Here is a 56,260-nt window from a genome sequence, read left to right on the forward strand (position 1 = left end):
AACCGGGAGTAGACCGGCCCCTGCCGACGACCGGGATCCCCCTGGGGAACCGACCGCCGTCAGGGTGGGGAATTACGCCGACAGCAACCGCCCGAAGTAGGGGAAAAGCGCCGTCGCTGACAGCCCCCAGGCCGCAAGCACCTCTGCGAACCGGCTGAGCAGCTGACCGTCCGTCGTGCGACGCAACTGGTAGCGGACTGCCGGAAGCAGCATCTCGGCATGATCACCGGCCTCCAGCAGCAGCTCGCTGAGGGCCGGCAGTTGTGGGAAGTAGGGCAACCCTCGGCTGACGTGCACCCCGCTGCCTCGGGCAAACCCGCTTGGTGATCCACCGATCCGCTCGAGCAGCCCTGGCACACAGCGAGAGTCGTTCAACCGCACCAAGGCCCACAAGGCCGCGTCAGCGACGGGCACCGTGCCGGAGCGCGTCGCCCTGGAAGCGCTGTCGCCCAGCAGGGCGGACACACCGTCCGCGTAAGCCCTCGAAGCCTGTCCAAGGCAGCCCAGGAGATCGACCGACCGGTAGCGAACCTCGGTATCCGGATCGCGTCCCTTGGTGTGATGTAGGCGATCACTCGGTGGTGGTGTTGGGTAGTGCGGGGGCGCTTTCGGGGAGTTCGATTGGGTAGAGCTCTTCCATGCTGCCTTCAGGCAGGTAGCGGCGGGGGAAGGCGATCCATTCGTCGTGTAGCTCGAACAGCACGGCGGTGACGAGCCTGAGCAGGGCGTCGTCGTTGGGGAAGACCTGGACGGGCGTTACCCCTGTTGTGAGGACACCGTAGACACTGGATCTTGATGGTTCAGGAGAACGGAGTCCCTGTGGGGATGAAGCGCTACCCGCTGGAGTTCAAGGCGGATGCTGTCGCGTTGTACCGCTCGCGTCCGGGCGTGAGGGTCGCTTCGGTCGCCGCTGATCTGGGGGTGAACACCGAGACGCTGCGGAGCTGGATCCGTGCGGCGGCCCCGGGCACCGTGGCGCGTCCGACTCCCTCTCGTCCGGCGCCGGTCGAGAGTACGGTCGAGGCGGAGAACCGGGAGCTTCGTCGGCAGGTCGCCGAGCTGAAGCAGGAGCGCGAGATCCTGCGCCGGGCAGCGAAGTATTTCGCGGGCGAGACCAACTGGTGAGCCGCTTCCAGTTCGTCGCCGACCACCAGCACGCCTTCGGCGTCAAGCGGCTGTGCCAGGTCATGGGCCTGTCCCGATCCGGGTTCTACCGCTGGACGGCCGGTGCCCCGGCCCGTTCCGCCAGAGCGGCCGCCGATGCCGTACTCGCGGAGCGCATACGTGCCGTCCATGCCGACTCCGACGGCATGCGCGCCGACCTGGTCATCGACGCCCTCACGGCTGCCGAGCGCACCCGCGGCAGCCTGCGCGGAGCGCTTTTCCCAGCGATCACGGAGCGCAATACACGTCCAGGGCATTCGCCGACGGCTGCCACCGTGCCGGTGTGACCCGGTCCTGAGCGCCGTCGGCAGCTCCGCCGACAACGCCCTGGCCAAAGCGTTCAACGCCTCCCTCAAACGCGAGACCCTCCGGGGCTCCTCGAACTGGGCCACCGCCGACCAAGCCCGGCTGACCGCCTTCCGCTGGCTCACCCGCTACAACACCCGCCGAAGCCACTCCTACCTCGGCCAGACCAGCCCGATCACCTTCGAGACGACCCTCGAAAACCAAGCAACTACACTCGCCCAAGCTGCATAAGACGTGTCCTCACAACAGGGTCAAGCCCCGTCCAGCTCCGGATGCGCGTACGGATACACCTCCGCCAGCGCCCGGTTGATCTTCCGCGCCTGCCGCACCAGCCCGGTGTGCGTCGTCGGCACCTTCGCCTTGTTGAACCCCGGCCCACCGGTAACCGCAGCACCACCACTCTTCGCCATACCGACCAGCCTACGGGCCACGACCGACAACGGACCGCAGATCCGCGGTGTCCGAGAGCCGGCGCTCGGCCGGCTGCGCTCGGCGTCCGTCGCGGCGGCGGGGTCCGACCTGCCTGCTCGGCCCCGTGTCGAACCGTCAGCAGCACTCACACCTCGCCGAGGAACCCCGGATCCGCCAGGCCCGCCCCATGCCGGCGGGCCCGGTGACGGACCGGCGTCGCCCGGACGGGCTGCCCGCGTTGCCGGGCCCGGCCCGGCAGGGAAGCGTGGGTGGTCCACGGGCAGAGGAGTCGTCAGCATGGTCCGCACTCCGAAGGACGCCACATCCGCGACCGCCGCCGCCAACCGCGAAGCGGTCGCCCGGTACGACATGGCCGACCGGCAGGACTTCGCCGACGCCGACCGCGGCCTGATCGCGCCCTTCCCGGACAAGCTCTACAGCACCGACGGCAAGGTCGTCTTCGACACGGCCAGGTTCGACTACCTCGCCGACGACGCACCCGCCCCGGACACCGTCCACCCGAGCCTGTGGCGGCAGTCCCAGCTGATCCGCAAGGGCGGGCTGTACAAGGTGGTCGACGGCGTCTACCAGGTGCGCAACAACGACATCGCCAACCTGACCGTGATCGAGGGCGAGACCGGCCTGGTGGTCGTCGACTGCACGGCCTCGGTCGAGGCGGCCCGGCAGGGCATGGCCATGGTCCGCGAGCACGTCAGCGACAAGCCGCTGGCCGCAGTGGTCTACACGCACACCCACATCGACCACTACGGCGGCGTCAAGGGCGTGGTGGACCCGGCCGACGTGGCGTCGGGCAAGGTCCCGATCATCGCCCCGGGCACGGTCGCGTCCTTCGACAAGCACGCGCTGGGCGAGAACGTCATCGCCGGCAACGCCATGTCGCGCCGCGCCTCCTACGCCTTCGGCAGCCTGCTCGACCTCAGCCCGACTGGGCACGTCAGCTGCGGCATCGGCATCACCTCGGTCCCGGGCGTGACCATCTCCTACCTCTCGCCGACCGACCCGATCACCGAGACCGGCACCCGGCGCGACCTGGGCGGCCTGGAGTTCGAGTTCCTCTACGCCCCGGACACCGAGGCGCCGGAGGAGATGCACCTCTGAATCCCCCAGCTCGGCGCGCTGACCTGCGGCGAGAACGCCAACCACAGCCTGCACAACATCCAGACCCTGCGCGGCGCCCGCACCCGGGACGCGCGCAACTTCGCCCGCTACCTGGACGAGACGCTGCAGCGCTGGGGCGACCAGGCCCAGGTCCACTACGGGCCGCACACCTGGCCGGTCTGGGGCAACGACGGCGTGGTCACCCTGCTGGAGTCGCAGCGGGACACCTACAAGTACATCCACGACCAGGCGCTGCGGCTGGCCAACAAGGGCCGCACCCCGCTGGAGGCGGCCGAGGAGATCGAACTGCCGGAGGCGCTGGGCCGCAGGTGGTTCAACCGCGGCTACCACGGCACGCTGCACCACGACGTCCGGGCGGTGTTCGCAAAGGAGCTGGGCCTGTGGGACGGCGACCCGGTCTCGCTGCACCCGCACCCGCCGGTCGAGTCGGCCCGCCGGTTCACCGAGCTGATCGGCGCCGAGAAGATCATGGAGGAGGGGCGCCGGGCCTTCGCCGCCGCCGACTACCGCTGGGTGACGCAGCTGCTGCACACCCTGGTCTTCGCCCAGCCGGAGAACCAGGCAGCCCGCGACCTCCAGGCCGACGCCTACGAGCAGATGGGCTACCAGGCCGAGGGCCCGCAGTGGCGCGGCATCCTGCTGACCGCCGCCAAGGAGCTGCGCGAGGGGGTCCAGCCCGCCACCTTCGCCACCGCCAGCCAGGACACCGTCCTGGCGATGCCGATCGACATCCTGTTCGACTTCGTCGCGGTCCACCTCATCGGCGAGAAGGCGGCCGAGGCCGAGCTGCGGATCGACTTCGCCTTCACCGACCTGGACCAGACCTGGACCATGTGGGTCGGCCACGGCGTGCTCAACGCCAGGCTCGGGGCGTCGCCGGACACCCGGCTCACCGTCTCGGGCCCCAAAGCCGCCCTCTCCGGGGTGCTGCTGCGGCCGGACTCGGCCGACCAGCTGGTCCAACGCGGCGCGGTGGCGCTCACCGGCGACGCGAGCGCGCTGACCGACTTCGCCGCCCTGCTCGACAGCTTCGACCCGAACTTCCCCCTGGTCACCCCCTGAAGGAGCGGCCCGCATGGCGACCGAGGACGCGGCGGCCCGGCCCGAGCGGGCGCCCGACGGCCAGGCCTGGTGGCAGCAGGGCGAGGAGCCCGACTACCGGGCCACCCTCGCCAATGAGCGCACCTTCCTGGCCTGGACCAGGACCGCGCTGGGCATGTTCGCGGGCGCCCTCGCCGTACTGCAGCTGCACCAGCTGGCGCCGTTCCCGCTGCGGCTCGCGCTGGCCTGCTACCTGATCGCCCTGGCCGCCGCCACCACCGTGGTCGGCTACCTGCAGTGGCGCACCCGGCAGGGACGGATGCGGCTGCGCCGACCGCTGGGCCAGTCGCCGACGCAGGTCCTGCTGACGGTCGCGTTACTGGCGCTGGGCTGCCTGGTCGCGGCCGTGGTGGGCTGCGCCTCGCGCTGACCGCTGACCGCTGACCGCTGACCGCTGACCGCACCGAGGGTTCATCTCCCCGTCAGACAAGCTCGGCTTCAGATTATATCTGCCACCGAGATAAGCTGGCGGCATGGCGATACCCGAGCAGAGCGTCCGCCGACCCCGCGGGCTGGCCCTGCTGACCTGGGAACGGCCCCGGCCCGAGCGCATCCGCAACCAGCCGTGGGCCTGGCGGCTCGCGGTGGCCGCGGTCTGCTTCGGCGCCTTCATGGGCCAGCTCGACGCCAGCATCGTCACCCTCACCTACGGCGCGCTGCGCACCGGCTTCCACAGCAGCTACGCGGCCGTCGAGTGGGTCTCGCTGGCCTACATGCTGGCACTGGTCGCCCTGCTCATCCCGGTCGGACGGCTGTCCGACCGGCACGGGCGCAAGCTGATGTACCTCTACGGCTTCGCCGTCTTCACCGCCGCCTCCGCCGCCTGCGGACTGGCCCCCTCGCTCGGCGCGCTGATCGCCTTCCGGGTGGTCCAGGCCGCGGGCGCGGCCATGCTCCAGGCCAACAGCGTCGCGCTGGTCACCACCACCGCCCCGGCCGGGAAGATGCGGGCCGCGCTCGGCATGCAGGCGGCCGGACAGGCCATCGGCCTGGCGCTGGGCCCGACCGTCGGCGGCGCCCTGGTGGACACCATCGGCTGGCGCTGGGTCTTCGGCATCAACGTCCCGATCGGCGTGGTCGCCCTGGTCGCCGGGCACTACCTGCTCCCCCGCACCCACCGGCGCAGCGCCGCGAGCCGGGCCGACCTGGCCGGGGTGCTGCTGCTGGCGCTGACCACCACCAGCGCGCTGCTGGCCCTGTCCGTGTGCTCCGGCCTCGGCCCGCCGTACTGGGTCGGCGGGGTGCTGCTGCTGGTCGCGGTCGGCGGCGGCCTGGCCTTCGTCCGCCGCCAGGCCCGCTGTCCGCATCCGCTGGTGGACCTGCGGCTGCTGCGGTCCGGCGGGATCGCCCCCGGGCTGTTCGGCGGGATGTGCGGCTACCTGGTGCTGTTCGGCCCGCTGGTGCTGGTCCCGCTGGCGCTGGCCCGGCAGGGCGTCGGCGCCCTGGCCTCCGGCCTGGTGCTGACCGCACTGCCGCTGGGGTTCGCACTGGCCGCGGCGCTGGCCGAACGGCTCCTCCCGCCCGGCTGGGACGACCGGGCCCGGGGCAGGGCCGGGGCGGCCGGCTGCGTGGCCGCGCTGGCCCTGCTGCTCCTGCTGCCGTTCCGGAGCGAGTTGCTGCCGGTGCCGCTGGCGCTGCTCGGGCTGGCCCTCGGGGTGTTCCTGCCGGCCAACAACACCCAGGTGATGCGGGTGATCCCGGCCTCGGCCGCGGGCACCGGCGGCGGCATGGTGAACATGACCCGGGGCCTGGGCACCGCGCTGGGGGTGGCCGCGGTGACGCTGACCCTGCACCTGGTCCCGCCGTCGGCGGGCCCGGTGTGCGCGACGGCGGTGCTGACCGGCTTCGCCGTCGCGGCCCTGGCCGCGGCCTTCCGCGGCGGCGGCGACCCGGAATCGCCCTAGCCAGGGACGCGTCCGCTCAGGCCGCCGTCCGCTCCGGCATCGGCAGCTCGCGTCCGGCGAGCACCAGCACGCAGGCCGCGTGCCGGGCCCCGCGCCGGGCGTGCTCCACCCGGACCGTGAACGGCTGCGGTGGATCGTCGGGCAGTTCGCCGGTCAGCAGCAGCGACTCCGTGCCGCGCTCGTGCCGGACGGCGAGCTCCTTGCCGTCGACCAGCAGCTCCGCCTCCACGGTGTGCCCGCCGAGGAGGTCGACGGTGACCGAGTGCCCGGCGTGGTCGAGGTGGAACGAACGACGGATCATGGCAGCCTCCCGAAAGGCGTCCGGCCTCCAGTCTAGGACCCGTGCCGACACCTGTGATCGGCCCGGAACCGTGATCAGTACGGCGTTCCCGGGGTGCTGAGCGATTGATAAGGTCGTCGGACGGTGTGCCGGGAAGTCTGGTCGGCCCGGGGATGGATCTGCCGCGGCCCGCGGCGGGGACCCCGGTGGCGATCAGGAGATCCTCCGATGCGCGCTGTGGGCACGGTGCTGGTTCTGGTGGTGCTGGCGACCGTCGTGGCGACGGGTGCGCGCCGGTGGCGGATTCCCGCGCCCTCGCTGCTGGTGCTGGCCGGGCTGGCGGTCGCGCTGATACCCGGCGCCCCCGCGCTGCACGTCGCCCCGGAGACCATCGGCCTGGTGGTGCTGCCGCCGCTGCTCTACGCCTCGGCGGAGGAGCTGTCCCTGCGCGATCTGCGCACCGTCTGGCGGCCGGTGACGGTCCTGGCGCTGGGACTGGTGCTGGCCTCGGCCGCGGCGGTCGGGGTGCTGGCGGTCGCGCTGACCCCGCTGACCGCGCCGATGGCGCTGGTGCTGGGAGCGGTGCTGGCCAGCACCGACCCGGTGGCGGTGACCGCGCTGGGCCGCAGGCTGTCGCTGCCGGGCCGGGTCCAGGTGATGGTGCAGGCGGAGAGCCTGTTCAACGACGCCACCTCGCTGGTGCTGTTCAAGGTCGCGGTCGGTCTCGCGGTCGCCTCCGGCGCGGTCGGCTGGGGCGCCGCCGGGGGCCAGTTCGTGCTGCTGGCGGGCGGCGGCAGCGTGATCGGCGCGGCCGTGGCCGGGGCGGTGGCGCTGATCCGGCGGCGCACCGCCGACCCGGTGCTGGAGACCGTGATCGCGCTGGTCACCCCGTACGGGGCGTACGTCCTGGCCGAGCTCGCGCACACCTCGGGGGTGACCGCGGTGGTGGTGGCCGGAGTGGTGCTCGGCCGCTCCGGGCACCGGCTGAGCGACGCCCGGATCCGGCTGCAACTGCATGCCGTCTACTCGGTGGTGGTCTTCCTGCTGGAGAGCGTGGTCTTCGCGGTCATCGGGCTGGAACTGCCGACCATGGTCCGCGAGCTGCCGCCGGGCAGCGGCGCCTGGCCGTTGCAGGCGCTGGGGCTGGCCGCGCTGCTGATCGGACTGCGGGTGCTGTGGGTGTGGCCGATGTCGGCGGTGGTGGAGCCGGTCCGCGGGGTGGCCTCCTGGCGGGTGGCCGCGGTGGTGACCTGGGCCGGCACCCGCGGGGTGATGCCGCTGGCGGCGGCGCTGTCGATCCCGCTGGTCGCGGACGACGGCAGCCCGCTGCCGGGACGGCCGCTGGTGCTGGTGCTGACCACCGCGATCGTGGTGTTCACCCTGGTAGCGCAGGGGCTGAGCCTGGCGCCGCTGGTCAACCGCTCCGGGATCGCCCTGGAGCCCGAGGACACCACCCGCGAGCAGGAGCAGACCCGCGAACTGCTGGCGCGGGCCGGTCTTGAGCACCTCGACCAGCTCGCCGACCTCGCCGCCGCGCCCGAGGCCGCACTGGCGCGGGCCCGGCTCCCGCTGGAGGCGCTGCTGCGGCAGAGCCGGGGCTACGACCAGGACGGCGACGGGGAGGGCCGGTCCCCTGAGGACGCCTCGGTGCTCCAGGTGCACCGGCAGCTGCGGCGCGACGTCATCGCGCTGCAGTCGGCGGAGCTGCGGCGGCTGTACGACACCCACCGGATCAGCGACACCACCCGGCGGCTGCTGCAGTACGACCTCGACCTGGAGGAGGCCGGCCTCGGCGGGCGGTGAGCGGGCGGTGAGCGGGCGGGGTCGGGCTCGCCGGTCCCACAATGGAACCGGGGCCGAGGAGCGAAGCGGAGGTCTGCGATGACGTCGTCGGAAACCGGGTTCCAGGTGCGCCGGGTCTACGACCCGGCGGGACCGGACGACGGCAGCCGGGTGCTGGTGGACCGGCTGTGGCCGCGCGGCCTGTCGAAGCAGCGGGCGGCGGTGGACCTGTGGCTGAAGGAGATCGCCCCGTCCACCGAGGTCCGCACCCGCTACCACGGCGGCCTGGACGACTTCACCGGCTTCGCCGAGCACTACCGGGCCGAGCTGGACGACCGGACCCCGGCTCGGGAGGCGGCCGTGCAGCAGCTGCTGGCACTGGCCGGGACCGGGACGGTCACCCTGGTCACCTCGGTGAAGGAAGTGACGCACAGTCATGTCCCGGTGCTGATCGCCTACCTGGACGAGCGCCTGGGCTCCGCGCCCGCCGCCGACGAGTAGCACCGGCCGCGCCGCGATCCGGCCCGGCTCAGCGCGGGCGGCTGCCGGTGAGGTCCTGCCAGCTCTCCCGCGCCTGCTCCAACCTGCGCCTGGCCGCGTCCAGTTCGGGGTTCGCCCGGTGCCGTTCGACCACCTCGGCCAGCCGCCGGTCGGCCTCCTCGTGCGCCGCGGTGTCGGTGCGGGCCCGCTCCAACGCGGCCTCCGCCTTGGCGATCCGGGCCTGCCGCTGCCGCTGCGCCTTGTTCTCGGCGGCAACGGCGTTCTTGACCGCGACCACGAAGGTCCGCACCGTCTCCTCGTCGTACTGGTCGCCGGGCAGGACCTCCTGCCGCACCCGCCCGTCCGGACGGGTCAGGTAGAGGTGGCTGCGCCGCCGGGAGTGGTCCGCCCGGATCCGTAACCGGGCCAGTGGGAACTCCTCCGCCCCGGCCCTGAGCACGTGCTGGTGCAGGATGAGCACGCCCATGCCGTCCAGGACTTCGCCGGGACCGGGGTTGCGCACCGCCTCCAGCTCCAGCTCGGCCGCGCGGACCCGCCGTCCGTACCGGGCCCTGGCTCCGCTCGCGCCGCCCTTGGCCGCAGTCAGCTCCCGCCGGGCCCGCAGCTTGAGCCCCCAGACGGTCCGGCGCGCTGAGCCCAGGACGCGCCGATCCTGTGCGTAGGCTGAGCCGAAGGCATAGGCCCATCCGCCCGGGTACGCGATGTACCGCCACCCCGCGAAGACGGCGCACGGCACCAGGACCACCAGCAGCCAGCCGACAATCCCCATCCCCACCCTCCCCGGACCGGATCGCACATCGTACTGCTCGACAAGTCGGCCCCGGGAGAGGTAGATGTATATAGCAACTTATATGAAGAATGCTTGCGGCTTCGGGGCCCGTGACGAAGGTGAGGCTCGCTTCCATGGTTCAGGCAGCTGGACGACTGGACACCCTGCTCAAGGAAACACTCGGCGGCCCGCTGCCGCTGCGGCTCCGCGCCTGGGACGGCAGCGAGGTGGGGCCCGCGGACGCGCCCACCCTGGTCGTCCGCAGCCGCAGGGCACTGCACCGGCTGCTCTGGCGGCCCGGTGAACTCGGCCTGGCCCGCGCCTGGGTGGCCGGGGAGATCACCGTCGAGGGCGACCTGTACGAGGCGCTGCGGCGACTGGCCCCGCTGCTGTGGCAGCGCACCGAGCAGCCCGAGCCGCGGCGCGCCCGCGGCCTGCGCCCGGACACCCGGCTGCTGCGGACGGCGGGACAGGTGCTGGCGCTGGCCGGACCCTCGCTGCCCCCGCCGCCGCCGCGCGAGGAGGTGCCGCCGCGGCATGGCCTGAAGCACACCCTGCGCCGCGACCGCGCGGCGATCAGCCACCACTACGACGTCGGCAACGACTTCTACACCATGGTGCTCGGTCCCTCCATGGTCTACTCCTGCGGCTACTGGCCGGACCGCGACAGCACCTTGGAGCAGGCTCAGGCCGCGAAGCTGGACCTGGTCTGCCGCAAGCTCGCGCTCAAGCCCGGCATGCGGCTGCTGGACGTGGGCTGCGGCTGGGGCTCGATGGTGCTGCACGCGGCCGAGCACTACGGGGTGCACGCGGTCGGCATCACCATCTCGGTCGAGCAGGCGGAGTTCGCCCGCAAGCGGGTGGTGGACGCCGGGCTGACCGACCGGGTGGAGATCCGGGTGCAGGACTACCGGCAGATCGACGACGGCCCGTTCGACGCGATCTCCTCGATCGGCATGGCCGAGCACGTCGGCTCCGCCGCCTACCTCACCTACGCGCGCCAACTGCACGGGCTGCTCAGGCCCGGCGGCCGACTGCTCAACCACCAGATCGCCAGGCCCCCGCGCGAGGACGAGTCGACTTACGCCGTCGACGAGTTCATCGACCGCTACGTCTTCCCTGACGGGGAGCTGTCGCCGGTCGGCAGCACGGTGTCGCTGCTGGAACGGGCCGGTCTCGAAGTACGGGACCTGGAGTCCATCCGCGAGCACTACGCGCTCACCCTGCGCGCCTGGGTGGCCAACCTGGAACGCGAGTGGGCCGACGCGGTACGCCTGGTCACCCCCGGCCGGGCCCGGATCTGGCGGCTCTACATGGCGGCGTCGGCGCTGGCCTTCGAGCAGAACGGGATCGGCGTCAACCAGGTCCTCGCGGTCCGCCCCCGCTCCGGCGGCAGCTCGGAGATGCCGCTGGTCCGGGGCCCCTGGTCGCCCCCGGAGGCAGCAGCGGACTAGACACCTCGCGGCAGCCGGTACGGACCCGTCGCTGACCGGGTGTCAGCGGCGGGCGATCCGGGGGAAGACGGCGTCGTCCAGGATCAGGCCGATGGCCACCGCGATCGGGATGGCCAGCAGGGCGCCGATGATGCCGAGCAGGCTGCCGCCGACCAGGACCGCCAGGATGGTCACCAGCGGGTGCACCTCGACCGCGAACTTCATCGCCCTGGGCATGATCAGGTAGTCCTCGGCGACCCGGAAGACGATGTAGAAGGCCGCGGTCGCGATCGCCACCGGCCAGGAGACCACCAGCGCCACCAGCGAGACCACGATGCCGCCGATGGTCGAGCCGACCAGCGGGATCAGGTCCATCGCCGCGACGAACACCCCCAGCGCCGCCGGGTAGGGGACGCCCCAGGCCTCCAGCCAGATGAAGGTGGCCAGCCCGGCGATGACCGAGGTGGCGACGTTGGCCAGCATGTAGCGGCCGGTGCGCAGCAGGATCTCGTCGGCGAGCTTCTCGGCCCGTTCGCGCTTGCTGCCGGCCACGAAGCGCAGCCCGAAGTTCTTCAGCGTGGGCAGCCCGGCCAGGAAGTACATGGTCAGCGTGATCACCATGAACAGCCCGGTCAGCGTGGTGGCCAGGACCTGCCCCGCGCCCATGATCCCGCCGACCAGGCTGCCGCTGCTGCTGCCCAGCTGCGCCTTGGCCTTGTCGGTGATGTGGTAGCGGTCCTCCAGCCGGCCGAGGAAGGAGTGGTGGTCGTGCAGCTCCTGCAGCCAGCTCGGCACCTTGTGGACGAGGGCGGTGATCTCGTTGGTGATCGGCGCGATGAACAGCGTGGACAAACCGCCCAGGACCAGGAAAAGACCGATGATGACCACGGTCACCGCCACCGGCCGCCGCATCCCGCGCCGGGTCAGCCCGCGCACGATCGGGTCCGCGCTGACCGCGATCACCAGCGACAGCAGGGTCAGCATCACGATGCTCTGGATGTGCTCGACCGCCTGGACCAGCCAGTACGCCAGCAGCGCGCCCAGACTGACCCGGAAGCCGATCGAGAACCAGGACCGCGACACGTCCAGTCGGCGCTTCGGGTCGGCGGCGGCAGCACCGGGCTCGGCGGCGACGGCGGCGTCCGCCGCGGATCGGGGCTGGGGCACCGGGACGGCGGTGCCCTGGCTGCTCTCGTGCACGGTCACCGGAGGTCTCCTGTGGGTTTTCGGTGACCCGAGCATAGTTGCTGCGCGCCGCGCGGAACCGGGCAATTCCGGGGCCGCGGCCCGCCACCGCTGCCGATGTCAGTGGGCTTCGCTAGCGTCGGTGGTGACGGAGCACCCGTGCGGAAACCCGTGTGACGGAGAGGTCGGCCATGACGGACGTCGAGCAGTCGGAGTCGCTCGAACTGCGGTTGGAGCAGTATCGCGGCGAGCTGACCGGCTACTGCTACCGCATGCTCGGCTCCGCGGCGGAGGCCGAAGACGCGGTGCAGGACGCGATGATCCGGGCCTGGCGCGGTCACGACGGCTTCGAGGGCCGGTCCTCGCTGCGCTCCTGGCTCTACCGGATCGCGACCAACGTCTGCCTGGACGCGCTGCGCAGCCGCAAGGCCAGGGCCAGGCCGATGGACCTGGCCGGGCCCTCGACGGTGGCGACCGCCGCGCTCACCGTGCTGCCGGAGGTGACCTGGATCGGCCCGCTCCCCGACGCCCGGATCGCGGCGGCGGACGGCGACCCGGCCGAGGTCGCCGCGCAGCGGGACTCGGTGCGGCTGGCGCTGATCGCCGCCCTGCAACGGCTCCCCGCACGGCAGCGCGCGGTGCTGATCCTGCGCGAGGTGCTGGACTGGCGGGCCGGCGAGGTGGCGGAGCTGCTGGACACCACGGTCGCCTCGGTCAACAGCGCGTTGCAGCGGGCCCGTGCCACCCTGTCCGCCCAGGAGGTCGCGGACACCGACCCGGTCCGGCCGCTGGACCCGGAGCAGGCCGCCCTGCTGACCCGCTACGTCCAGGCGTTCGAGCGCTACGACATGGACGCCCTGGCCGAGCTGCTGCACCAGGACGCGGTGATGTCGATGCCGCCGTACGCACTGTGGCTGCGCGGGCGTCCTGAGATCCGGGCCTGGATGACCGGCCCCGGCGCCGAGTGCCAGGGCTCGCGGCTGCTGCCGACGGTGGCCAACGGCGCGCCGGCCTTCGGCCAGTACCGGCCCGATCCGGACGGCGGGCACAGGCCGTGGGCGCTGCAGGTGCTCGACCTGTCCGGCGGCCGGGTCACCGGGTTCACCTTCTTCCTCGACACCGACACGCTCTTCCCGATGTTCGGCCTGCCCGCGCGGCTTGACTGAACGTCAAGGCCGCTCCCGCCCCGGCGCGGCGCGGATACTGACAAATCGTCACAATATAGGCTTCCGGCATGCCCCAGCGCCGACTTGCTCCCCTTGTCTGCCTCGGGATCGCGGTGCTGGTGCTGCTCACCTCGGTGATCGGCTGGACCGGGCACGGGCCCGGCTGGCCCGGCTCCGCGGCCCGTAGGCCGCACAGCGACGCCGTGCCGCCCGGCCCGGCGCCGACCGACACGCCCACCGGACCGGCGCCGAGCGCGACGGACTCTGCGTCGGCCTCGGCGTCCACGCCCGTCCTGCTGCCGCCGCACGCGGTGCCGTTCGGCGCGTTCGTGGGCTCGGACCAGTCGAACGCCCGGCTCGACCAGTTCTCGGCCTGGCTGCACGGCGCCACGCTCCAGGTCGGCCACACCTACCTGCCCGGCTACAACTGGGACGACATCGAGGGCAGCGTCTCGCTGCTCGCGCCCTGGGCGGCCTGGCGACTGGCCGCGCCGGACCGGATGCTGGTGCTCGCCGTCCCGATGCAGCAGGCCAACGAGGGCAACCTGAGCGACTACGAGGTCCGCTCGCTGGTACGGCGCGGCGCGTCCGGGGAGTTCGACAGCCACTTCCTGGAGCTGGCCCGGCGGCTGGTCGCGCTGGGCGCGACCGACACCGTGATCACCCTCGGCTGGGAGATGAACGGCACCACCTACAGCAGCCGCTGCGCCCCCGACCCGGCCGCCTGGAAGACGTACTGGCGCCGGATCGTCACCGCCATGCGCAGCGTCCCCGGCCAGGCCTTCCGCTTCGACTTCGACCCGACCCGCGGCACCGACGACATCCCGTGGACCCAGTGCTACCCCGGTGACGACGTCGTCGACGTGATCGGCATGGACAGCTACGACCTCAGCCCCGGGCGCAGCTTCGACGACTACGTGAACCAGCCGTACGGCCTCCAGGCGCAGGTCGACTTCGCCGCGGCGCACCACAAGCCGGTTTCCTACCCGGAGTGGGGCCTGTTCCAGTACGGGGACGACCCGGACTACGTCCGGCAGATGCTGAACTGGATCCAGACCCACGACACGCTCTACCAGACCATCACCGACTACTGCCCGCACGGCGTGCTGAACTGCCAGGACAACCCGCAGTCCAGCGCGGTCTACCAGCAGCTGATGTCGGCGACCCCGACGCCTTCGCCGACGCCGACGCCCACACCGACCGCGACGCCGAGCCCGAGCCCGACCCAGACGGTCGAGCCCACGGCGACGCCGACTGCGACGGAGAGCCCGGCACCGGTGCCGACGGTCGAGCCGATCCCGATTCCGATTCCGGTGCCCGTGCCCGTGCCCGTGCCGCCCGTGCCCGTGCCGGTTCCGGCGCCGCCGAGCGGCGTGCCCAGTCCCGGCAGCAGCCCCTGCCGGCACCCGCGCCGGGCGCTGGACGCCTGCCCGGGGCAGCCGCCGACCGGCGTACGCCCGGCCCCGGCGCCCGCCCCGCCGGGCCCGGTCCGCAGCAAGCTCCCGGGGAAGTCCTGAGAACGACTTCCGCACCCGGGTACAAGCCGCGACTCTCCATGAGCGACACTGGTTGTGATTGATCGCACTGTTTCCCGGTCGGGCATGATGGGGATCGCACCTCAAGCCTGCACGGCCGACAAGGAGGACCGAGTGGACGACGTTCTGCGGCGCGCCCCGCTCTTCACTGCTCTGGACGACGAGCAGTCGGCCGAACTGCGCGCCTCCATGGCGGAGACCACGCTCGCGCGCGGCGAGTCCCTGTTCCACGAGGGCGACCCGGGCGACCGGCTGTACGTCATCGTCGAGGGCAAGGTGAAGCTGCACCGCACCTCTGCAGACGGCCGGGAGAACATGCTGGCGGTGGTCGGCCCCAGCGAGATGATCGGCGAGCTGTCGCTGTTCGACCCCGGACCCCGCACCGCCACGGCCTCCGCGCTGACCGAGGTCAAGCTGCTGGGCCTGGGCCACGGCGACCTGCAGCCCTGGCTGCAGACCCGGCCCGAGGTGGCCATCTCGCTGCTCCGGGCCATCGCCCGGCGGCTGCGCCGGACCAACGACGTGATGTCCGACCTGGTCTTCTCCGACGTCCCCGGGCGGGTCGCCAAGGCCCTGCTGGACCTGTCCCGCCGCTTCGGCGTGCAGTCGGACGAGGGCATCCACGTGGTCCACGACCTCACCCAGGAGGAGCTGGCGCAGCTCGTCGGCGCCTCCCGGGAGACGGTCAACAAGGCGCTCGCGGACTTCGCCGGACGCGGCTGGCTCCGGCTGGAGGCCCGCGCGGTGATCCTGCTGGACGTCGAACGGCTGGCGCGGCGCTCGCGCTGACGCGGTCCTGCTGTCCCGCGGTCCTGCTGCGTCGCAGTGAAACGGGTGAGGGGTACGGCCAGGCGGCCGTACCCCTCACCCGTGCGGGTTGAATCCTCATACCGTCAGATCAGGCCGTGCTCGCCCAGGTACTCCAGCTGCGCCCGCACCGACCACTCCGCCGCGGGCCACAGCGCCGGATCGACGTCCGCGTAGACCCGGGCGACCACCTCGGACGGGGTCCGCAGCCCGCTCTCCACCGCCGTCTCCACCTGCGCCAGCCTGGATGCCCGGTGGGCCAGGTAGAACTCCACCGTGGCCAGCGCGTCCGGCAGCACCGGGCCGTGCCCCGGCAGCACGGTGCGGACGCCGAGCTCGTCGTGCCGGGCCGCGAGCGTCCGCAGTCGGCGCAGGGTGTCCAGGTAGTCGCCGAGCCTGCCGTCCGGGTGGGCGACCACGGTGCTGCCGCGTCCCAGCACGGTGTCGCCGGTCAGCAGCGCGGCGTCCGCGGTGAGCTGGAAGCAGAGCGAGTCGGAGGTGTGGCCGGGGGTGGCCATCACCCGCAGTTCCAGACCGCCGACCTCCAGCACCTCCCCGTCCAGCAGGCCCTCGTCGCCGAGCCGGTGCGCCGGGTCCAGGGCGCGTACGCCGGTGCCGGCCAGCTCGGCGAACCGGGCCGCGCCCTCGGCGTGGTCCGGGTGACCGTGCGTCAGCAGGGTGGCGGCGACCCGGCGTCCGGTGCCCTCGACGTGGTCGAGCACCGCGCGCAGATGGCCCTCGTGCAGCGGTCCCGGGTCGATGACGACCGCGAGGTCGGAGCCCGGCTCGGCCAGCACCCAGGTGTTCGTCCCGTCCAGGGTCATCGGTGAGGGGTTGGGGGCGAGCACGCAGAACGCCCGCTCGGTGGCCCGGCCCGCGATGCCGCCGCTCATACCGCCGTCCCTCCCGGCTGGCCGCCGAGGTCGCCGCCCAGGTGGCTGCCGAGGTCGCCGTCCATGGTCAGCTCCGGGTAGTTGTCCCAGCTCACCGAGACCCGTCCGGACGGGGCGACCTCGGCCCTGGCCATGATCGGGGCGAGTGAACGCTCACTCGCCGCCGACAGCGCCGCCGCGCTGTCCCGCCCGGCCAGCTCGCGCAGGGTGGTCACGGTCGGCGGCAGCATCAGGTACTCGCCCGCCTCGGCCCGGGCCACCGCGTCGGCCGGGGCCAGCCACTCCACCCGGTCCGCCTCGCCCGGGACCTCCGCGGTCCGCTGCCCGTCCGGGACGGCCGCGACGAAGAACCAGGTGTCGTAGCGGCGCTCCTCGAACTCCGGGGTGATCCAGCGGGCCCAGCCCCCCAGCAGGTCGCTGCGCAGCAGCAGGCCGCGGCGGGTGAGGAAGTCGGCGAAGGACAGCTCGTGCGCCTCCAGCGCCGCCCGGTCCGCGCGCCACTGCTCGCCGCTGACGTCCGCGACCACTGACGCCGGGTCAGGGCCCGCCAGCAGCACCCCGGACTCCTCGAAGGTCTCCCGGACCGCGGCGCAGACCACGGCCCGCGCGGTCTGCGCCGGGCAGCCGAGCCGGAGCGCCCAGGCGTCCGCGTCGGGCCCGGCCCAGCCGATGTCGGCGGCGGCGTCGCGCGGGTCCACCCCGCCGCCGGGGAAGGCGTACATCCCGCCCGCGAAGGCCATCGAGGCCCGGCGCCGCAGCAGGTACGCCTCGGTCGCCCCGGCCGCGCCCGCGCGGAGCAGGACGACGGTGGCCGCCAGCCGGGGCACCGGCGGGGTCAGGTCGCCGCGGCGCAGCGCGGCGATGGCGGCGGCCCAGGAGGGCGGAAGCGCCCGCTGATCACTCATGAGCGGATCGTACGGGTCCGCGCACGCGAACGGGGCGGGTGCCACCGGTGAACCCGGCCGCGACCCGCCCCGTCCGACAGGCGTCGGAGAGCGTCCTCGACGAGCGTCAGACCCCGCTGACCCGGACCTGGATCTCCACCTCGACCGGGGCGTCCAGCGGCAGCACCGCGACGCCGACCGCGCTGCGGGCGTGCACCCCGGCCGCGCCGAGCGCCTCGCCGAACAGCTCGCTGGCGCCGTTGACCACGCCGGGCTGGCCGGTGAAGTCGGGGGCGGAGGCGACGAAGCCGACCACCTTGACCACCTGCTCGATCCGGTCCAGGTCGCCGATCACGGACTTCACCGCGGCCAGGGCGTTCAACGCACAGATCCGCGCCTGCTCCTTGGCCTCCTCGGCGGTGACCTCGGCGCCGACCTTGCCGGTCAGCGCGAGCTTCCCGCCGACCATCGGCAGCTGGCCCGAGGTGAAGACGAACTCACCCGTGCGCACCGCGGGGACGTAGCTGGCCAGCGGCGGAACCACCTCGGGCAGGGTGAGCCCGAGTTCGGCGAGCTTGGCCTCCGCCCTGCCGAGGCCCTCGGCACCGCCCATCAGGACTTCGCCCGCTTCAGGTAGGCGACGAGCTGCTCCGGGTTGTTCGGTCCGGGCACCACCTGGACGAGCTCCCAGCCGTCCTCGCCCCAGGTGTCCAGGATCTGCTTCGTCGCATGCACCAGCAGCGGCACGGTCACGTATTCCCACTTGGTCATGGGGGGACTCTAACGGTTCGCGGGGACGCCCACCGACCTGTGATCTGCGACACAAAGAGGTGCAAACCGCTCGTCCCGGCAGAGCGACTCCCGGCGCTCGGCGCGGACCCTCGTTACGCTCGCCGGAAGGGCAGAGTCGGTTGGCAGGCGAAAGCCATGGGACGGAGACGACGCGATGCCGGACTGGGAAGGCGTGCGACTGCATGTCGTCAGCGGCAAGGGCGGTACCGGGAAGACCACCGTCGCCGCCGCGCTGGCGATGGCCCTGGCGGCGGAGGGGAAGCGGACCCTGCTGATCGAGGTCGAGGGGCGGCAGGGCATCGCCGAACTCTTCGGCATCTCCGCGCTGCCCTACGAGGAGCGCAAGGTCGCCGCGGTGGGCCCGGGAGCGCTGGGCCGCGGCGGGGGCGGGGGCGGTCGCAGCGGCGCGGGCGGTCGCGGGGGCGCGGGCGGTCGCGGGGGCGCGGGCGCCCGGGGCTCGGCCGAGGGGGAGGTCTTCGCGCTGGCCATCGACATCGAACAGGCCCTGCTGGAGTACCTGGAGATGTTCTACAAGCTCGGGCGCGCCGGAAAGGCCCTGCGCAAGGTCGGCTTCATCGACTTCGCCACCACCATCGCGCCGGGTCTGCGCGACGTCCTGCTCACCGGCAAGGCCTGCGAGGCTGTCCGCCGCAAGGGCCCGAACGGACGCCGGGTCTATGACGCGGTGGTGATGGACGCGCCGCCGACCGGCCGGATCAGCCGCTTCCTCAACATCAACACCGAGGTCGCCGGGCTGGCCAGGTTCGGTCCGGTGTTCACCCAGTCGCAGGCGGTCATGCGGGTGATCCGGTCGCCGGAGACCGCGGTGCACCTGGTCACGCTGCTGGAGGAGATGCCGGTCCAGGAGACCGTGGACGGCGTCGCCGAACTGCGCGCGGCCGGGCTGCCGGTCGGCGGGGTGTTCGTCAACATGGTCCGACCCCCGCTGCTGGACGAGGCCGCGGTGCTGGCGGCCGACGGCGACCACAGCGACGAACTGGCATCGGCGCTGGCCGACGCCGGGCTGGGCGCGCGGGCACGGGGCGGCGCCGCCCGGAGGACCGTCCCCGCGGCCACCCGGAAACTGGTGGAACCGCTGCTGGAACAGGGCCGGGAGCATGCAGCACGGGTGCTGCTGGAACGCGAGCAGCGCGCGGACGTCCAGGCGCTGAAACTTCCGACCTACGAACTGCCGCTGCTCAGCGGCGGGGTCGACCTGGGCGGCCTCTACCGCTTGGCCGCGGCGCTGAAGGAAGAGGGGGCAGCATGACCACCAACAACCCGGCCAAGTCCCACCCGGCGACCAAGTCCGCCCCCGCGAAGCCCGCGGCAGCGAAACCCGCGAATTCCGCAAAGCCCGCGGCAGCGAAAGACCCGCTGGCGGGCCTGCGGCTGGACGTGGACGCGCTGATCGACGACCCGGCCACCGCCATCGTCGTCTGCTGCGGCTCCGGCGGCGTCGGCAAGACCACCACCGCCGCCGCCCTCGGCCTCCGCGCAGCGGAACGCGGGCGCAAGGTCGTCGTGCTGACGATCGATCCGGCCCGGCGGCTGGCCCAGTCCATGGGCCTGACCCAGCTCGACAACACCCCGCGCGTGGTCAAGGACGTCAGCGGACCCGGCGAGCTGCAGGCGATGATGCTGGACATGAAGCGGACCTTCGACGAGGTCGTGCTCGCCCACGCGGACCCCGAGCGGGCCCGGCAGATCATGGAGAACCCCTTCTACCAGTCGCTCTCCTCCGGCTTCGCCGGCACCCAGGAGTACATGGCGATGGAGAAGCTGGGCCAGCTCCGGGCCGCCGGCACCTGGGACCTGATCGTCGTGGACACCCCGCCGAGCCGCTCCGCGCTGGACTTCCTGGACGCCCCCAACCGCCTCGGCTCCTTCCTCGACGGCAGGCTGATCCGGATACTGACGGCCCCGGCCAAGGTCGGCGGACGCAGCGCGATGAAGTTCCTCAACGTCGGGATGACCATGTTCACCGGCGTCCTCGGCAAGGTGCTGGGCGCCAACGTGCTGCAGGACCTGTCGACCTTCGTCGCCGCGATGGACTCGATGTTCGGCGGCTTCCGCGAGCGCGCGGACCGTACGTACCAGCTGCTCCAGGCCGAGGGGACGGCGTTCCTGGTGGTGGCCGCGCCGGAGCGGGACGCGCTGCGCGAGGCGGCGTACTTCGTCGACCGGTTGGAGACGGACCGGATGCCGCTGGCCGGGCTGGTGCTGAACCGGGTGCACCGCTCCGGCGCGCCGCAGCTCACCGCGGAGCGGGCGCTGGCGGCGGCGGAGACCCTGGAGGGCCCGGAGCATTCGGACAACTCGGATGCTTCGGACGGGGACGCGGCGGAAAGCGCCGAGGTGGCGCTGCCGCCGGAGACCGAGATCCTGGCCGCGGGCCTGCTGCGGCTGCACGCGGACCGGGTGCGGACGATCACGCACGAGCGCCGGATGCGGGACCGCTTCGTCTCGGTCTATCCGGACGTGCCGGTGGTCGAGGTCCCGGCCCTGGCCGGGGACGTGCACGACCTGGAGGGCCTGCGCGAGATCGGCGAACGGCTCGCCTCGGGCTGACGGGCCGACGGTAGCTGGCGGAAGGGGCATCGGCGGGGGAACCGACTGCGGGCAGCGAGAAGGCGCGACCCGCGGGTCCGGCCGTGCGGGGGTGTTACCGGCGGCCGGATCCTCGCGGGACGTCGCGCGACAGCTCTGGGGCGTACCGTCCGGACCGTCAGCCGGCCTCGGCGAAGTCCGCTTCCCCGATGTCGCCGATCGAGAACGTCTGCTCGTACTCGGTACGGGCGGTCTCCAGCAGCTTCCGCCAGGAGATCACCGTCGGCCTCCGACGCAGCAGCGCTCTGCGCTCGCGCTCGGTCATTCCCCCCCACACGCCGAACTCGACGCGATTGTCGAGGGCGTCCGCCAGGCACTCCGTCCGCACCGGGCAACCGGTGCACACTGCCTTCGCGCGGTTCTGCGCCGCCCCCTGAACGAACAGTTCGTCCGGATCACTGGTGCGGCAGGCTGCCTGCGCACTCCAGTCGTCAACCCAGCCCATGCTGGTGCCGTCCTCTCCCGAATCGAGGCTCCCCCACGGCGGCAACGGCATATTCGCTGTTGCCAGTTGAGGACGTTACGGAAGAACAGCAGGTTGCAACAGCCCCCGGGGGCCCAATCCTGTATGGCCCGTTCGGACTATGCGTACGGGTGAGATCACCCACTGGAGTGATTGCAGGTGAGAAAGGGCTGACAGGCTTCGGGACCTGTGCAATCCTTCCCACCGGCTTTAGTTCCTGGCATATGCGCTCGATCCGGACAGATCTCATCACCCACAAGAGTGACAGCAGAGCGCGCACAGGAACTTGTCGCAAGCTTGTGACAAGAGTAGGCGAACAGATGCCCGCGTGTCCGGGTAACGGCCACGTAAGGTTCTGCCATGGCAGCAACACGCTCTGGATCCCCCCTCCACAAGGTCGGCCTCGGCGCCCGGCTCCTCGGTGCGAGTGTGCTGGCCGGCACCCTCGTCGCCGGGCTGGCGCTCCCGGCCGTCGGCGCGCTGGGATTCGGCGCGAAGTCGGCGACCGACTCCTTCAACAGCGTCGCCGACGACTTCACCGCTCCCGTGCCGGCCCAGGCGTCGACCATCTACGACGCCAAAGGCGGGGTGATCGCCAAGGTCTACTGGCGCGACCGCACCGTGGTCCCGCTGAGCAAGATCGCCCCGGTGATGCAGAACGCCCTCATCGACATCGAGGACAACCGCTTCTACCAGCACGGCGCGATCGACCTCAAGGGCACCCTGCGCGCCCTGACCAGCAACGCCAGCGACGGCAGCTCGCAGGGCGGCTCGACGCTGACCCAGCAGTACGTGAAGAACGTGAACGTCGAGAAGGCCGGCGACAACATCAGCGCGGTGCGGGCGGCCCAGCAGCAGACGATCGGGCGCAAGATCCAGGAGCTGAAGGTCGCCATCAAGCTGGAGGAGACGCTCTCCAAGCAGCAGATACTGGCCGACTACCTCAACATCACCTTCTTCGGCCAGCAGGCGTACGGCATCGAGGCCGCCGCGGAGCGCTACTTCAGCGTCCACGCGAGCCAGTTGTCGATCAACCAGGCGGCGCTGCTGGCCGGGCTGGTCCAGTCGCCGACCCGGTACGACCCCACCGAGCACCCGGTCGCGGCCAAGACCCGCCGCGACGAGGTGCTCACCGCGATGGCCACCTACGGCACGATCACCGCGGCCCAGGCCACCACCGCCAAGGCGGCCCCGCTGGGGCTGAAGGTGAGCACCCCCCGGCAGGGCTGCATCACCGCGGGCACCGGCGAGCAGTTCTTCTGCGACTACGTCGAGCACGTCTTCCTGCAGGACCCGGCCTTCGGCTCCACCGCCCAGGCCCGGCAGGACCTGTGGAACAAGGGCGGGCTGAAGATCCACACCACCATCGACCCCAAGGTCCAGAAGGCGCTGCAGAAGTCGGTCACCAAGCACGTCTTCGCCGGTGACAAGGCCGCGACGGCGATGACCATCATCCAGCCCGGCACCGGCAAGATCCTCGGCATGGGCCAGAGCCGCCCCTACGGCCTGGGCGCCGCGGCCAACGTCACCACGCTGAACTACAACGTGGACTCGACCATGGGCGGCGCCGGCGGCTTCCAGACCGGCTCGACCTTCAAGCCGATCACCGCCGCCGCCGCGCTGGAGCAGGGCATCGGGATGGACACCGTCTTCGCGGCGCCGCCCCAGGCCGACTACCCGGAGATGACCGACTGCGCCGGCAACCGGCTGAGCCCGAAGCCCGGCGACAAGAACGACAGCGCCAGCCTGCACGGCCCGATGAACATGCCGTACGCGATGCAGATGTCCGTCAACACCTACTTCGTCCCGCTGGAACAGAAGGCGGGGCTGTGCAGTGTGGTGAAGATGATGAACAAGCTCGGCATCACCACCCAGGCCCTGCAGCAGTACAGCAAGAAGACCAAGAGCTACCACCTGGCCCCGATCGACCAGGTCCAGTCGCTCACCCTCGGCACCAACAACCTGACGCCGATGCAGATGGCCAACGTGTACGCGACCTTCGCGGCGCACGGCACCTACTGCTCCCCCACCGCGATCAGCTCGGTGACCACGCTGGAGGGCAAGCAGCTGAAGGTCCCGAGCGCGGACTGCCACTCGGTGATGTCCCAGAACACCGCCGACTCGATCACCACGATGCTGGCCAAGACGGTCGACGACGGCACCGGCGCCCCGGCCGGCTTCACCGACGGCCGTCCGTCCGCCGGTAAGACCGGTACCACCAACAACAGCGCCCAGGTCTGGTTCGTCGGCTACACCCCGGAGCTGGCCGGCGCGACCGTCCTCACCGACACCGCGATCACCTCGGGCTCGAAGGCGGACCTGGACGGCCAGAGCATCGGCGGCCATGTCTCCTACTCGGTCTTCGGCGGCACCAACGCCGGACCGATCTGGCGCGACGCGATGGGCGGGGCGCTGGCGGGCGTGCCCTTCGGCTCCTTCACCAAGGTGCCGATGCCGGCCCCGGTCGCCGGCAAGGGCAAGGACACCGGCAAGACCGGCGGCACCACGGCGGGGGCCACCGGCGGCAACAACGGCGGCGGCAACAACGGCGGAGCGACCGGCGGCGGGAACGGCGGCGGCGGCAACGGTGGCAATGGCGGCAACGGAGGGAACGGCGGCGGAACGGGCGGCTTCACCGGCGGCCTGATCGGCGGCGCGGCGGGTGGAACCGGCGGCGTGACGCCGGGAGGCTGAGGCGCGCACCGCGGCGGCGGTCGCGTGCGGCCAGCTGGCGGCTGGCGGCTGGCGGCTGGCGGCTGCAAAGCGATAGCGCGCACAACGCCCGAGGGGCGCCCGGAGTGATCCGGGCGCCCCTCGGGCGTTCATGGATTCCGCGGCCCGCAAGGGCCGGCTTCAGCCCGCCAGGGCCTGCTTCACCGCGGCGGCGACGCGTCCGCCCTCGGCCAGCCCGGCCACCTTCGGGTTCACCAGCTTCATCACCGCGCCCATCGCCCGCGGCCCCTCCGCCCCGCCCGCCTTCGCCTCGGCGACCGCGTCGGCGACGATCGCGGTCAGCTCATCGTCCGTCAGCTGCTTCGGCAGGTACGCCGCCAGCAGCTCGCCCTCGGCCCGCTCACGGGCCGCCGACTCCGGACGGCCGCCGGTCTCGAACGCCTCGGCGGCCTCCCGCCGCTTCTTCGCCTCGCGGGCGATCACCTTCAGCACCTCGTCGTCGGAGAGCTGGCGGGCGACCTTGCCGGACACCTCCTCGTTGGTGATGGCGGAGAGGGTGAGCCGGATCGTGCCGGACCGCAGCTCGTCCCGGGCCCGGATCGAGGCCGTCAGGTCCTCCTGCAGCTGCTGCTTGAGCGTCGTGGTCATGAGCACAAGTCTCCCACCCCGACCACACCGTCGCCGCCCATTAACCACCGCGCCCACGGTCCCCGTCCGCCGCACGGCACGAGGAGGGGTCTCCCGGCTCCCGTACCGGACACCCGTTCTGCGACCATGGGGGGATGCGACCGCTCTACGCCGTGCCCATGGGAATCGCCGCCACCGGAGCGGCCTGCCTGGCCTACTCCGCCGCCTACGAGGTGCGCTCGTTCCGACTGCGACGGGTGACCGTCCCGGTGCTGCCGGCCGGGGCGCGCCCGCTGCGGGTGCTGCAGCTGTCGGACATCCACATGGTCAACGGCCAGGGCAAGAAGCAGCGTTGGCTGCACGACCTGGCCGGGCTGCGGCCCGACTTCGTCGTCAACACCGGCGACAACCTGTCCGACCCGACGGCCGTCCCCGCGGTCCTGGACGCGCTCGGGCCGCTGATGGAGTTCCCCGGGGTGTACGTCTTCGGCTCCAACGACTACTACGGCCCGAAGCCCAAGAGCCCGACCCGCTACCTGACCGCGATGTTCTCCGGCGACCACGGGATGAACCGGGCCGACGGCTCGGCCAGGCGCGGCGTGAAGGGGGCCGTGCACAACCCGTGGGAGGACCTCAGGGACGGCTTCGACCGAGCCGGCTGGCTGAACCTGACCAACACCAGGGGCCGACTCAAGATCGAGGACCTCGACCTGGAGTTCACCGGGCTGGACGACCCGCACATCCGGCGCGACCGGTACGGCATGGTCGCCGGAGGCCCGTCCGCGGAGGCGGACCTGTCGATCGGCATCGTGCACGCCCCGTACCTGCGGGCCCTGGACGCCTTCACCGCCGACGGCTATCCGCTGACCCTCGCCGGACACACCCACGGCGGTCAGCTGTGCGTCCCCTTCTACGGCGCGCTGGTCACCAACTGCGACCTGGACCGCGACCGGGTGAAGGGCCTGTCCCGCCACTCCGCCGCCGGGCAGGACTCCTACCTGCACGTCTCGGCCGGCTGCGGCACCAACCGCTACACCCCGGTCCGCTTCGCCTGCCCCCCGGAAGCCACGCTGCTGACCCTCACCCCGGCCGCCGAGTAGCCGCGCGACGCACCGTCCCGCTGAACCCCTCAGTCCGGCGGCTGCAGCCACCCCTGCCTGCCCGCGGTCCCCGCCGCGACCTTCAGCAGCCGCTCGATCACCGGCGACCGGTTCCCCCCACGCGTGACCAGCTGAATCTCCACCGCCGAGGCCGGCTCCAGCGGCAGCCAGACCAGTCCGGCCGGCAGCCCGACCCGACCCGACTCACCGACCACGGTCACCGCCGAACCGGACGCGACCGGCGTGTACGAGGCGTCGAAGTCCAGCCCGCGCACCAGCACCTCGGGCTTGGCCCCGGCCCGCGCGCAGATCTCCATGACCTGGTCGTAGTGCCCCGGGTTGTGCGTACGGGCGTGCAGCAGCAGCTTCACGCCGTCCAGGTCGGCCGGATCGACGCCGGTCGCGCCGTCGGCGGCCAGCGGGTGGTCCCGGCCGACGATGACGCCCTGCCGCTCCAGCCGCAGCAGCGTCAGCACCAGGTCCTGCTGCGGCGGCGCACAGCGCACCAGGCCGACGTCCAGGGTGCCCGCGGCGACGCCGTCCACGATGTCGGCGAAGACCATCACCCGGGCGGACACCTCGATGCCCGGGGCCTCCTCGCTCATCGCCAGCAGCAGCTGCGGCGCGGTGTCGTACCCCGCGCTCATGCCGTAGCCCAGGCTGACGCTGCCCAGCCGCCCGTCGGCGAACGCGCGGACCCCGCGCCACAGGCTGTCGGCCGCGTCCAGCAGTGCGGGACCGCGTTCGAGCAGCATCCGCCCGGCCTCGGTCGGCTCCACCTTGTGTGTGGTGCGGCTGAGCAGCTCCACCCCCAACTCCCGCTCCAGCTCCCGGACTTGACGGCTGAGCGCGGGCTGCGCGATATGCAGCCGCTCGGCGGCGCGGGTGAAGTTCCGCTCCTCGGCCACGGCGAGGAAGTAACGCAGGCGACGCAGATCCGACATGGTCCCATTCTAGGCGCGCGGTCATGCCATGTCGGCATGGACCGATGGAAAACAGGTCTTTCCCTCGGCCCGATCCCTCTCGATATGTTTTTCCCGAGCGAATCGGAGCACGGCTACGGAGGCCCGACATGAATTCCACGGAAACCAGCAAGGACGTCATCCGTAACTACGTGGACGCCCTCCGCACCCAGGACGGCGGACCACTCGAACGGTTCTTCGCCGCCGACGCGACCTGGACCCTGATCGGCGACCTCCCCATCTCGGGGACCTGGCGCGGACACCAGGGGATCCTCGGGGACTTCCTCGGCACGGCCTTCGTCCGCCTCGCCCCGGAGACCCTGGACCTGGCCGTACTGGACCTGATCGGCGAGGGCGAGAAGGTCGTCCTGGAGTGGACTTCCAAGGCCCGCCTCCGCGACGGCGACGGCTGGTACGACCAGCACTGCCTCGCGGTCTTCACCGTCCGCGACGCCCTGATCACCTCGGTCCGCGAGTACTTCGACACCGAGCACGCCCGCCAGACCCTTTTCAACGACCGGACGCCGGCGGCGGCAAGGAATTGACCCCCGCCGCAGACAAACAAGGGGAATCCCCCGCCTGGGCCGAACTCCCCCTCCCGGCGATATTCCCCCCAGCCCCCGAATTCGCCACCCACCAAAGACGCCACTGCAACGCCCAGCCCCCAGCAGCCGACCAGCCGACGGCCGGCGAACCCGACCACCCCTCCCGCACCACCACCGCGGCCGATGCCGCGCCCCCACCACCCTCGTCACCCCTGACCTGCACCGCCGCCACCCCCGCCAGGAAACCGGATTTCGTCCCACGGCTCGGGTCCGCTAGAGTAATCCTCGTTGCACCGGGGTGTGGCGCAGCTTGGTAGCGCGCTTCGTTCGGGACGAAGAGGCCGTGGGTTCAAATCCCGCCACCCCGACTGGTGAAACCGCAGGTCAGGACCGTTCATCCGCACAGGATGAACGGCCCTGACTGCTTTGCGGGGAGGCCGTGGGAGAAAACTGGGAGAAGATCTTGGAATCTCTCTCCCAGGGTCCTCCTGCTGACGGGGATTCAGGAGAGCATCCAGCGTTGCGACGGGCGAGTGGGACGACATCTTCCGCCGCCGCTCCAGCGCCTCCTCCCACACCTCGGTGAGCCCCTGCAGCAGCCGGGCGCGCATCTTCGGCGTCACGTGCGAGTACCGCGCCTGCACCGAGCCGTCCTCGTGGCCGAGCCGCTCGTCCATGAGCTTCGGCGGCGTGCCGAGCTCCTCCATGATCGCCTTGTGGGAGTGGCGCAGGCCGTGAGGAGTCAGCCCCGGAGCGATCGGCGTCCAGCAGGCGGTCGCCCGCGCCGAGGCACCTCGTCCCCGCGCCGGAACGCCGGGCCAGGGCTCCGCCATGACCGGTACCGGATGCGGCGGCTGGGGCGCCTTCGGCGGGTAGCAGCCGGTGGCAGCGGGCTGGAACAGCCAGCCGCCGAAGCTGCTGCGCCGCCAGTGGGCGGTCTGCCGGCCGCTGGTGCCGCTGTTGCGGTCGTACCCCAGCTCGGCCATGGCCTTCTCGACGCGCAGCCGCGTCTCCTCCTTCACCGCCTCCGGCCGGTTGAGGACGTTGGAGACGGTGCCGGTGGACACGCCCGCGCTCCGCGCCACGTCGACCAGCTTCGCGCCGGTACGACGCGGCTCGCCCTTCGCGACGCCGTGGCCGCTGAACACGTAGGCCAGGCCGTGGCAGTCGCAGCGGTCCTTCGCGCGGCGGGCGACCTGTCCTGCCAGCAGCTGTGACAGGAAGTCAGGCGTGTCGATGTCCCGGTACGAGTCGTCCTTGGGCGGGCAGCGGAGCAGCTCGGCGGTGTCGAGCTCGTACAGCTGGTGCTCCACGCGTATCGAGGCGGGGCGGACGAACTGGGTCTCCAGGCCGACCAGTTCTCCCCAGCGGATGCCGGTGTAGCCCTTGGTGACGGTGCCGACGAACTCGTCGTCCCGCCCGGCGAGCAGGGCCGTGCGCTCAGCGATGAGCAGGATGCCCAGCGCGTCGGTGATCACCTTCTCGGGCGCGCGGTTGCGCGACCGGCCGGCGCGCTTGCCCCGGCCGCGTCGGCGCGAGGCCGGGTTCACCTCGATCAGCCCCTCGTCCACGGCGTCGGCCAGGATGGTGTGCAGGGTGCTGCGCCACGTCTTGATGCTGGCTGCGGCGTACTCCTGGCTCCGCTCCTTCTTCTCCCAGGCGAGGATCGCCGCCTTGGTGATGGCGGCGAGCGGGAGGTCGTTGAAGGCGGGGAGCAGGTGCTCCTCGATGTGGCGGCGGTAGTTCTGCATCGTAGAGGCGGCGAGGTCCTGTGCCTCGTACCAGCGGCTGGCGTACTCGCCGAAGGTGGTCTGGCCGGCGGCGGGATCGTGCCACTTGCCGCCACGGACCTTGGCTTCCTCCTCGTCGGCCGCCTGCTCGGCGGCGCGCTTCGTACGGAAGCGCACTACTGCTCCGGTCGCGTCCTTGAGCGTGCCGTAGTTGCCCGGCGCGATCTTGTAGCGGGCGCGGTAGTAGTCACCGCGCTTCTCGGCGTATCCCAATTCTGGTTCCCTCCTGGTCGGTGTCGGGTCGTCGGGTCGAGGTGTTGCGTGCCCGCCGCGGCGGGCGGGCGGTGAGGCGCACGCCTTGGGCGGCGGTGCGGCGGTAGGGCGAGCGGCTGGCAGGCAGCACGCTTGAGGTGGGATCAGCTCCCGGGTCCGGCCGCTCCTCGAAGATGGCGATGATCTCTTGGAGGTGCTCGGCGGTGAAGCGGTAGCTTCCGCCGAGCCGGCTGAAGGGGATGCGCCGACGGCGAGCCTGCTCCTTCACCCACCACTCGGAGCAGCCGAGGGCTTCGGCGATCTGGGCCGGGCGATAGAGGACGGGCAGGGCAGTGGGGTCCGCGGCGGTCGGCTTCCACTGTGCGGGCAGGGGGTGCAGGGTGGGTTCCTCGGGCTGGGGCAGCGGCGCGGCGGGGTGCGGCCGGCAGCGCCGTGACGGCTGGGCAGGTGTCGACGAGCACGGTGCGGGTCGTGCTCGCTCCGTCGGCCAGGGCCGCAGCGCGTCAGATCGCGCGACGGGGCTGGCGCTCAGCCGTTCTCCGAGGTGAGCCGTGGTGGTCCGGCACCCGGTATGAGGCGTTCCTCAGTCCGGGCGCGGGGGGTGGGGTGCGGTGGTGGGTCACTTGCCTCCTGGTTGTGGGGCGCCTGGGCGTAGGAGCCGAGGCTTCGTCAGTAGAAGCCTCCGTCGGTGATCAGCTCCCACATCGCACGCGCGTAGCGGTCGTCGCCGATGAGGCGGATGCACTGCTGGAAGACGGCGTTGTCGGGGTCGGGGTGGCTCTTGCGGTACTCGTCCAGAGCGACGAGTGCGAGATGGAGCCGGTCCTCGACGGCGCGCTTCTCGAAGAAGGCGTCGACGCAGTCCTGGAGGAGTCTTCGGGCTTCGAGGTCGAGACCCTCCTGCGGCGGGGCCATGAGGTCTTCGAGCGGCAGCTCGAAGACCTTGGAGAACCCCAGCGCTTCGTCCAGGGAGATCTTCCGGCGCGGCGTGCCGCTCTCGATGCGCCAGACCGCCGACTGGTTCAGCGGGACGCCCGCCGCTGTCATGCGCTGCGCGAGCTCGGTCGTGCTCCAACCGCGCGCCTGCCGCTCCAGCAGCACGCGCGCGGCCACGTTGGCCTCGCTGAACAGCAGCTCCGACCCGTACGGCCAGTTCTCCATGGACACCTCCTCAGCAACAGTTATACCACAACCCATCCCTGGGGGATTGCCTGCAATGCACATTTGACTTACGGCCGACCGGGGGGTACAACTGTTAGTCGCCAGGGATTGCAACCGATTCACTAGGGATAGGAGCGACAGTGCCCCCTCTGCCACACGCAGTAGCCGAGCCACACAGTCAGCAAGGTGGTACCGCCTGACGGGCTGCATCCAGCGCCACGGCGGGATACAGCCCAGCGGAGGCCCCCTCGCTGCGGCAGTGCTGCTGACCCGACCGAAAACAAAGCGACCCCGGTGGTGCGTCAACACCCCGGGGTCCGGCACCAAGGAGAGTCCACTCCCGATGCGCGTTCATCGTAGTCGCCACACGGGCGGCTTCACCGTTCTCCCCAACTTCTTCCTCCAGGACCGGCGGCTCTCCTACACCGCCCGGGGCCTGCTCGCCGACCTGCTGTCGCGCCACGACGGCTGGAGCGAGAACCGCCGGCACATGGCCGACTCCAGCCCTCAGGGGCGCACGGCAGTGGACAAGGCGGTGACGGAGCTGATCGAAGCCGGCTACTACCGGCTCGTCGTCGCCCGCCGGGCCAACGGCACTGTCTTCACCGAGATCCACATCTTCGACACCCCGCAGATCGGCAACCGAGCCGAGCAGCCGACGCCTCCGGCTGCCGGTGATCCGGGCTCCGGTGCAGCGGCCTCCGATCTTCCTGGCGCCAACCCCGTAAAGGACCTGGTGAAAGAACCCTCCCTCCCCGAGGTGCGCCAGGACGGCGGGCAGTCGCCCGTCGGCCGCCCCGAAACCGCCGGCAGGGAGGGCGGGCGGGATGCCAGCACTCTCTCCCCCGCTGCCCGAGACCGGCACGCCGGTGAAGAGGCCGAAGGCGACCGGTCCGCGCACCAGGCGGCGCAGACGCTGCTGCGCGTCGTGGCGGCCGAGCCCCGCCTGCGGCTCGGCACGTTCGAGGCGCTGGCGCTCGCGCCCGATGTGCTGCCCTGGCTGGAGCGCGGGTGCAGCGAGGAGCAGTTGCGCACAGCGCTGCTGCCCGGGCTGCCGGACCGGGTCCACAGCGCGAGCTCCCTGCTGCGCGACCGCCTGCAGCGCAAGCTGCCGCCCATGACGGCACAGGTGCGCGCGTCCGGGCCTGTGAAGCCACCGCTGACGGAGTGCCAGACCTGCGGGGATCCGGTGCGGCAGGCGGGCATCTGCCGCGCCTGCGCCGGGCTCGGTGTCCGGAAGGTAGCCGTCGGCACGGGCGAGGCCGTCGCCCGGCGCGGCGCGGCCCTGGTGCGCGCCGCCCTGCGGCCCGCCGACCGCCAGGGCATCGCCAGCAGAGCCTGACCGGCCCTCCCCCGCCGGAACACCGGTCTGCTCTCGCCCGTCGGCGGCCCGCTGCAGCGTCAGCCGCCGACCTGGGCACCGGCATCCCCTGCGCCCGCACCGTGGCGAGGTTGCTCCGCCGACCTCACCTGCCCAATCCTCTGGAGCTCTCCGCATGACCAGCACATCCCCCGCCTCCGCACCCACGTCCCGCCAGCGCGCCCAGCAAAGGATCAGCTTCTGGGACCGCGCGGCCGTGAGCCTGCTCGGCATCCTCGGCTTCGCCCTGTCCTACGCCGCGCTGCAGCAGGTGGCCCTGGCTGTCCACATACCGCGCCTGCTGACCTACGCCTACCCGCCGCTCGTGGACGGCTTCATCGCCTACGGCGTGCGCGCGATCCTGGTGCTGCGCGCGGCACCGCTCCACGCCCGCCTGTACGCCTGGATGCTGTTCGGCACCGCCACTGCGGCCAGCATCTGGGCCAACGCCCTGCACGCCCTGGACCTGAACAAGCCCGGCACCACCGAGCTGCACCTCGGCGACTTCGCCGTCGTGGTCCTCGCCGCCATCCCCCCGCTGTCCCTGGCCGGCGCGACCCACCTTCACGTCCTGATCTCCCGCTACAGCACCACCAGCGATCTGGTTCCGGTCACCGCCGGAAGCGATCCGGACCCGATGCCGCCGACCGCCCCGCACCTCGGCGATGTTCCGGCCAGTGCCGCTCTCCCTCCGCAGGGACGCGCCCTTGAGGGCGTCTCCGCCATCGCGGAACCGACTACGGCCGAAACCCCCGCCACCGTGCCGGTTCCCGCCGCACCGGGCAGCGCCCCGGAGGTGGAACCGGCCGAGCACGAGAACGCTGGTGGGAACGCCCCCGACGATTCCGGACCACGCCGCGGAGGCCGTCCTCCGCTCGCCACCGATCAGCAGCTCGTCGAGGTGCTCCTCGCCGCTCCCACCGGTCCCGACCTGATGACCCGTGAGGACGCCCGCGCGGCCCTGGCCGCCGCCGGGCTGGGAGCCGGAAACGACCGACTGCGGGACGCGCTCGCACTGGCCCGCGCCCAGTCCGAAGCCCGCCAGCACCCCGACGGAGCCTGACGGCCATCCCCGTCTGAGGGGGTTCCGGTCACCGACCGGAACCCCCTCCCCTCCTCGCCACTTCACCAGGCCACCGGCCGTCACACCCCGTGGACCGCACCAGTGCGCGCCGAGCCGACGGCAGCCACCGCCCCCCTGCCGCCCACCCAGTCCCACCCAGTCCCACCCGGAGAACCCGTGGATCACCCGCACATCCCCCCGCAAGCCCCGGAGAGCAGCCTGAGCCGAACCGCTTCCCCATCAACCGCCCACGTCAGCAGTACTGCTGACCACCCGTACACGACCGGCGGAGCCAGCAAGGGCCTGCGACCCTCCTACGGAGGGGCGCAGGCACCGGCCCCCGCCCAGGGGGGCGGGGGTGCTCCGGCGAGGGCGCCGGAGCTGGGGGAGGTCGCGGCCGAGGGCTGCCGCGACCAGGAGGAGCAGCCGTCTGCCGCCGACCAGTTCGACGATGCCGTCGCGCAGCCTGTCGTGCGTGCTTCCGCTGCCGCTGCCGCGCGTCGCAAGCCGAAGCGCCGCAGGCGCGACGCCGTGCAGACGAAGAAGCCGATCAGCGTGCGCTTCAGCGCAGCCGAGCGGCAACTCCTGCAGGAACGCGCTGACGCCTCGGGCCTGACCCTGGCCCACTGCATCGCCCGGTGGGCCTTGGCCGACCAGCAGTCGGTCCCGGTCGACAGCAAGGCCGAGCAACTGGACTCGGCGATCGACGAACTGGCCGCCATCCGCACCCAGATCGCCGCCTGGGGCAACAACCTCAACCAGGTCGCCCACCGCCTCAACACCGACGGCACCTTCCTGGAAACCCAGGCGCAGGAGTTCCTCGCCGCCGCGCCCGTACTCCTCGCACAGGCACGGGCCGCCACCGAGCAGGTGGACGAGACCGTGTTCCGGGCCGCCCGACACCGGGGCCGCACATGATCGCCTCCGTCAGCCGCGGCGACCGCACCCGCGGCATCCTCGCCTACGTCTACGGCCCCGGCGACCAGGACGAGCACACCAACCAGCGCACCGTCGCCGGGTTCGAGGACCTCCTGCCCGATCCCGGCCTGGCCGAGGACCAGCGGCGCGCCCTGAACCAGCTCGCAAAGATCCTCGACCTGCGCGTCGTCCAGGCCGGCCAGAACGCACCGAAGGACCACGTCTGGCACTGCTCGCTGCGCGCCGCTCCCGAGGACCGCCGGCTGGAGGACGCCGACTGGGAGCAAATCGCCCGCCGGGTGATGCACGCCGCCGGGATCGCCCCAGCCGGAGATCCGGACGCGTGCCGCTGGGTGGTGGTGCGCCACGCCGAGGACCACGTCCACATCGTCGCCACCACCGTACGCGCCGACCTGACCCAAGCCCGCATCCACGGCGACTGGCGCCGCATCATGGACGAGCTGACCCTCATCGAGGAGGACTACGGCCTGCGGAAGGTCGAACGCGCTCCCGCTGGAAAGCGCACCGCCCACACCACCGCCAAGCGCCCCACCCGCGCCGAAGTCCACAAGGCACGCCGCGAAGGCCGCCCGGAGCCCGCCCGCGCGGTCCTGCGCACCGCCGTCCGCGAAGCCCTGGCCGGAGCAGCGAACGAAGAGGAGTTCCAGCAGCGCATCGCCGAGCACGGCGTCATCGTCAAGGTGCACCGGCTGCCCTCGGGCGACGCCAGGGGCTACTCCTTCCGCCTGCCCGGTGACGACGACGCCGCTGGCCAGCCCGTCTGGTACTCCGGCAGCAGCCTGGGCCCGGACCTGACGCTGCCCCGCATCCGCGCCCGCCTGGCCGTTGCCGTCTTCGAGCCCAACGCCACCGTCACCGGAGCGAACAGCGCCCGCCCCGCCCTCCAGCAGGCCGGGCTCCTCGCCGACCAACTGCTCACGGTCTTCGTCGCCCCCGGGGCAGTACCGGCGCCTGACCCCCAGACCTGGCAGGCGCGGGCGGCCGGCGTCGGTGAGGTCCTCGACGCTCTCGCCCAGAGCCACTTCGGCAGTCAGCGAGCACAGATCGCCGCTGCCGCGAAGGCGTACGGGCACGCCGCCCACCTCTACACGCGGGCTGCGAACGCGGAGGACCACGCCCTGCGCACCGCCGCCCGCATCCTCCTGGCCGGCGGCCCCACCAACGGCCGCGGCAAGGACGGCGACGCCTTCGCCGCGCTGCTGGACATCCTGGTGCTCATAGCCGTCACCCTCGCCCGCGAACACAGGGCCGCCGGCAACCGCCAGCACGCCCGCGCCGCGCAGTCCACCGCCGACCAGCTGCGCTCCGCGTACCACCAGGCCGCCGCCAAGCCCCTCACCGCCATGACTGCCCGCGGACAGCGCCTGCCCAAACCCGTCCAGGACCAGAACACCGCCGCAGTACGCGCTGCCCTGCCCGCGGACCTGGCCGGACGCGTCCTCGGCGACAGGGACTGGCCAGCGCTGGCAGCCACCCTCGCCGACGCCCGCACCTGCGGCCACGACCCCGCCACGCTCCTGCAAGGCGCCCTCGCTACAAGGGAGATGGAGAGCGCCGACAATCCCGCCGCCGTCCTGCTCTGGCGAATCCGCCGCACCACCGACCTGCCCGCCCCCACCACACCCCCGCCCACCCGACGCAAGCCCGCCCGCGAACCGATGACGACACCGGTGGCCCACCCCTCCGCCCCGGCTCCGGCACCCCGCAGGCGCTGACCCGCCAAGAATTCGCGCCGCGCAGCTGGCGGCAGTGACGCCAGGAATCACCTTGGCGTCACTGCCGCCGTGTCCGTCCGGGCTCGACGCGGGCTCGGTTCGATGTCGTCTCGCCGTTTCGGGAACAAGCCCGAGGCCGCGTGCGTCGTGTCGTCCTTGCAACGCCACCCGAGCGAAGGGACCTGCATGACCGACCCCGCCGACTGCCACCCCGCCGTCATCCGCGTCGTCCCCCACCCCGACGAACTCCGCGCCGGCGGCGCCACCGTCCGCTGTCCCCACTGCAACGCCCGCCGTGACTGGCTCCTCCTCAACGTCAACGAGCTGGTCTTCATCCGCTGCCGCTGCGCCCACGAATGGCCCGAACCCTGCCTCGCCCGAACCGACTTCGACCAGCACTTCGCCTACCCCGAGCAGTACTGGGACGACGCCACGACCGCCATGACCGCCCTCGGCTTCGACGGCTTCCTCGCCGGCACCACCTGGGGTTAGGCCCCCGTTCCGCGCATACCTCGCCGTCACCGTGACCGTGACGGATACGCTGCCGAGGTGATCCGTGCGGTGGTGTTCGACGTCGGCGAGACCCTGGTGGACGAGACGCGCGAGTACGGCACCTGGGCCGACTGGCTGGGCGTTCCACGGCACACCTTCGTGGCGGTGTTCGGCGCGGTCATCGCCCAGGGCCGCGACTACCGCGAGACCTTCCAGGAGTTCGCACCGGGCTTCGACCTGTACGCCGAACGCGAGCAGCGCGCTGCCGTCGGCCAGCCCGAGACCTTCGGCGAGGAGGACCTCTACCCGGATGTCCGACCCGCGCTCGCCGCGCTTCGCGAGCGCGGTCTCTGGCTGGGCATCGCCGGCAACCAGACCACCAGGGCCGGTGTCATCCTGCGCCGTCTCTTCGCCGACGACGTGGACCTGATCGGCACGTCAGACGACTGGGGTGCCCACAAGCCCGACACGGTGTTCTTCGAGCGCGTGGCCGCCGCCGTGCCGCACCGGCCCTCGGAGATCCTCTACGTCGGGGACCGCGTCGACGTCGACGTGCTGCCGGCCAAGGCCGTCGGGATGAGCACCGCACTGATCAGGCGCGGCCCCTGGGGATGGGTCGAGTGGACATACCCCCGCTCCCTCTCGGAGCCCACGGTCCGCATCACGTCGCTCGCGGAGCTGCCGAGCGCTATCGACGCGCTGGGCTCGGCGTCCGCGCTCGACGAGAGCTGACGACAACGCCGCGGCTCGGCCCAACGGATGGGGGCAGTCACTTCCCCCGTGCGTAGCCCGCCCAGAGCGGACCTCCCGCCATGTCCAGGACCTCCTCCACCACCTGGATGAAGCGGCCTTTCTCCGCTTCACCTCCCATGGCCGCCGCCGCTGCTTCCGTGAGTCGGCGGTGCAGGCCGGGGTCGGCGTCCGAGAGCCGACGCGACAGCCACTTGCCGCCTCCCAGCCAGCACCCGCTGGCCAACAGGGCCAGCTCGGTAGAGCGCGCCAGCAGGCTGGCGACGAGGTACACCCCTTCCAGCGGATCGGTACAGCCACGGAGGTCGTCCAGTTCGTCGGTCACCGGGTAGCGGCGGTCCTCCAGCACGTCGGTGGTGGCCGGAGGCGGACCAGCCGCCCACCGCCGACGTGCCTCTGCCTGGAGCTCAGCGCCGAGCCCGTCTTCGTCCAGCAGCAGCGTTCCGTGCGCGCACATGGACAGGAGCGGCGACCGGCGCCGCGCCGTCTCACGGTCAACGAAGCCGTGCCAGTCCGCCTCGGTCTGCACGAACAACTCCACAGGCCAGTCGCGGAAGACCAGGCTCTCGCGGAACGGTGCCGGCGGACCGGCAAGCAGCACCACGACGTCCAGGTCGGACATGGGCGTACGCCGCCGCGTCAGCACGCTCCCGGCGAGGAACGCAGCCCTCGCGTCCGGGAAGCGCCCCTGCACCAGCTCCATCGCAACATCCGTGGGTTCCATGGTTCAGTGTGGAACCTGCGGCCTACGACGCACACCCGTTTTCCCCTGGCCGCCGACATTGCCGATCAACGAAGTGGCGACCGATCCCCCGAAGCCGTTCCGCATCCGCTCCTTGCCGGCTCAGGTCCCTCGCACGGCGGCGAAGAGGATGTGAGTACCGCCGTCGCGGGCGCCCTCGGCAGCGCATGCAGTGGCTTCGCGGTCGAGGAACTGCTGCCAGCGAGAGGGTTCAGTCTCCAGGCCCGCAAGGAAGTCGAGGTCGTGAAGGCTGGCCCAGTTGCTGGCCGAGCCATCGATGAGCTGCGCGCCTGACCCGGCCACGAGAGCGACCGTCTCGGCCCAGGTGAACATGCGGCAGACGTGTTCCATCCCAGGAACGTGCCGCAAGTCACCGGTGCTCAGAACCCGATCGCCGACTGCGGTGCCGTGGTGGAGTTCCAGCGCGGTGGCACCGGGCAGACGTGCTCGCCAGGTTCCCCAGAGAGACATGACGGAGGCCAGGACGACCCCTCCTAGCCGCACCACACGAACGAGTTCGGCCATCGCTCGCTGTTCCTGCTCGAAGGCGTAGGAGAGCGGGCCGCCATAAGCCACGACGGCGTCGAAGTCGCCGCCGCGATACGCCGAGAGGTCACGGATATCGGCAACCTCGCGTCGTTCAACAGCGTGCTCGGCACCCGCAGCGGCGACGAACTGGGCGTTCAACGCGAGCTGAACCGGCGAGAGGTCCGCGACCACGACCTGTGCGCCAAGATCCGCCAAGGCCACAGTGAACGTGCCCGGTCCCGCGCCGATCTCAAGGACTCGCCAACCCGGCTTGATGTGCCGCGCAAGAAAGCGCCGGTGGATGTCGAACGACACGCGGCCGGGGATGTCCTTGGTCAGCCTGTGCTCTTCCTGCTCGGCGAACCGGTCGTAGTACTGCCGGACAGCCTCGGCCGAACCATCGCCGGGCAGGTCCTTCGGTTGAGTGGATCGCATCCCGCCTGCCTCTCTGCGTGCTGGCCCTGTAGCCAACAGCGTCGCAGGTCAGCGGGGACAAGGCGGCTGTACGGACCGGCGTGGCGCTTCGCGGTCTGACAAAGGGGGCGGATACGGCATCACCTACGACGCTAGAATGCGACCTTCGCCGTGCAGCGCTCAGCTGACGCCACGACAGCCCGCGCTGCCCATTCGAGACGAAGGTCCCCGTCCCCATGCGCTGGTCTCAGCTGTACGTGCCCACCCTCCGCCAGGACCCCGCCGACGCGGACGCGGTCAGCCACCGGCTGCTGCTGCGCGCCGGCTACGTCCGCCAGCTGATGGCCGGTCACTACTCGCTGCTGCCAATGGCGGTGAAAGTCCGCGCGAAGATCGTTGAGGTCATCCGCGAGGAGATGAACCGGATCGGCGCGCAGGAGTTCCTCCTGCCCGCGATGCATCCGGCCGAGATCTGGCACAAGTCCGGCCGCTGGGACGTAATGGGCGACGAGATGTTCCGCCTGAAGGACCGCAAGGGCGCGGACCTCGCACTCGGCATGACCCATGAGGAGATCTTCACGACGCTGGCGTCGGAGCTGCGCTCCTACCGTCAGCTGCCGCAGACCTGGTACCAGTTCCAGACCAAGTTCCGCGACGAGCCCCGCCCCAAGAGCGGGCTGATCAGGGTGCGCGAGTTCACGATGAAGGACTCCTACAGCTTCACCCTCGACCAGGCTGGACTGGACACCGCGTTCGACCTCCACCACCAGGCATACGTTCGGATCTTCGCCCGGCTGGGCATCCCGGCGATCCCGGTGCAGGCGTCCAGCGGCAGCATGGGCGGCAGCGCCTCGGTCGAGTTCATGTGCCCCTCCGACGCGGGCGAGGACCTCATCGTCACCTGTCCCGGTTGTGCCTACGCCGCGAACGTCGAGAAGGCCACTTCTGCCCTGGCTGCCGTCGAGGACGCGCCTGGTCCCGACTCACCGGAGCGCTTCGACACCCCTGGCGTCCGTACCATCGAGGACCTCGACCGCGAGTACGGCTTCGCCGCCGAGCAGCAGGTGAAGACGCTCGTCTACGTGGTGGACGAGCAACTGACGCTGGTGTTGCTGCGCGGTGACCACGCCCTCGTGGAGCAGAAGCTGATCGACACCCTCGGCGCCAAGCAGGTCCGCCCCGCGCAGCCCGAGGAGATCGTGGCAGCGCTCGGAGCCAAGCCCGGCAGCCTGGGCGCGGTCGGCGTGACCGGCCTGCCAGTGCTCGCGGACGAGGCGCTCCGCGGGCGGCGCTCCATGGCCACCGGCGCGAACACCGACGGCGTGCACCTGCGGGGCGTCGACGTCGAACGTGACATCGCCCCGGCCCGGTGGGCAGACCTGCGCGAGGTCACCGCCGGGGAACCGTGCCCGAACTGCGGTACAGCCCTCGGCGTGGTCCGCACCGTCGAGATCGGCCACATCTTCAAGCTCGGCACCAAGTACACGGAGACCCTCGGCGTCAGCGTCCTGGACCCCGAGGGCGAGCGTGTCACCCCGATCATGGGCAGCTACGGCATCGGTGTCGAACGAGCCCTGGCCTGCAGCGTCGAGTCCCACCACGACGCCAAGGGCATGCTGTGGCCGGTGGCGGTGGCCCCCTTCGAGGTCGCCGTCGTCACCCTGGGCCAGGACGAGGCCGTCACCAGCGCCGGCCAGGACCTGTACGAGAACCTGCGCCGTGAGCGCGTGGACGCGATCTGGGACGACCGTGAAGAACGGCCCGGCGTGAAGTTCAGCGACGTCGAACTCGTCGGCATCCCGTACCGGATCACCGTCGGCGCGCGGGGCCTGGCCGCCGGCACGGTGGAGGTGACCGAGCGCGCCAGCGGTGAGAGCACCGTGGTCCCGTTCGGTGAGGTCGTGGCGCACGTCCGTCAGCTGGTGGTAGCCGCCTCGGCCTCGTAGCGGCGGAAGGGTCAGCCGAGGCGTTGGAACGCCTCGGTGATGACCTTGCCGGGGTAGCGGCGCAGGAGCTTGGTGATGCTGCGGCTCTGGGTCTCGTAACAGCCCAGTGCCCGCAGCTTCGCCTCCAGAGCCGTACCGACAGGCACAAGGTCGGTGGGGCGTAGGCGCGCGCGTTCCACCTCCTCGGGCAGCAGGTACCCCGAGCGGGGCGGCTCGCCGTACGGAACCGCGTCAGTGATCTTCCACACCGCCGGCGCGGCCCCGGGCCCGGTACGTCGGTGGCTTTCGAGGGCGGCGACAGCGACGCGGTGCGCCGCGCAGTGATCGGGATGGCCGTTGAACCCGTTCGGGGGGAAGCAGACGACGTTTCTGGGACACCACTTCTCCAGTGCCGCGGTCACGAGCGCCTCAGCAGCGGCCTCGTTCTGGTCGACCTCGCCGTCGCTCAGGTCGTGGAGTTCGACGTGGCTGACGCCCAGCGCGCGGGCGGCGGCCCGCAGCTCGGCCTCACGCACCCCGGGCAGTTCGTCAGGGTTGCAGACGCCCAGGGTCCGGCCTGCCCCACCACGGGTGAGGGTGAGAGTGACGACGCGCTCCCCTCGGGTGGCCGCGTGGGCGATCAGTCCCCCGCAGTGCAGGGTCTCGTCATCCGGGTGAGCCAGGACTACCAGCCAGTCCGCTCTCACTGTGCCGCTCCTGCAGGCTCGTTGACATAATCTGCGATGCGTTGCAGCGTCTTGGGGTCCTGGACGGGGCCCAGGGTCACCCTCTCCCCGCTGCTGTCCGTGGGTGACCAAGCCGTAGCCGTGCTCTGGCTCGGTATCCAGACCTGACCGCCGGCGTCGATGAGCAAGTAGCGGTGCTTCCTGGCCTGAGCTGACTTGGCAATGACATTCACAGTGGAAGGGCTGGCGGCTCGGGCCGCGTCGGCTGCTTCGACGAAGGCGCTGTCGTCGATGAGGAAGCGCTCGCGGTTGCGGTGTCCCAGTGGCCCGATGGGCATGAACTGGAACAGCTGCCACTCGACAACGCAGGCGTGTTCGGCCAGCAGGCCGGCCAGGGCTCCGATCGCACCGGCGTTCCCAGCGTGGACCACGGTGTTCACGCAGACGCGGGCACCTGCGCTGTGAAGCGTCCGAAGCACGGCCCGCTGCTCCTCGACCCTCGCATGGCGGCGGAACAGCTGTTGCACCGCGTCGGTGGTCCCGTCCAGGGGGATCCCGATCATGTGCGTCAAGGCAGCGACCTGATCCGCTGGAACGTGCGCGGCGATGCCCTCGCCCATGAAGCGGATGCGGGCGTCGCCGAGGAAGGCTGTTCCCACGGTGTCCAGACTGATCGACAGGCCTCTGTCCTTCAGCCCCGTCAACAGGGTGAGCAGATCTGGTCGAGTGAGCGGGTCGCCTCCCCCCACAGTGATCCGGGAGAGGCCGAAGCGCTCCTGGTACGCGCGCACGAAGCCGAGCAGGTCGTCCGTGCTGGCGAGGGTACGTGCGAAGTGGTTGTAGCAGCCGGGGCAGGCGACGAAGCAGCTCTTGCCCGCGCTGAGGATCATGCTGCGCATGAAGATTCGCTCTCGTGTGTGCTCGTTCACTGCGGCCACGACGGTTGCCGGGACCGTGGAGCATGGAGCGGGTGCCGCGGGGACTCAGCGGGCGGACGTGCCGGCTGCCTGGGCGTACACGTGCAGGTACTGCTCGGTCATGCGCGCCGTGGAGAATCTGTCGGCGACTGCTGCCCGGCAGGCGGCGGGGTCGAGTGCAGCGGCCTGGACCGCCCCGAGCGCCAGCTCGGGCGTGGTGGGGCGGAGAAAGCCGGTGACGCCGTCCTGGACCAGTTCGGGAGTTGCCCCGGTGGGCAGGGCGACGACGGGAGTGCCACAGGCCAGGGATTCGAGGGTGACCAGCCCGAACGGCTCCGGGATCTGGGAGGTGACGAGGGTGGCTTGAGCCTGTGCCAGTAGCCGGGTCTTGTCGCCGAAGCCGAGCTCGCCGAGGTACTCGACGTGGTCGCCGTCCAGGTGCGGTTCGACAGCCTGCGCGAAGTAGGCGGCGTCCCGCGCCTTAACGCGCCCGGCGATCTTCAGAGGAAGCCCGGACCGGTAGGCGATCTCGATGGCCTTGTGAACGCCCTTCTCCGGGCGGATCCGGCCGAGGAAGACGAGGAACGGACGACCATCGCTGTCGGCATCCGCCCGGTGGGGGAACCGCTGCAGTTCCAGGCCGTGGTGAACGACGCCCTGGTAGTTGAGCTCTGGCAGGGTGCTGCGCTGGTGGTGGCTGACGGCGACGAACCGTTCCTCGCGATAGCGCTGGAACAGGGCGGTGTTGTCGCGGTTGAAGAAGCAGTGGACGGTGTGGAGGACAGGGGTGGGAAGACCGGCCAGGCCAGGCAATCCTGAGCAGCCGCTGTTGGAATGGATGTGGTTGTGGATGACGTCGAACTCGTCGGCCCGGTCGCGGACCTCTGCCAGCTGCAGCATCCGGGCTACCTCCGGTTCCGCCAGCTCCGGGTCGGCGTTCAGGCTGACGGGATGGCAGGAGTGCAGCTCGCCGACGACCTTGGAGTCGCCCGAGGCGAAGACGGTGACGTGATGGCCGCGTGAGACGAGCGTGTCGGTGAGGTCAGCCACCAACGACTCGACGGCGCCGTAGGCACGGGGCGGGACGCTCTCCCATAACGGAGCGATCTGAGCGATGTGCACTGGGCGTCTCCCTCCCTCAGGTGCCGATGGAGCGGAGCTCTTCGGACCTGTCCAGGTGCTCGGCGATGAGCTGCGCGCACGCCCGCACCCTGGCCTCGTACTCCCGCAGCTGGAACAGCCCGAGGTACCGCGCGACGTTCGACTCGTAGATCCGCGGGTTGATGCCGTGCCGGGCCATCTCACCGGGCCAGAGCGGCAGCATCCAGCTGTGGTAGTGCGGGCGGTCTACCTTGTCCTCCTGGTACGTCTGCACCGCCGACAGCTCCAGCTCCTGCCGCATCGCCCGCCTGACGCACCGCGTCACCGTGGCGAGGCGGTGCACCAGGCCCAGGTCCATCTGGTCCAGTCCTCCCAGGTGCGGCCGGACTGCGACCACCATGAAGCCCGGCACCGGCCACTCCGCGTCCTGGCGCACAGTGATCGTTCCGTCGTCGTACACCGGGGCGAGGAGATCGGACAGGATCGGCTCGACCTCGTTCATCACGCAGCCTCGACAGGCGTCTGCAGCGACGGACAACGGGTTCGAGCCGAGGAACACCAGCGATCGTCGGCCAGCGGCCTCCGCCGATGGGTCGGTCTGCTGATTCGGGGCGTGCATGAGCAACTCCTCGTAGTAGAGGGGAATGCGCGGCAGATGCGCCTGACCGGACCTCAGGCGAGCAGGGACCTATACCCCTGAGCTGCTGCGATCGTCTTCGGAGCCTGCGGCTCCCGGGGCTAGCGCCCAGACCGTCTTGCCGGATGCCTGTGGATACCAGCCCCAGCTCAGGCACAGCTCATCGACCAGGTGAAGCCCGCGCCCCGCCTCGTCCCAGGCCGAGGCTTCCCGACGCACGGGCGGACTCTCACTGGCGTCTGCAACCTCGATCAACAAGCCGCAGACCAGCTGACGGACAGTCACAGCTACCTCGGCCGCGTCTCCGCTGGCGGCCACCGCGTTCGCTACCAGTTCGGTAAGGACGAGCTCGGCGTCGCACAGCGAGCTCTCGACAACGGCGCCCAGGAAGGCTCTGCGGAGCGCATGCCGAGCGTCAGTCGCCGACGTGTCCCCCGCCAGGAAGGTGCGTTCGAGTGACACCACAGGCGGCGCTGGGACGGCAGTCGGCACGAAACCTGCAGCATGGCTTGCGGCTTCCACCTGGCCCTCCACATCCGCCAGCACGAGACTCACCTCCAGGCGCAGCCAGTGATCATTCCGGGTTCGCCGACTCCGGCCGGAGCCGCGACGTTGAAGATGTTCCGCCTGTGCTCGGGACGCGGATACCGCGCCGTGGGACGCCTTGCGGACGTCCTTGGGACGTCCCTCGGCAGACCAGAAGCCGCAGGCGTGGAGACCCAACCCGTCGGGTAATCCACGATGGTGACGGAGCCGAACGAACGCCTCAGGGCCGCGCTACAGGAGCGCGGACTCACGCCACAGGAACTCGCGCAGACACTCCACGTCGACGCCAAGACCATCGAGCGGTGGGTCAGTGCCGGCCGCACGCCGTACCCCCGCCACCGGTACGCGGTAGCCGAGCAACTCGGCGTCGCGGCGGAGCACCTGTGGCCGGACGCACACCAGCCAGCGGGCCTTCCCAGCGCGGGCACCAGCGCCCAGGCGGGCAGCGGCGAGGTCGTCGGAATCTACCCCCACCGATCGGCCGTTCCCAGCGACCTCTGGCGCACCCTGTTCAGCACGGCGAGCAGGGAGATCGGGGTCCTGGTCTACAGCGGCCTCTTTCTCTCGGAGGACAGTGGCATCCACCGCATCCTGCGCACCCAGGCCGCGAACGGGCTGCGCATCCGCATCCTGCTCGGCAACCCGGCCAGCGAGCACGTTGCCCGGCGAGGCGCCGACGAGGGTGTCGGCACCGCTATGGCCGCGAAGATCGAGAACGCCCTGGTGATGTACGCATCACTGCGAGACGTCGAAGCAATCCAGTTCCGCCTCCATGACACGATCCTCTACAACTCGATCTATCGCGCAGACGACGAACTGCTGGTCAATACGCACCTCTACGGATCGGCCGCCGCCCAAGCCCCGGTCCTGCACCTGCGGGCGCATGCTGATGGCAGCATGGTCCCGTCCTCGCCGAACCGGTCACTGATCGACTCGGCCTTACGCCCCACGCCACTGCTGTGCGCCCATCGACGTGGAAGCGGCCCAGCGAGGAGTTGTTCCGCCAGTTCAGCAGCCCACCCGTTCCGGTTCATGGCCGGGACCCTACCCACTGCTGTCGGACAGCACTTCTCACTGCGGCAGACGTCCTGGACGTCCCAACTGCGTCCCAGCGTGGGAGAGGTTCAGGTCCCGCAGGACGGAGACCACCTTGGTGGTGTCGCGAAGATCAGCCAGTACGATCCGGGCGCCGGCAGCTCGAAGGGCAACCTGGCTGTAGCTCCCGGACGCGACTGCGAGTACCTCCGCGTTGTTGGCCAGCGCGGCTTGCACGTCCCTGGGGGTGTCTCCCACCAAGACCACCGCAGTCGAAGCCGGCAATCCGTACGCCGCACCGACACGTCGCCGCGCCACCGGAACCAGCCCGGCCCGGTCCTCGCAGTCGGAGCCGTACGCCCCGACCGCCAGATCGACGAGGCCGTGCAAGTCGAACGCCCTCAGCTTCACCAACGCGTTGGCGGCGATATTGCCGGTGAGTACGGACATCACCAGCCCCGCCTCGCAGCGCAATGCCTCCAACGCCTCACGCGCGCCAGGAAGCACGTGCCCACGCTCCCGCAAGGCCGGCTCACTCGCCGCTCCTGCCTCCGCCAGCGCCTGTTCGGTCTCCTCCCAGCGCGGGCTCGCGAGCTGGTGGCGATGGAACAGATCCGCCATGATCAGCCGGTCCGTACGCCCCTCGGTCACCACCGGCGCCGACGGAGGGAAGCCGGTCAGCGCGGCGAACGCCGCGGCGTAGATCTCCTTGCTGACACCGGAGTTCTCGATCAGCGTGTGGTCGATGTCCCAGAGCACGATCAGAGGCACCCCTCTACCCTACGGTCCATCTGACACGGCGCTATGACGATCAAAAGGACGCTTCCGGGCATCCTTGCGGCACGTCGCGATCACCGATTTGATGAGCATCGTGAACGAGCAGCTACGTTTAGCAATGGCCCAGCGAGGCGTCGGCCCGGACGCCCTGGCTGCTGCGTGTGCGGTCGATCCCAAGACGGTATCCCGCTGGCTCAGCGGCCGTATCCCGCACGCCCGTCACCGCTGGACCACCGCCGAGCTGCTGGCTACTTCGGAATCCGACATATGGCCGAGTTCCCAGCGTCGTACTGCTCCAGCACCCCATCCTGATCCAGCCGCCTGCTTCCCCAATCGCGCGAGCGTTCCGCGCGACCTGTGGCTGTCCCTGCTGAAGAGCGCCGAGCAGCAGATCGACGTGCTCGTCTACTCCGGCACCTTCTTCGCCCAGACCAACCCCCACATCGCCCCAATGCTCGCAGCCAGCGCCCGCAACGGCGTCGCCGTGCGGCTCTGTTTTGCTGACCCCGGGGACTCTGCCGTCGCCCAACGCGACCGTGAGGAGCACCTGGACGGAACCTTGGCCGCCAAGATCCGCGCCTCGCTCACCTACTACCGCCCGTTGCTCGGCGAACCCGGCTGCGAGATCCGACTGCACAACGCCACGGTGTACGCGTCGCTGTTTCGCTACGACGACGACCTCTTGGCCAACCCCCATGTCTGGGGCCAACCGGCCAGTGCCAACCCCCTGCTCCATCTGCGCCGACAGCCGGGCACCGAGCACAGCTGGTTCGACCAGTACACCGCCAGCTTCGAAGCCCTCTGGGCCACTGGCCGCCCCTGGGACGGCACCACCACCGACAAGCGCCCCAAGGAGTAGCCCTCATGGGCAGGACCGAGTACCTGAACGACCCCGCCGCCCCCAAGGCGAACACCCTCATCCCCGCCAGCAACCTCCTGGTCGTCAACTACGCGGGTGAGATCCTGCTCCAGCGCCGCCGCGACACCGGCCAGTGGGCACTCCCCGGCGGAGCCCAGGACATCGGCGAGACCGCCGGCCAGTGCGCAGTCCGCGAGTGCCAGGAGGAGACCGGCATCCTCGCCGAACTCACCGGCTTCCTCGGCATCTACACCAACCCGAAGCACATCGTCGCCTACACCGACGGCGAGATCCGCCAGCAGTACGAGAACACCTACATCGGCCGCCCGCTCTCCGGAACCCCCACCGTCAACGACGAGGCCGACGGGGTCCGCTGGGTACACCCCGCCGACCTCAACGACCTCGACATCCACCCCAGCATGCGCCAGCAGATCGGTGACTACCTGGCTGGGACATACCCCTACCTGGGATAGCCCCGTCCGGGGCTATCCCATACTCGGACTCTGCCTATCCGCGGCATGCACGACTCTGACGCCTCATCAGATTATTCAGAACCGGTTACTCCACTACCGAACGTCCTCTCAGGCCCAGTGAAGTGAGTCTCGATGCCGCCCGCCTGCTTGAGGCTACGAACTGCTCTGGGTCGTCAAAGGCGCCTGCGGCGTCGCTGACGCGGTGGGTTGCGTTCCAACCCCTGGACTTCACCCGTCCCGGCCCTTACTAGGCTGAGTCGGGCGGCCGGCGGCTGCGGCCGATCCGGTGAGGCCGACGGGGCAGAGGTGAGCCAGAGCTGGAAGGAAGCGTCGCTCATAGACGGACCTCCGTGCCAGCGAACAGCTCAGCCTGCTCAAGCACTAGCTCGACCGCCCTCGCTTCAAAGTCAGGCGGGTAGTCGTACCTCGCGAGGAGACGCCGGACCTTGGTACGCATGGCGGCCCTAACTGACTCCTTAAGGTTCCAGTCGATCGTGGCGCTACGACGTACGGACTCGACGAGCTCGGCTGCCATCTTCTTCAGAACGTCATCGCCGATCTGGAGCACAGCCTCGTCGTTTTGGACTATGGCGTCATAGAACGCTGCCTCGGCTTCAGAGAGCCCAAGCTGCGCGTGACGGCTCGCCTGGTCGCGCATCTCCTTAGTTAGCTGGACCAGCTCGGCGATGATCTCCGCTGCCGTCAGCGAGCGGTTCGTGTACTTGAAGATCGCCTCCGCAAGCTGTTCAGAGAACTTGCGACTCTGTACGAGATTGGTGCGCGACGCCGTCCTGATCTGGTCATTGAGAAGACGGCGGAGCAGACCCATTTGGAGGTTGGGCTTGTCCTTGTCGACGAGCGAGTCGAGGAACTCATCGCTCAAAATCGACAGCTCAGGGGTCTCTACACCGGCAAGCTTGTAAATGTCGACAACCTCATCGGAGGTAACAGCCTCGTTGACGAGTTGCCCGATGGCAGTGTCGAGCTCGACCGCGCCAACGCCACCCCGGCCCGAGCCGGGGTTCTGGATCTTCAGGATGGCGGCGCGTACGTCGGTGAACAGCCGGGCGTCGTTGCGGATCTCTGCTGCCTCGTCCCGGGACGCACAGAGCGCGTAGGACTTGGCGAGCGCGAGGACTTGGTCGAGGAACCGGTCAGTTAGGTCAGGATCTGCCATGATGAAGTCGAGTACATTGGCGTGTTCGGCAAGTCGCTGCCCTGCCGACAGGTCGGGCCTCGAGTTGTAGTCGCAGCCGTGCAGCAGGCCGCGGATGATGTCGTGCTTCTCCAGCATGGCGTCGACCATTTGCTCGATTGGGACGCCTGCCTGGGCACGGTCGCTTGGCGAGTACTCGACGAGGGCCCTCTGGAGGTTCGCGAAGAGGCCAATGTAATCGACAATCAGCCCTCCTGGCTTGTCACGGAAGGTACGGTTGACCCGAGCGATGGCCTGCATGAGCCCCGCACCCTGCATGCTCTTGTCGACGTACATCGTGTGCATAGACGGAGCGTCAAAGCCGGTTAGCCACATGTCGCGGACGATGACAAGCTCCAGCTCGTCGTCCGGGTTCTTGGCCCGAGCCTTGAGGTCCTTGCGTACCTCTTTGGAGTAGATGTGCGACTGAAACTCGGCTGGGTCAGCGGCCGAACCGGTCATCACGACTTTGATCTTTCCCTTGGTCGGGTCGTCGTCATGCCAGTCGGGTCGTAGGGCAACAATCTTCTCGTAGAGCCCGACTGCGATGCGACGACTCATGGTGACGATCATGGCCTTACCGATGATTGCTTCTCGGCGCTTGCCCCAATGCTCGACGATGTCGCGAGCAATCAGATCAACGCGCTCGTCGGCGCCGACGATGGCCTCCAGCCGGGCCCACTTGGACTTGGCCTTGACCGCCAGGTCCTCCTCAACCTGTTCGGTGATCTCGTCGGCCAGGTCGTCGAGCGCCTCATAGTCCTCGACCGACAACTCGACCTTGGCGAGGCGCGACTCGTAGAAGATCTTCACGGTTGCGCCGTCATCGACGGCCCGCGTCAGGTCGTAGACGTCGATGTAGTCGCCGAACACCGCTCGGGTCGACTTGTCGGTCGACTCGATGGGCGTTCCGGTGAAGCCGAGGAACGTCGCTCCCGGGAGCGCGTCACGCATGTGCTTGGCAAGGCCCGCCTTGAGCCGACCCTCGCGGTCCAACGATTCATTGAAGCCGTACTGCGATCGGTGAGCCTCGTCTGCCACCACAACCACGTTCCGGCGATCGGTGAGGACTGGGTTGCCGTCGTCGCCCTGCTCGGGTGCGAACTTCTGCAACGTGGTGAAGATGATGCCACCAGAGACCCTGCGCAGAAGTGTCCGCAAGTCCGAACGTGACTCAGCCTGGGCCGGCCTCTCCGGGAGGATCTCGGCGGGCGCGAACACGTCGCCGAACAGTTGGTCATCAAGGTCGTTGCGGTCGGTCAGGAAGACCATAGTCGGGTTGATCATGCGCGGGTCGCGCATGATCTTGGCGGCGTAGAGCAGCATCTCGATCGACTTGCCGCTCCCCTGCGTATGCCAGACGACGCCACCGCGGCGATCGCCGTCAGGGCCAGCAGCCTCGACCGTGGACTCGACTGCAGTGTTCACAGCCCAGAACTGGTGGTACTTAGCAACGCGCTTGACGAGGCCCTTGGACTCGTCGGAGAACACGATGAAGTTCTTGATGATATCGAGGAAGCGCCTCGGCTCGAAGACGCCCTTGATGAGCACCTCAAGCGCGGGCGCACCCGAGACGGGGTCACGGCCGTCGATGGTCTTCCATGGTGCGAAGTGCTCGAAACCGCCAGTAAAAGAACTCATGGCGGCACTAATTCCGTCGCTGATGACGGTCACCGCGTTCGGCACGAATACGGCCGGGATATCCGTACGATACGTCTGGACTTGGTTCCACGCGTTTTTGAGCGTGGCATGCTCATGGGCAGGGTTCTTCAACTCAAGGAGCCCGACGGGGATTCCGTTGACAAAGACCAAGACATCGGGCCGGCGATTCTTGCTGCCGATGATCGTGAACTGGCTGACTGCCAGCCAGTCATTATTGACCGGATTCTCAAAGTCAATCAGTTGAATACTTTTCGTTCGCACACAGCCGGAGGCGTCGCGGTACTCGACCGGCACCCCGTGAATAAGGAGCATGTGGACGCGCGCGTTCTCGGCGAGCTCGCTCTGACTCTCGGCTCGTTCTAGGCGTTTGATGGCTTCCTCGATGAGATCCGAATGGTTCGGATTCAAACGAAGTGCAGCCTCCTCGAGCCTCTCGTAGAGGTAGACCTGTTCAAAGCTCCCACGCTCAGGTGCAGCACCGCCTGGGGCCAGGTTCGGACCGTAGGCGGTCGCGTAACCCAGTTCGCGCATGTAGCCGAGAGCCGCTTCCTCAATGGTGGCTTCATTGAAGATAGTCATATAGGGAGCTCCATGTCTGGGTCATCGTCGCCGCCTTCGGCTGGCGATACCACTTGGCGGTCTTCACTCGCATCGAACGAGGCCTCGCGCTCTTCCACGGGCATGTCAGAACTGAGCTGCACCCACACAGCACCATAGGGCGAGCGGATCATCTTGTAGTCCTCAGATATCCAGCCGATGGTTACGATGTCGTCATCGACGATGACTCCCAGTTTCCGGCCGGCCTCCTGCAACTCGGCGAGCGAGTAGCAGTGCCGCTGACCCAAAAGGGTGTTGCAGCTGGCATGGCCCCAAGCCACTGAAGTCGGCCGGTGGTTGAGGTTGTCATAAACCAGCGGCTCCATATGGAACAGGTTCGCCTGGGTCGAGCGGGTCGCGCCGTCCACGGTAAGCGCAGCATTTAGCAGCCCATCAACCTGCTGGAACTCGACGGGGTCATGGAGTTCCGCATAGTCGATGACACGCAAGCAGAGCGGACAGATCGACAGACCATTGCGGGTGATGCCCGCACGCTCCAGCCTGTCACCAAGCAAGCCGCTTTCCTCCAGGATGGCCTTGAGGTGCAACGCCTGGGTCGTCGTGTATGGACTAGAACGAGCGTGCACGATCAGCCAGGCAAGCATAGCTTGGCACTCGAAGTTGATCTGCGCGGGAGCGTACTCTGGGGCAAAGATGCCCTGCGGCGGCCCCGCCTTGCGCATGGGTCGGCCAGCACCAGCGTTTGGCAAGCGGAGAACGTACTCCCCATCGTCCACAACCCGTGCCCCGCGCTGATTGACCGCTCGGCCATCCCGCAACAGTGATCGAACCTCCCAGTCGTCCGGCGGAGGGTACTCCGCGAGCGCCTCATGAGAGCGGTACAGCACGAACGCGTTCACACCAACCGTGGGTGCACCCTCGGCCTCGAAATCCTCCCGCACCACGCCCATTTTTGAGAAGTACTGGTCGGGGAAAAGACGGATAACGTAGCCGTCCTCGTACTGCGAGAGGTCCACCAGGCCGAGATGTTCATACGGGACAATAACCTTATTGTTGCGGTAGACGTGGTTCTGATAAGCACCCTTTTCCCCGCCACGTGGCGTGGCATAGCCTGCCTTGTTGATCTTATTCAGGTCCTTCTCCCCAAAGAACGCCCAGGCTGCGGTCGGACGCGGGTTGTGGGAGTTGGCGTGCCCATCGAGAAGAAGACAATTTGCATCAGGGCAGAGCGCGGGCGGCTTCACTCGGCTCGCCTCACGGCATAACGTGCGCCGAGACGCGACAGAGAGCCGAGTACCGTATTGATCTCCAGATTGTGCTCGATGAGCAAATCCAGGCGGCTCAACGTGTCGGCCAATCGCCGCTGCCACACGAGCGACGGCACCGTGAAGCTCAACTTGGCGATGCTGCCGCCGCTGATCTCGCGGAAGGTACTGCCGTTGGCGTGGGCGTCAAGGACGGCAGTGGATTGCCGCAGTAGGTAGTACCAGAAAACCGGGTCCTGGGTGTCGTCGAACACGAGCGAGCGGATGCCCTGGTTTGTCGTAACCGGGCAGGCAGCAATCGCCACCAAGCCAATCGGGGCCCGGCTAGAGAGGAGAACAGCGCCCTCTGGGAGCAATCGCGCGCTTGAGTTTGCCAAACCCGCCTCCGTGAGAGAGCGTGCCCCCTCGGCGATGTAGCGTCCCTGATGTGTCGTCATGTCCTTGGGAGTGATCCACGGGATAGAACCGCCGAAGTTGTCCTCATCGCGCGACGGTGGTGTTCCACCACCGACAACCTTGGCAACATCGCCGACTCGAACCTCGCGCCACTCGTCGATCTCGATCACCTGCGCGAGCTCTTCGAGCGCTTCCTTGGCGGCCTCCCGCTGAACTGCGGACTCCGCGAGGAGTTTACGCGTCTCGGCGACGAGTGTTCCGCGCTCTGCGATTGCCTCGGAAGCGTTGGGATCCCCGGCGTCATCTGCAGTACCGACATAGCGGCTCGGTGCCAGGATGTAGCCGTGTGCCGTTACCTCCCCGACCGTGGCGACGCGTGCGAACCCTTCGACATCCGAGTAGGGCTTGGTCGGCTCCTTTGAGCGCCACGAGTGGTACGTGTCTGCAATGCGCGCGATGTCCTCGTCGGAAAGCGCACGGAGACGCCGTGTCTCCATATGGCCCAGTTGGCGGGCGTCGATAAAAAGGATCTCGCCCGTACGCTTGCGATGGCCATTTCCATGTCGATTCTTAGACACAAACCAGAGTGAAACGGGAATTGCGGTGTTGAAGAAGAGCCGATCGGGCAACGAGACAATGCAGTCCACCAGATCTGCATCAACCAGCCGCCGACGGATTTCGGCCTCGCCGCTCGCACGCGAGGAAAGTGATCCGTTGGCAAGGACGAATCCTGCGGTGCCGGACGGCGACAAGTGATGGACGAAATGCTGCACCCAACCGAAGTTGGCGTTGCCCTCTGGCGGCGTCCCATACTTCCAACGCGGGTCGACTTGGAGCTTGGCGTCCCACCAATTACTGACGTTGAACGGTGGGTTGGCGATGACGAAGTCGGCGCGCAGGTCGGGGTGCAGGTCGCTGCTGAACGTGTCGGCTGAGCGGTCGCCTAGGTCGGCCTCGATGCCCCGCAGCGCAAGGTTCATCTTGGCCAGCTTCCACGTGGCGTCGGTGAACTCCTGGCCGTAGACGGAGATGTCGGTTCGCTTGCCGCCATGGGCCTTCACGAACTCGGTGGACTGCACGAACATGCCACCAGACCCGCATGCGGGGTCGTAGACGCGCCCGTGGAACGGCTCCAGCATCTCGACGAGGGTCTTGACGACGCTTCGGGGCGTATAGAACGCGCCAGCGTCTTTGCCGGTCTCCTTGCCGGCGAACTGGCCGAGGAAGTACTCGTAGACGCGCCCGAGGACATCGTCGCTGCCGTGGTCGTCGGATTCCGTGAAACCGATGGATCCAATGAGATCGACGAGCTGACTGAGGCGCCCCTTATCGAGGCCTTCACGTCCATAGTTGCGCGGCAATACTCCCTTGATCGAGCGATTCTCCTTCTCGATTAGGTCCATGGCGGCATCGATGTCCTGCCCGATCCCCGGCAGCTTGGCCTTTGCTTGGATGCTTTCCCAACGGGCGTCGGCGGGTACCCAGAAAACATTGTGGCTAAGGTATTCGTCGCGGTCCTCAAGGAAGCGTTCGCGCTTGTCCTGCGCGATACCGTCGGACACCAACTCCTCGTCGATCTCGCGTCGGCGGCGCTCGAACCGGTCGGAGATGTACTTGAGGAATACGAGTCCGAGGACCACATGCTTGTACTCGGACGGCTCCTGATTGCCTCGCAGGGCATCAGCAGCCTCCCAGAGCCGCTGCTCCAGGGTCTTCGTCTGAGCCTTCGTCGCCAGGCGCGCCATCAGGAAGCGCCTCCACAGGAGCGCTGTTGGCTTAGTTCGTGGGTGCTTGCGTAGCTCATGTACTTCCTCATTCGAACGTCTATGCGGCGAAGCCCGCTCCCGCGTCCCGCCTCAGTTGTAAAGCATGCCAGGCCGGGCCGACAGGTTGGGCGCAAAAAAGGGGTTCACAGCGCTTCAGTGAGCACGGCCGCGGTCGCAACCTGGCTCTGGCCTCGGCAGCTCCATCCATGATCCCGCCACCGTTCCTGCCGACGGCCCTGGCTGGCTGCATCCCGGTGACCCCGTCGTCCGCTCCGTAGATGAAGTCGTCTGGGCGCCGGAAGGCACTCTCGCACGGCCCGAGAGGTCGTTTTCTCTCAGTGTTTCATCCCGATATGCGCTGGTTGATCCGGGGTTTCGGGTCATGCCAAGCCCCGACGAATCCACGCCAACCTGGCGCGGAGCTTGACCCCCATAAGCCGGGGACGAAACGCCCAGTAGCCGCTCGCGCCATGCTCAGCCGTATCGGAGGTGGCATGCCAGAACCAGCATGGCACCCCAGTCAGCTCCTTGCCACAGGCAGCGCACCGCACCCCGACGGGCCCAAGTAGTCGATCTGGCGAATACACAGTTCGATGTGTGGTGCTTGGGAGAATCCTAGGAGATGATCATGGAAAGACGCCCTCCCGAGACCCACTCAGGCCGACGCACACCAACGCCCTGGCCTGCGCTGTTGCGATTCTCGCAGGCCAGGGCGCGGCGCTAGCCTCATTCGGGACGAAGAGGCCGTGGGTTCAAATCCCGCCACCCCGACGGTATAGCAGCAGGTCAGGGCCGGTGATCCGCAAGGATCGCCGGCCCTGGTGCTTTGTGCGTGACCACGCTGGACCCAGCCCCGCGGGTGCGGGGAGCAGGCCATGGGCAACGCGTGGGTGCGCACGTGCCCCCGGTCCGAGGTGGCCGGGGCACAGGTGGTGCGGAGGTGTCAGTTGACGGCGAATCCGACGGAGCCGGACAGGGCCTTGACGCCGGTCGACTCGCAGTTGCCGGAGGAGCCGGTGGCGTCGGCGAGTTCGACGGTGACGGTGTGTCCGTTGAAGGTGCCGCTGGTGATGCTGCCGTCCAGGCGGACGGTGCCGTCGCCGTGGTCGCGGTTGTTCTCCGGATTGGTTCCGGAGGTGACCTGGCTGGTGTGGCCGTCGTCCCAGGCGATGGTGCCGGTCCAGGAGGCGGCGGCGGAAGCGCTCTCGGTGCACGACATGGTGACGTGCGCGGTCAGGTTGAGCGTCCCGCCGATTTCGGCCCCGCTGCCGGAGCAGTTGTAGGGGCCGACCAGGCCCAGCACGTCGGCGTCGGCGCCGAAGCGGATCGAAGCCGTGACGGTCTGTGCGGTCGCGGTGTCCGTCAGGCCCGGCGCGAAGCTTGCCGAGGTCAGGCCGCTGCAGGTCTCGACGGGCACGGCGACGGCCTTGTGCGCGGTGGCGGCCTGGGCTTGGACGGGCAGGGAGGCGGCAAGGGCGGCCAGGGCGAGCGCGGTGCAACCGCGGAGCACGAACGTGCGGGACATGGGTGTGGTCCATTCATGGGGGGACAGTGGTTGGGTCGCCGGGGCCGCCGAGGGACTCGACGGTCACGACGTGTTTTCATGTGATCACACCTAGTTGTGTCGCGGGCGCTGGTGCGGGCCGTTCGGGGGAGAGGCCGCGACCGCGTTGCCGGGGGCAGTTTCCTCTTCGGCCCGGTCGATCATCGGCCGGGCGGTGACGTCGGCTTCGGTGACGTGCTTGCAGGCGCCGGGGCGGTGACCTCGGGTGTTCCGGCTCGGGCGGGCCTGGGGTCTGCTGCGCGGACGCGTGGGGCGAGTTCGGCGTAGGGGACGGGGTCTCCGGACAGTCTGCGCAGGGCGGTCAGGCCGAGGCTGGCCTGTCCCAGTGCCTCGACCCGGGGTGCGGGGAGTACGTGGAACAGCCACTGGCCGATGTCGAGCGGGTTGTAGCTGTCGTGGTCGGGTGCACTGTGGAGAGCGAAGACGTAGACGTCGGCGTTGAAGGTGGGCGCCTCGGCTCCGCCGCCCTGCGGGGTCCAGACGCGTCCGCGCAGGCGGCCGAAGCGGATGGCCGAGGGGCTGCGCTGGTCCCATGCCTGTACGTACGCGCTGGACTTCACCTCGACCCGCAGTCCGTCGGGGGTCAGCACGTCGAAGCTGTCCCATTCCTGGTTCCGCACCTGTGCCCCCAGGGCCCGGTGCACCAGGAACTCCGCGAGCAGGCCCCGGGTGGTGTTGGTGCGGAGATCCGGCATCGC

At 70.0% G+C, this 56,260-nt stretch carries 50 protein-coding genes, 1 tRNA gene and 5 pseudogenes (1 of these 56 cut by a window edge); 27 read left to right on the forward strand and 29 right to left on the reverse strand.

Features of this window, described 5'->3' with window-relative positions; genetic code table 11:
• Window positions 1-72: 72 nt before the first annotated feature.
• Together ACEZDE_RS14060 and ACEZDE_RS14065 are read right to left on the reverse strand one after the other, a co-directional pair.
• Window positions 73-465: a hypothetical protein gene (locus tag ACEZDE_RS14060; RefSeq protein WP_380536156.1), complete on the reverse strand. Its 393-nt coding sequence runs from the start codon at window positions 463-465 to the stop codon at window positions 73-75.
• 106 nt (window positions 466-571) lie between these two features.
• Window positions 572-751, reverse strand: a pseudogene (locus ACEZDE_RS14065) (transposase); the annotation flags it as partial.
• 68 nt (window positions 752-819) lie between these two features.
• On the opposite strand from ACEZDE_RS14065, the pseudogene ACEZDE_RS14070 reads away from it, so the two are divergent.
• A pseudogene (locus tag ACEZDE_RS14070) lies at window positions 820-1,701 on the forward strand (transposase).
• A 29-nt stretch (window positions 1,702-1,730) separates the two neighbouring features.
• On the opposite strand, the pseudogene ACEZDE_RS14075 reads toward ACEZDE_RS14070, so the two are convergent.
• A pseudogene (locus tag ACEZDE_RS14075) lies at window positions 1,731-1,880 on the reverse strand (endonuclease III); the annotation flags it as partial.
• A 298-nt stretch (window positions 1,881-2,178) separates the two neighbouring features.
• Between ACEZDE_RS14075 and ACEZDE_RS14080 the strand changes: the two are divergent.
• The 4 genes from ACEZDE_RS14080 (at window position 2,179) to ACEZDE_RS14095 (ending at window position 6,026) form a co-directional block, all read left to right on the forward strand.
• Window positions 2,179-3,000, forward strand: coding sequence for an MBL fold metallo-hydrolase (locus ACEZDE_RS14080; RefSeq protein WP_380536160.1), 822 nt, complete (start codon window positions 2,179-2,181; stop codon window positions 2,998-3,000).
• A gap of 195 nt (window positions 3,001-3,195) precedes the next feature.
• Window positions 3,196-4,083 (forward strand): alkyl sulfatase dimerization domain-containing protein, encoded by an 888-nt coding sequence (locus tag ACEZDE_RS14085; protein ID WP_380536162.1) that lies wholly within the window; start codon window positions 3,196-3,198, stop codon window positions 4,081-4,083.
• Between the two features lie 13 nt (window positions 4,084-4,096).
• Complete coding sequence (locus ACEZDE_RS14090) at window positions 4,097-4,492, forward strand: YidH family protein (protein WP_380536164.1); 396 nt, start codon at window positions 4,097-4,099, stop codon at window positions 4,490-4,492.
• A 103-nt stretch (window positions 4,493-4,595) separates the two neighbouring features.
• Entirely contained in the window at window positions 4,596-6,026 is a 1,431-nt protein-coding gene (locus ACEZDE_RS14095; protein ID WP_380536166.1) for an MFS transporter, read from the forward strand.
• Between the two features lie 16 nt (window positions 6,027-6,042).
• Here the strand turns inward: ACEZDE_RS14095 and ACEZDE_RS14100 are convergent, their stop codons facing one another.
• On the reverse strand, window positions 6,043-6,327 hold the full coding sequence (locus tag ACEZDE_RS14100) for a hypothetical protein (protein WP_380536167.1): 285 nt from the start codon (window positions 6,325-6,327) through the stop codon (window positions 6,043-6,045).
• Window positions 6,328-6,534: 207 nt separating this feature from the next.
• On the opposite strand from ACEZDE_RS14100, the gene ACEZDE_RS14105 reads away from it, so the two are divergent.
• A complete protein-coding gene (locus ACEZDE_RS14105) occupies window positions 6,535-8,109 on the forward strand; it encodes a Na+/H+ antiporter (RefSeq protein WP_380536169.1) in 1,575 nt (524 codons plus the stop codon).
• A gap of 78 nt (window positions 8,110-8,187) precedes the next feature.
• A complete protein-coding gene (locus ACEZDE_RS14110; RefSeq protein ID WP_380536170.1) occupies window positions 8,188-8,589 on the forward strand; it encodes a DUF488 domain-containing protein in 402 nt (133 codons plus the stop codon).
• A gap of 28 nt (window positions 8,590-8,617) precedes the next feature.
• On the opposite strand, the gene ACEZDE_RS14115 is transcribed toward ACEZDE_RS14110, so the two are convergent.
• Complete coding sequence (locus ACEZDE_RS14115) at window positions 8,618-9,358, reverse strand: hypothetical protein (RefSeq protein ID WP_380536172.1); 741 nt, start codon at window positions 9,356-9,358, stop codon at window positions 8,618-8,620.
• A 134-nt stretch (window positions 9,359-9,492) separates the two neighbouring features.
• Between ACEZDE_RS14115 and ACEZDE_RS14120 the strand changes: the two genes are divergently transcribed.
• Window positions 9,493-10,812 (forward strand): class I SAM-dependent methyltransferase, encoded by a 1,320-nt coding sequence (locus tag ACEZDE_RS14120; RefSeq protein ID WP_380536174.1) that lies wholly within the window; start codon window positions 9,493-9,495, stop codon window positions 10,810-10,812.
• A 42-nt stretch (window positions 10,813-10,854) separates the two neighbouring features.
• Here the strand turns inward: ACEZDE_RS14120 and ACEZDE_RS14125 are convergent, their stop codons facing one another.
• Window positions 10,855-11,997: an AI-2E family transporter gene (locus ACEZDE_RS14125; RefSeq protein ID WP_380536175.1), complete on the reverse strand. Its 1,143-nt coding sequence runs from the start codon at window positions 11,995-11,997 to the stop codon at window positions 10,855-10,857.
• A 152-nt stretch (window positions 11,998-12,149) separates the two neighbouring features.
• Here ACEZDE_RS14125 and ACEZDE_RS14130 point away from each other — a divergent pair, with 152 nt between their 5' ends.
• The 3 genes from ACEZDE_RS14130 to ACEZDE_RS14140 all read left to right on the forward strand — a co-directional run bounded on the left by ACEZDE_RS14130 (window position 12,150) and on the right by ACEZDE_RS14140 (window position 15,466).
• Window positions 12,150-13,142 (forward strand): sigma-70 family RNA polymerase sigma factor, encoded by a 993-nt coding sequence (locus tag ACEZDE_RS14130; protein ID WP_380536177.1) that lies wholly within the window; start codon window positions 12,150-12,152, stop codon window positions 13,140-13,142.
• Window positions 13,143-13,210: 68 nt separating this feature from the next.
• Complete coding sequence (locus ACEZDE_RS14135) at window positions 13,211-14,659, forward strand: glycoside hydrolase family 26 protein (protein ID WP_380536179.1); 1,449 nt, start codon at window positions 13,211-13,213, stop codon at window positions 14,657-14,659.
• 132 nt (window positions 14,660-14,791) lie between these two features.
• Entirely contained in the window at window positions 14,792-15,466 is a 675-nt protein-coding gene (locus tag ACEZDE_RS14140; protein WP_380536181.1) for a Crp/Fnr family transcriptional regulator, read from the forward strand.
• A 104-nt stretch (window positions 15,467-15,570) separates the two neighbouring features.
• On the opposite strand, the gene ACEZDE_RS14145 is transcribed toward ACEZDE_RS14140, so the two are convergent.
• From ACEZDE_RS14145 to ACEZDE_RS14160, 4 genes are all read right to left on the reverse strand, one after another.
• On the reverse strand, window positions 15,571-16,377 hold the full coding sequence (locus ACEZDE_RS14145) for an MBL fold metallo-hydrolase (RefSeq protein WP_380536183.1): 807 nt from the start codon (window positions 16,375-16,377) through the stop codon (window positions 15,571-15,573).
• Window positions 16,374-17,282 carry an NUDIX hydrolase gene (locus ACEZDE_RS14150; RefSeq protein ID WP_380536186.1) on the reverse strand — a complete coding sequence of 303 codons (909 nt, stop codon included), beginning with the start codon at window positions 17,280-17,282 and terminating at the stop codon, window positions 16,374-16,376. The genes ACEZDE_RS14145 and ACEZDE_RS14150 overlap by 4 nt, the downstream gene beginning before the upstream one ends.
• A gap of 106 nt (window positions 17,283-17,388) precedes the next feature.
• Window positions 17,389-17,874: a RidA family protein gene (locus ACEZDE_RS14155; RefSeq protein WP_380536189.1), complete on the reverse strand. Its 486-nt coding sequence runs from the start codon at window positions 17,872-17,874 to the stop codon at window positions 17,389-17,391.
• A complete protein-coding gene (locus ACEZDE_RS14160) occupies window positions 17,874-18,032 on the reverse strand; it encodes a DUF4177 domain-containing protein (protein ID WP_015034547.1) in 159 nt (52 codons plus the stop codon). The genes ACEZDE_RS14155 and ACEZDE_RS14160 overlap by 1 nt, the downstream gene beginning before the upstream one ends.
• A gap of 175 nt (window positions 18,033-18,207) precedes the next feature.
• On the opposite strand from ACEZDE_RS14160, the gene ACEZDE_RS14165 reads away from it, so the two are divergent.
• Both ACEZDE_RS14165 and ACEZDE_RS14170 read left to right on the forward strand, forming a co-directional pair.
• Window positions 18,208-19,323: an ArsA-related P-loop ATPase gene (locus ACEZDE_RS14165; RefSeq protein ID WP_380536192.1), complete on the forward strand. Its 1,116-nt coding sequence runs from the start codon at window positions 18,208-18,210 to the stop codon at window positions 19,321-19,323.
• Window positions 19,320-20,624, forward strand: a complete 1,305-nt coding sequence (locus ACEZDE_RS14170; RefSeq protein ID WP_380536194.1) for an ArsA family ATPase — start codon at window positions 19,320-19,322, stop codon at window positions 20,622-20,624. Before ACEZDE_RS14165 ends, ACEZDE_RS14170 begins: the two co-directional genes overlap by 4 nt.
• Before the next feature lie 157 nt (window positions 20,625-20,781).
• On the opposite strand, the gene ACEZDE_RS14175 is transcribed toward ACEZDE_RS14170, so the two are convergent.
• Entirely contained in the window at window positions 20,782-21,159 is a 378-nt protein-coding gene (locus tag ACEZDE_RS14175) for a WhiB family transcriptional regulator (RefSeq protein WP_380536196.1), read from the reverse strand.
• A gap of 327 nt (window positions 21,160-21,486) precedes the next feature.
• Between ACEZDE_RS14175 and ACEZDE_RS14180 the strand changes: the two genes are divergently transcribed.
• Window positions 21,487-23,820, forward strand: a complete 2,334-nt coding sequence (locus ACEZDE_RS14180) for a transglycosylase domain-containing protein (protein ID WP_380536198.1) — start codon at window positions 21,487-21,489, stop codon at window positions 23,818-23,820.
• Between the two features lie 159 nt (window positions 23,821-23,979).
• Here the strand turns inward: ACEZDE_RS14180 and ACEZDE_RS14185 are convergent, their stop codons facing one another.
• A complete protein-coding gene (locus ACEZDE_RS14185; protein ID WP_380536200.1) occupies window positions 23,980-24,447 on the reverse strand; it encodes a GatB/YqeY domain-containing protein in 468 nt (155 codons plus the stop codon).
• A 134-nt stretch (window positions 24,448-24,581) separates the two neighbouring features.
• Between ACEZDE_RS14185 and ACEZDE_RS14190 the strand changes: the two genes are divergently transcribed.
• A complete protein-coding gene (locus tag ACEZDE_RS14190) occupies window positions 24,582-25,526 on the forward strand; it encodes a metallophosphoesterase (RefSeq protein ID WP_380536202.1) in 945 nt (314 codons plus the stop codon).
• Window positions 25,527-25,555: 29 nt separating this feature from the next.
• Here ACEZDE_RS14190 and ACEZDE_RS14195 read toward each other — a convergent pair whose 3' ends face one another.
• Window positions 25,556-26,470, reverse strand: a complete 915-nt coding sequence (locus ACEZDE_RS14195; protein WP_380536204.1) for a LysR family transcriptional regulator — start codon at window positions 26,468-26,470, stop codon at window positions 25,556-25,558.
• A 128-nt stretch (window positions 26,471-26,598) separates the two neighbouring features.
• Here ACEZDE_RS14195 and ACEZDE_RS14200 point away from each other — a divergent pair, with 128 nt between their 5' ends.
• On the forward strand, window positions 26,599-27,033 hold the full coding sequence (locus tag ACEZDE_RS14200) for a nuclear transport factor 2 family protein (RefSeq protein ID WP_380536206.1): 435 nt from the start codon (window positions 26,599-26,601) through the stop codon (window positions 27,031-27,033).
• Window positions 27,034-27,327: 294 nt separating this feature from the next.
• Window positions 27,328-27,401: transfer RNA gene (locus ACEZDE_RS14205), tRNA-Pro, on the forward strand.
• A gap of 651 nt (window positions 27,402-28,052) precedes the next feature.
• Here ACEZDE_RS14205 and ACEZDE_RS14210 read toward each other — a convergent pair.
• The 3 genes and pseudogenes from ACEZDE_RS14210 to ACEZDE_RS14220 form a co-directional block, all read right to left on the reverse strand.
• Window positions 28,053-28,940, reverse strand: a pseudogene (locus tag ACEZDE_RS14210) (tyrosine-type recombinase/integrase); the annotation flags it as partial.
• A 70-nt stretch (window positions 28,941-29,010) separates the two neighbouring features.
• Entirely contained in the window at window positions 29,011-29,304 is a 294-nt protein-coding gene (locus tag ACEZDE_RS14215) for a DNA-binding protein (protein ID WP_380536208.1), read from the reverse strand.
• A 401-nt stretch (window positions 29,305-29,705) separates the two neighbouring features.
• Complete coding sequence (locus ACEZDE_RS14220) at window positions 29,706-30,197, reverse strand: helix-turn-helix domain-containing protein (RefSeq protein WP_380536210.1); 492 nt, start codon at window positions 30,195-30,197, stop codon at window positions 29,706-29,708.
• Between the two features lie 343 nt (window positions 30,198-30,540).
• Here ACEZDE_RS14220 and ACEZDE_RS14225 point away from each other — a divergent pair, with 343 nt between their 5' ends.
• The 6 genes from ACEZDE_RS14225 to ACEZDE_RS14250 all read left to right on the forward strand — a co-directional run bounded on the left by ACEZDE_RS14225 (window position 30,541) and on the right by ACEZDE_RS14250 (window position 36,498).
• Window positions 30,541-31,539: a hypothetical protein gene (locus ACEZDE_RS14225; protein WP_380536213.1), complete on the forward strand. Its 999-nt coding sequence runs from the start codon at window positions 30,541-30,543 to the stop codon at window positions 31,537-31,539.
• A 154-nt stretch (window positions 31,540-31,693) separates the two neighbouring features.
• Window positions 31,694-32,620, forward strand: a complete 927-nt coding sequence (locus tag ACEZDE_RS14230) for a DUF2637 domain-containing protein (RefSeq protein ID WP_380536215.1) — start codon at window positions 31,694-31,696, stop codon at window positions 32,618-32,620.
• A gap of 531 nt (window positions 32,621-33,151) precedes the next feature.
• Window positions 33,152-33,538 (forward strand): plasmid mobilization protein, encoded by a 387-nt coding sequence (locus tag ACEZDE_RS14235; RefSeq protein WP_380536217.1) that lies wholly within the window; start codon window positions 33,152-33,154, stop codon window positions 33,536-33,538.
• Complete coding sequence (locus ACEZDE_RS14240) at window positions 33,535-35,274, forward strand: relaxase/mobilization nuclease domain-containing protein (RefSeq protein WP_380536218.1); 1,740 nt, start codon at window positions 33,535-33,537, stop codon at window positions 35,272-35,274. The genes ACEZDE_RS14235 and ACEZDE_RS14240 overlap by 4 nt, the downstream gene beginning before the upstream one ends.
• A 186-nt stretch (window positions 35,275-35,460) precedes the next feature.
• The gene (locus tag ACEZDE_RS14245) at window positions 35,461-35,766 is read left to right on the forward strand and encodes a hypothetical protein (RefSeq protein ID WP_380536220.1); all 306 of its coding nucleotides are present in this window, start codon (window positions 35,461-35,463) and stop codon (window positions 35,764-35,766) included.
• A gap of 57 nt (window positions 35,767-35,823) precedes the next feature.
• Window positions 35,824-36,498, forward strand: coding sequence for an HAD family hydrolase (locus tag ACEZDE_RS14250; protein WP_380536223.1), 675 nt, complete (start codon window positions 35,824-35,826; stop codon window positions 36,496-36,498).
• A 37-nt stretch (window positions 36,499-36,535) separates the two neighbouring features.
• Here ACEZDE_RS14250 and ACEZDE_RS14255 read toward each other — a convergent pair whose 3' ends face one another.
• Window positions 36,536-37,240 (reverse strand): nucleotidyltransferase domain-containing protein, encoded by a 705-nt coding sequence (locus ACEZDE_RS14255; RefSeq protein ID WP_380536226.1) that lies wholly within the window; start codon window positions 37,238-37,240, stop codon window positions 36,536-36,538.
• A gap of 120 nt (window positions 37,241-37,360) precedes the next feature.
• Window positions 37,361-38,221, reverse strand: a complete 861-nt coding sequence (locus ACEZDE_RS14260; protein WP_380536229.1) for a class I SAM-dependent DNA methyltransferase — start codon at window positions 38,219-38,221, stop codon at window positions 37,361-37,363.
• A 215-nt stretch (window positions 38,222-38,436) separates the two neighbouring features.
• On the opposite strand from ACEZDE_RS14260, the gene ACEZDE_RS14265 reads away from it, so the two are divergent.
• Complete coding sequence (locus tag ACEZDE_RS14265; protein WP_380536231.1) at window positions 38,437-40,146, forward strand: proline--tRNA ligase; 1,710 nt, start codon at window positions 38,437-38,439, stop codon at window positions 40,144-40,146.
• A gap of 11 nt (window positions 40,147-40,157) precedes the next feature.
• On the opposite strand, the gene ACEZDE_RS14270 is transcribed toward ACEZDE_RS14265, so the two are convergent.
• From ACEZDE_RS14270 to ACEZDE_RS14290, 5 genes are all read right to left on the reverse strand, one after another.
• Window positions 40,158-40,832 (reverse strand): PIG-L deacetylase family protein, encoded by a 675-nt coding sequence (locus ACEZDE_RS14270; protein WP_380536234.1) that lies wholly within the window; start codon window positions 40,830-40,832, stop codon window positions 40,158-40,160.
• The gene (locus ACEZDE_RS14275) at window positions 40,829-41,710 is read right to left on the reverse strand and encodes a radical SAM protein (protein WP_380536236.1); all 882 of its coding nucleotides are present in this window, start codon (window positions 41,708-41,710) and stop codon (window positions 40,829-40,831) included. Before ACEZDE_RS14275 ends, ACEZDE_RS14270 begins: the two co-directional genes overlap by 4 nt.
• Window positions 41,711-41,794: 84 nt before the next feature.
• Window positions 41,795-42,778, reverse strand: coding sequence for a glycosyltransferase family 4 protein (locus tag ACEZDE_RS14280; protein WP_380536238.1), 984 nt, complete (start codon window positions 42,776-42,778; stop codon window positions 41,795-41,797).
• 88 nt (window positions 42,779-42,866) lie between these two features.
• Complete coding sequence (locus ACEZDE_RS14285) at window positions 42,867-43,331, reverse strand: hypothetical protein (protein ID WP_380536240.1); 465 nt, start codon at window positions 43,329-43,331, stop codon at window positions 42,867-42,869.
• A gap of 186 nt (window positions 43,332-43,517) precedes the next feature.
• Window positions 43,518-44,012 (reverse strand): ATP-binding protein, encoded by a 495-nt coding sequence (locus ACEZDE_RS14290; RefSeq protein ID WP_380536243.1) that lies wholly within the window; start codon window positions 44,010-44,012, stop codon window positions 43,518-43,520.
• 195 nt (window positions 44,013-44,207) lie between these two features.
• On the opposite strand from ACEZDE_RS14290, the pseudogene ACEZDE_RS14295 reads away from it, so the two are divergent.
• Window positions 44,208-44,897: pseudogene (locus tag ACEZDE_RS14295) on the forward strand (DUF5919 domain-containing protein); the annotation flags it as partial.
• A gap of 186 nt (window positions 44,898-45,083) precedes the next feature.
• On the opposite strand, the gene ACEZDE_RS14300 reads toward ACEZDE_RS14295, so the two are convergent.
• On the reverse strand, window positions 45,084-45,818 hold the full coding sequence (locus tag ACEZDE_RS14300) for an HAD family hydrolase (protein ID WP_380536245.1): 735 nt from the start codon (window positions 45,816-45,818) through the stop codon (window positions 45,084-45,086).
• Between the two features lie 100 nt (window positions 45,819-45,918).
• Here ACEZDE_RS14300 and ACEZDE_RS14305 point away from each other — a divergent pair, with 100 nt between their 5' ends.
• The gene (locus ACEZDE_RS14305; RefSeq protein WP_380536628.1) at window positions 45,919-46,683 is read left to right on the forward strand and encodes an XRE family transcriptional regulator; all 765 of its coding nucleotides are present in this window, start codon (window positions 45,919-45,921) and stop codon (window positions 46,681-46,683) included.
• 5 nt (window positions 46,684-46,688) lie between these two features.
• Window positions 46,689-47,156, forward strand: coding sequence for an NUDIX hydrolase (locus ACEZDE_RS14310; protein ID WP_380536247.1), 468 nt, complete (start codon window positions 46,689-46,691; stop codon window positions 47,154-47,156).
• A 334-nt stretch (window positions 47,157-47,490) separates the two neighbouring features.
• On the opposite strand, the gene ACEZDE_RS14315 is transcribed toward ACEZDE_RS14310, so the two are convergent.
• The 5 genes from ACEZDE_RS14315 to ACEZDE_RS14335 form a co-directional block, all read right to left on the reverse strand.
• A complete protein-coding gene (locus ACEZDE_RS14315) occupies window positions 47,491-50,592 on the reverse strand; it encodes a type I restriction endonuclease subunit R (RefSeq protein ID WP_380536249.1) in 3,102 nt (1,033 codons plus the stop codon).
• Entirely contained in the window at window positions 50,589-51,815 is a 1,227-nt protein-coding gene (locus ACEZDE_RS14320) for a BstXI family restriction endonuclease (protein ID WP_380536252.1), read from the reverse strand. Before ACEZDE_RS14320 ends, ACEZDE_RS14315 begins: the two co-directional genes overlap by 4 nt.
• Window positions 51,812-53,977, reverse strand: coding sequence for an N-6 DNA methylase (locus ACEZDE_RS14325; RefSeq protein WP_380536253.1), 2,166 nt, complete (start codon window positions 53,975-53,977; stop codon window positions 51,812-51,814). Before ACEZDE_RS14325 ends, ACEZDE_RS14320 begins: the two co-directional genes overlap by 4 nt.
• 964 nt (window positions 53,978-54,941) lie before the next feature.
• Entirely contained in the window at window positions 54,942-55,523 is a 582-nt protein-coding gene (locus tag ACEZDE_RS14330) for a hypothetical protein (RefSeq protein ID WP_380536255.1), read from the reverse strand.
• 179 nt (window positions 55,524-55,702) lie between these two features.
• On the reverse strand, window positions 55,703-56,260 hold the 3' portion of the coding sequence (locus tag ACEZDE_RS14335) for a hypothetical protein (protein WP_380536257.1). 171 nt of this gene lie beyond the right edge of the window; the window shows 558 of its 729 coding nt (coding positions 172-729); its start codon lies off the right edge, out of view; it ends in the stop codon at window positions 55,703-55,705.

Origin of the sequence: Streptacidiphilus cavernicola (assembly GCF_042510955.1) — a bacterium.
GTDB lineage: Bacteria > Actinomycetota > Actinomycetes > Streptomycetales > Streptomycetaceae > Streptacidiphilus > Streptacidiphilus cavernicola.

Coding starts and splice junctions, on each gene's coding strand:
- ACEZDE_RS14240 (WP_380536218.1), top strand. CDS start 33,535: ATGATCGCCTCCGTCAGCCGCGGCGACCGCACCCGCGGCATCCTCGCC.
- ACEZDE_RS14190 (WP_380536202.1), top strand. CDS start 24,582: ATGCGACCGCTCTACGCCGTGCCCATGGGAATCGCCGCCACCGGAGCG.
- ACEZDE_RS14310 (WP_380536247.1), top strand. CDS start 46,689: ATGGGCAGGACCGAGTACCTGAACGACCCCGCCGCCCCCAAGGCGAAC.
- ACEZDE_RS14260 (WP_380536229.1), bottom strand. CDS start 38,221: ATGCGATCCACTCAACCGAAGGACCTGCCCGGCGATGGTTCGGCCGAG.
- ACEZDE_RS14285 (WP_380536240.1), bottom strand. CDS start 43,331: ATGAACGAGGTCGAGCCGATCCTGTCCGATCTCCTCGCCCCGGTGTAC.
- ACEZDE_RS14275 (WP_380536236.1), bottom strand. CDS start 41,710: ATGCGCAGCATGATCCTCAGCGCGGGCAAGAGCTGCTTCGTCGCCTGC.
- ACEZDE_RS14135 (WP_380536179.1), top strand. CDS start 13,211: ATGCCCCAGCGCCGACTTGCTCCCCTTGTCTGCCTCGGGATCGCGGTG.
- ACEZDE_RS14225 (WP_380536213.1), top strand. CDS start 30,541: ATGCGCGTTCATCGTAGTCGCCACACGGGCGGCTTCACCGTTCTCCCC.
- ACEZDE_RS14325 (WP_380536253.1), bottom strand. CDS start 53,977: ATGGCGCGCCTGGCGACGAAGGCTCAGACGAAGACCCTGGAGCAGCGG.
- ACEZDE_RS14105 (WP_380536169.1), top strand. CDS start 6,535: ATGCGCGCTGTGGGCACGGTGCTGGTTCTGGTGGTGCTGGCGACCGTC.
- ACEZDE_RS14115 (WP_380536172.1), bottom strand. CDS start 9,358: ATGGGGATTGTCGGCTGGCTGCTGGTGGTCCTGGTGCCGTGCGCCGTC.
- ACEZDE_RS14265 (WP_380536231.1), top strand. CDS start 38,437: ATGCGCTGGTCTCAGCTGTACGTGCCCACCCTCCGCCAGGACCCCGCC.
- ACEZDE_RS14315 (WP_380536249.1), bottom strand. CDS start 50,592: ATGACTATCTTCAATGAAGCCACCATTGAGGAAGCGGCTCTCGGCTAC.
- ACEZDE_RS14090 (WP_380536164.1), top strand. CDS start 4,097: ATGGCGACCGAGGACGCGGCGGCCCGGCCCGAGCGGGCGCCCGACGGC.
- ACEZDE_RS14155 (WP_380536189.1), bottom strand. CDS start 17,874: ATGGGCGGTGCCGAGGGCCTCGGCAGGGCGGAGGCCAAGCTCGCCGAA.
- ACEZDE_RS14170 (WP_380536194.1), top strand. CDS start 19,320: ATGACCACCAACAACCCGGCCAAGTCCCACCCGGCGACCAAGTCCGCC.
- ACEZDE_RS14255 (WP_380536226.1), bottom strand. CDS start 37,240: ATGGAACCCACGGATGTTGCGATGGAGCTGGTGCAGGGGCGCTTCCCG.
- ACEZDE_RS14195 (WP_380536204.1), bottom strand. CDS start 26,470: ATGTCGGATCTGCGTCGCCTGCGTTACTTCCTCGCCGTGGCCGAGGAG.
- ACEZDE_RS14220 (WP_380536210.1), bottom strand. CDS start 30,197: ATGGAGAACTGGCCGTACGGGTCGGAGCTGCTGTTCAGCGAGGCCAAC.
- ACEZDE_RS14175 (WP_380536196.1), bottom strand. CDS start 21,159: ATGCCGTTGCCGCCGTGGGGGAGCCTCGATTCGGGAGAGGACGGCACC.
- ACEZDE_RS14185 (WP_380536200.1), bottom strand. CDS start 24,447: ATGACCACGACGCTCAAGCAGCAGCTGCAGGAGGACCTGACGGCCTCG.
- ACEZDE_RS14245 (WP_380536220.1), top strand. CDS start 35,461: ATGACCGACCCCGCCGACTGCCACCCCGCCGTCATCCGCGTCGTCCCC.
- ACEZDE_RS14180 (WP_380536198.1), top strand. CDS start 21,487: ATGGCAGCAACACGCTCTGGATCCCCCCTCCACAAGGTCGGCCTCGGC.
- ACEZDE_RS14160 (WP_015034547.1), bottom strand. CDS start 18,032: ATGACCAAGTGGGAATACGTGACCGTGCCGCTGCTGGTGCATGCGACG.
- ACEZDE_RS14100 (WP_380536167.1), bottom strand. CDS start 6,327: ATGATCCGTCGTTCGTTCCACCTCGACCACGCCGGGCACTCGGTCACC.
- ACEZDE_RS14230 (WP_380536215.1), top strand. CDS start 31,694: ATGACCAGCACATCCCCCGCCTCCGCACCCACGTCCCGCCAGCGCGCC.
- ACEZDE_RS14330 (WP_380536255.1), bottom strand. CDS start 55,523: ATGTCCCGCACGTTCGTGCTCCGCGGTTGCACCGCGCTCGCCCTGGCC.
- ACEZDE_RS14080 (WP_380536160.1), top strand. CDS start 2,179: ATGGTCCGCACTCCGAAGGACGCCACATCCGCGACCGCCGCCGCCAAC.
- ACEZDE_RS14150 (WP_380536186.1), bottom strand. CDS start 17,282: ATGAGTGATCAGCGGGCGCTTCCGCCCTCCTGGGCCGCCGCCATCGCC.
- ACEZDE_RS14095 (WP_380536166.1), top strand. CDS start 4,596: ATGGCGATACCCGAGCAGAGCGTCCGCCGACCCCGCGGGCTGGCCCTG.
- ACEZDE_RS14165 (WP_380536192.1), top strand. CDS start 18,208: ATGCCGGACTGGGAAGGCGTGCGACTGCATGTCGTCAGCGGCAAGGGC.
- ACEZDE_RS14110 (WP_380536170.1), top strand. CDS start 8,188: ATGACGTCGTCGGAAACCGGGTTCCAGGTGCGCCGGGTCTACGACCCG.
- ACEZDE_RS14145 (WP_380536183.1), bottom strand. CDS start 16,377: ATGAGCGGCGGCATCGCGGGCCGGGCCACCGAGCGGGCGTTCTGCGTG.
- ACEZDE_RS14200 (WP_380536206.1), top strand. CDS start 26,599: ATGAATTCCACGGAAACCAGCAAGGACGTCATCCGTAACTACGTGGAC.
- ACEZDE_RS14120 (WP_380536174.1), top strand. CDS start 9,493: ATGGTTCAGGCAGCTGGACGACTGGACACCCTGCTCAAGGAAACACTC.